At 40.7% G+C, this 57,671-nt stretch carries 44 protein-coding genes, 1 tRNA gene and 1 pseudogene (2 of these 46 only partly in view); 18 read left to right on the top strand and 28 right to left on the bottom strand.

The window, feature by feature from the left end; all coding sequences use genetic code 11:
* On the bottom strand, nt 1-1,372 hold the 5' portion of the coding sequence (gene dndC / locus ACM5QX_RS02480) for a DNA phosphorothioation system sulfurtransferase DndC (RefSeq protein WP_414752226.1). The gene continues 284 nt to the left of window position 1, outside the view; only the first 1,372 of its 1,656 coding nucleotides appear in the window; it begins with the start codon at nt 1,370-1,372; the stop codon falls past the left edge of the window.
* A gap of 158 nt (nt 1,373-1,530) precedes the next feature.
* On the opposite strand from dndC, the gene ACM5QX_RS02475 reads away from it, so the two are divergent.
* Nucleotides 1,531-3,129, top strand: a complete 1,599-nt coding sequence (locus ACM5QX_RS02475; protein ID WP_414752225.1) for a DGQHR domain-containing protein — start codon at nt 1,531-1,533, stop codon at nt 3,127-3,129.
* Here ACM5QX_RS02475 and ACM5QX_RS02470 read toward each other — a convergent pair whose 3' ends face one another.
* The 8 genes from ACM5QX_RS02470 to argF all read right to left on the bottom strand — a co-directional run bounded on the left by ACM5QX_RS02470 (nt 3,130) and on the right by argF (nt 11,291).
* The gene (locus ACM5QX_RS02470; protein ID WP_414752224.1) at nt 3,130-4,110 is read right to left on the bottom strand and encodes an HNH endonuclease; all 981 of its coding nucleotides are present in this window, start codon (nt 4,108-4,110) and stop codon (nt 3,130-3,132) included. It lies immediately after the preceding gene.
* 67 nt (nt 4,111-4,177) lie between these two features.
* Nucleotides 4,178-4,651, bottom strand: a complete 474-nt coding sequence (locus ACM5QX_RS02465) for a DNA phosphorothioation-associated protein 4 (protein WP_414752223.1) — start codon at nt 4,649-4,651, stop codon at nt 4,178-4,180.
* An 80-nt stretch (nt 4,652-4,731) separates the two neighbouring features.
* Nucleotides 4,732-5,298 carry a Uma2 family endonuclease gene (locus ACM5QX_RS02460; protein WP_414752222.1) on the bottom strand — a complete coding sequence of 189 codons (567 nt, stop codon included), beginning with the start codon at nt 5,296-5,298 and terminating at the stop codon, nt 4,732-4,734.
* A 148-nt stretch (nt 5,299-5,446) separates the two neighbouring features.
* Entirely contained in the window at nt 5,447-7,519 is a 2,073-nt protein-coding gene (locus ACM5QX_RS02455; RefSeq protein WP_414752221.1) for an AAA family ATPase, read from the bottom strand.
* A complete protein-coding gene (locus ACM5QX_RS02450; protein WP_011318987.1) occupies nt 7,516-7,689 on the bottom strand; it encodes a hypothetical protein in 174 nt (57 codons plus the stop codon). Before ACM5QX_RS02450 ends, ACM5QX_RS02455 begins: the two co-directional genes overlap by 4 nt.
* A gap of 337 nt (nt 7,690-8,026) precedes the next feature.
* On the bottom strand, nt 8,027-9,505 hold the full coding sequence (locus ACM5QX_RS02445; RefSeq protein WP_414752220.1) for a DNA phosphorothioation system restriction enzyme: 1,479 nt from the start codon (nt 9,503-9,505) through the stop codon (nt 8,027-8,029).
* 113 nt (nt 9,506-9,618) lie between these two features.
* The gene (lexA, locus tag ACM5QX_RS02440) at nt 9,619-10,224 is read right to left on the bottom strand and encodes a transcriptional repressor LexA (RefSeq protein WP_414752219.1); all 606 of its coding nucleotides are present in this window, start codon (nt 10,222-10,224) and stop codon (nt 9,619-9,621) included.
* 146 nt (nt 10,225-10,370) lie between these two features.
* Complete coding sequence (gene argF / locus ACM5QX_RS02435; RefSeq protein WP_414752218.1) at nt 10,371-11,291, bottom strand: ornithine carbamoyltransferase; 921 nt, start codon at nt 11,289-11,291, stop codon at nt 10,371-10,373.
* 289 nt (nt 11,292-11,580) lie between these two features.
* Here argF and ACM5QX_RS02430 point away from each other — a divergent pair.
* Both ACM5QX_RS02430 and ACM5QX_RS02425 read left to right on the top strand, forming a co-directional pair.
* Nucleotides 11,581-11,652: transfer RNA gene (locus ACM5QX_RS02430), tRNA-Thr, on the top strand.
* A 131-nt stretch (nt 11,653-11,783) separates the two neighbouring features.
* A complete protein-coding gene (locus ACM5QX_RS02425) occupies nt 11,784-12,422 on the top strand; it encodes a histidine phosphatase family protein (protein WP_414752217.1) in 639 nt (212 codons plus the stop codon).
* Between the two features lie 102 nt (nt 12,423-12,524).
* Here ACM5QX_RS02425 and ACM5QX_RS02420 read toward each other — a convergent pair whose 3' ends face one another.
* Entirely contained in the window at nt 12,525-14,180 is a 1,656-nt protein-coding gene (locus ACM5QX_RS02420) for a sensor histidine kinase (protein WP_414752216.1), read from the bottom strand.
* Between the two features lie 720 nt (nt 14,181-14,900).
* Here ACM5QX_RS02420 and ACM5QX_RS02415 point away from each other — a divergent pair.
* Complete coding sequence (locus ACM5QX_RS02415) at nt 14,901-15,605, top strand: mobilization protein (RefSeq protein ID WP_414752215.1); 705 nt, start codon at nt 14,901-14,903, stop codon at nt 15,603-15,605.
* A 426-nt stretch (nt 15,606-16,031) separates the two neighbouring features.
* On the opposite strand, the gene ACM5QX_RS02410 is transcribed toward ACM5QX_RS02415, so the two are convergent.
* The 4 genes from ACM5QX_RS02410 to ACM5QX_RS02395 form a co-directional block, all read right to left on the bottom strand.
* Nucleotides 16,032-17,624, bottom strand: a complete 1,593-nt coding sequence (locus ACM5QX_RS02410; protein ID WP_414752251.1) for an iron uptake porin — start codon at nt 17,622-17,624, stop codon at nt 16,032-16,034.
* A 186-nt stretch (nt 17,625-17,810) separates the two neighbouring features.
* Nucleotides 17,811-18,809 (bottom strand): ABC transporter permease subunit, encoded by a 999-nt coding sequence (locus ACM5QX_RS02405; RefSeq protein ID WP_414752214.1) that lies wholly within the window; start codon nt 18,807-18,809, stop codon nt 17,811-17,813.
* A complete protein-coding gene (locus ACM5QX_RS02400; RefSeq protein ID WP_414752213.1) occupies nt 18,806-20,359 on the bottom strand; it encodes a sugar ABC transporter ATP-binding protein in 1,554 nt (517 codons plus the stop codon). Before ACM5QX_RS02400 ends, ACM5QX_RS02405 begins: the two co-directional genes overlap by 4 nt.
* Before the next feature lie 66 nt (nt 20,360-20,425).
* Nucleotides 20,426-21,457 (bottom strand): ABC transporter substrate-binding protein, encoded by a 1,032-nt coding sequence (locus ACM5QX_RS02395; protein ID WP_414752212.1) that lies wholly within the window; start codon nt 21,455-21,457, stop codon nt 20,426-20,428.
* Nucleotides 21,458-21,861: 404 nt separating this feature from the next.
* Here ACM5QX_RS02395 and ACM5QX_RS02390 point away from each other — a divergent pair, with 404 nt between their 5' ends.
* Nucleotides 21,862-22,896, top strand: coding sequence for a LacI family DNA-binding transcriptional regulator (locus ACM5QX_RS02390; protein WP_414752211.1), 1,035 nt, complete (start codon nt 21,862-21,864; stop codon nt 22,894-22,896).
* A gap of 20 nt (nt 22,897-22,916) precedes the next feature.
* Here ACM5QX_RS02390 and ACM5QX_RS02385 read toward each other — a convergent pair whose 3' ends face one another.
* A complete protein-coding gene (locus ACM5QX_RS02385; RefSeq protein ID WP_414752210.1) occupies nt 22,917-23,936 on the bottom strand; it encodes a tRNA-dihydrouridine synthase family protein in 1,020 nt (339 codons plus the stop codon).
* Nucleotides 23,937-24,404: 468 nt separating this feature from the next.
* On the opposite strand from ACM5QX_RS02385, the gene ACM5QX_RS02380 reads away from it, so the two are divergent.
* Complete coding sequence (locus ACM5QX_RS02380) at nt 24,405-25,829, top strand: carotenoid oxygenase family protein (protein ID WP_414752209.1); 1,425 nt, start codon at nt 24,405-24,407, stop codon at nt 25,827-25,829.
* A 70-nt stretch (nt 25,830-25,899) separates the two neighbouring features.
* Complete coding sequence (locus ACM5QX_RS02375; RefSeq protein WP_414752208.1) at nt 25,900-27,270, top strand: lipid-A-disaccharide synthase-related protein; 1,371 nt, start codon at nt 25,900-25,902, stop codon at nt 27,268-27,270.
* A 179-nt stretch (nt 27,271-27,449) separates the two neighbouring features.
* Here the strand turns inward: ACM5QX_RS02375 and ACM5QX_RS02370 are convergent, their stop codons facing one another.
* From ACM5QX_RS02370 to ACM5QX_RS02350, 5 genes are all read right to left on the bottom strand, one after another.
* The gene (locus tag ACM5QX_RS02370) at nt 27,450-28,124 is read right to left on the bottom strand and encodes a carbonic anhydrase (protein ID WP_011318952.1); all 675 of its coding nucleotides are present in this window, start codon (nt 28,122-28,124) and stop codon (nt 27,450-27,452) included.
* A 275-nt stretch (nt 28,125-28,399) separates the two neighbouring features.
* Entirely contained in the window at nt 28,400-28,693 is a 294-nt protein-coding gene (locus ACM5QX_RS02365; protein WP_414752207.1) for a P-II family nitrogen regulator, read from the bottom strand.
* 3 nt (nt 28,694-28,696) lie between these two features.
* Nucleotides 28,697-29,674 (bottom strand): sodium-dependent bicarbonate transport family permease, encoded by a 978-nt coding sequence (locus tag ACM5QX_RS02360; protein WP_414752206.1) that lies wholly within the window; start codon nt 29,672-29,674, stop codon nt 28,697-28,699.
* Nucleotides 29,675-30,059: 385 nt separating this feature from the next.
* Nucleotides 30,060-32,720, bottom strand: a complete 2,661-nt coding sequence (locus ACM5QX_RS02355) for a chloride channel protein (protein WP_414752205.1) — start codon at nt 32,718-32,720, stop codon at nt 30,060-30,062.
* Nucleotides 32,721-32,807: 87 nt separating this feature from the next.
* Complete coding sequence (locus ACM5QX_RS02350; protein ID WP_414752204.1) at nt 32,808-34,118, bottom strand: TldD/PmbA family protein; 1,311 nt, start codon at nt 34,116-34,118, stop codon at nt 32,808-32,810.
* Between ACM5QX_RS02350 and ACM5QX_RS02345 the strand changes: the two genes are divergently transcribed.
* The gene (locus tag ACM5QX_RS02345; RefSeq protein ID WP_414752203.1) at nt 34,117-34,509 is read left to right on the top strand and encodes a hypothetical protein; all 393 of its coding nucleotides are present in this window, start codon (nt 34,117-34,119) and stop codon (nt 34,507-34,509) included. The two genes, ACM5QX_RS02350 and ACM5QX_RS02345, sit on opposite strands and share 2 nt — an antisense overlap.
* Here ACM5QX_RS02345 and ACM5QX_RS02340 read toward each other — a convergent pair.
* A complete protein-coding gene (locus tag ACM5QX_RS02340) occupies nt 34,489-35,349 on the bottom strand; it encodes a Tab2/Atab2 family RNA-binding protein (protein ID WP_414752202.1) in 861 nt (286 codons plus the stop codon). The two genes, ACM5QX_RS02345 and ACM5QX_RS02340, sit on opposite strands and share 21 nt — an antisense overlap.
* A 129-nt stretch (nt 35,350-35,478) precedes the next feature.
* Between ACM5QX_RS02340 and ACM5QX_RS02335 the strand changes: the two genes are divergently transcribed.
* The 5 genes from ACM5QX_RS02335 (at nt 35,479) to ACM5QX_RS02315 (ending at nt 42,226) form a co-directional block, all read left to right on the top strand.
* Nucleotides 35,479-36,945 (top strand): aminotransferase class I/II-fold pyridoxal phosphate-dependent enzyme, encoded by a 1,467-nt coding sequence (locus tag ACM5QX_RS02335; protein ID WP_414752201.1) that lies wholly within the window; start codon nt 35,479-35,481, stop codon nt 36,943-36,945.
* A 172-nt stretch (nt 36,946-37,117) separates the two neighbouring features.
* Nucleotides 37,118-37,576, top strand: coding sequence for a DUF3592 domain-containing protein (locus ACM5QX_RS02330; protein ID WP_414752200.1), 459 nt, complete (start codon nt 37,118-37,120; stop codon nt 37,574-37,576).
* 92 nt (nt 37,577-37,668) lie between these two features.
* Complete coding sequence (locus tag ACM5QX_RS02325; RefSeq protein WP_414752199.1) at nt 37,669-38,544, top strand: DUF4349 domain-containing protein; 876 nt, start codon at nt 37,669-37,671, stop codon at nt 38,542-38,544.
* 282 nt (nt 38,545-38,826) lie between these two features.
* Nucleotides 38,827-40,359 (top strand): SagB/ThcOx family dehydrogenase, encoded by a 1,533-nt coding sequence (locus ACM5QX_RS02320; RefSeq protein WP_414752198.1) that lies wholly within the window; start codon nt 38,827-38,829, stop codon nt 40,357-40,359.
* Nucleotides 40,360-40,663: 304 nt separating this feature from the next.
* Entirely contained in the window at nt 40,664-42,226 is a 1,563-nt protein-coding gene (locus ACM5QX_RS02315; RefSeq protein WP_190566106.1) for an NAD(P)H-quinone oxidoreductase subunit N, read from the top strand.
* A 316-nt stretch (nt 42,227-42,542) separates the two neighbouring features.
* Here the strand turns inward: ACM5QX_RS02315 and ACM5QX_RS02310 are convergent, their stop codons facing one another.
* From ACM5QX_RS02310 to ACM5QX_RS02280, 7 genes are all read right to left on the bottom strand, one after another.
* Nucleotides 42,543-43,571: a sensor histidine kinase gene (locus ACM5QX_RS02310; protein WP_414752197.1), complete on the bottom strand. Its 1,029-nt coding sequence runs from the start codon at nt 43,569-43,571 to the stop codon at nt 42,543-42,545.
* A 15-nt stretch (nt 43,572-43,586) separates the two neighbouring features.
* A complete protein-coding gene (locus ACM5QX_RS02305; protein WP_011318938.1) occupies nt 43,587-44,738 on the bottom strand; it encodes an FIST signal transduction protein in 1,152 nt (383 codons plus the stop codon).
* A 245-nt stretch (nt 44,739-44,983) separates the two neighbouring features.
* A complete protein-coding gene (locus tag ACM5QX_RS02300) occupies nt 44,984-46,315 on the bottom strand; it encodes a response regulator (protein WP_414752196.1) in 1,332 nt (443 codons plus the stop codon).
* 481 nt (nt 46,316-46,796) lie between these two features.
* Nucleotides 46,797-48,020 (bottom strand): response regulator, encoded by a 1,224-nt coding sequence (locus tag ACM5QX_RS02295; RefSeq protein ID WP_414752195.1) that lies wholly within the window; start codon nt 48,018-48,020, stop codon nt 46,797-46,799.
* A gap of 139 nt (nt 48,021-48,159) precedes the next feature.
* A complete protein-coding gene (locus ACM5QX_RS02290) occupies nt 48,160-50,973 on the bottom strand; it encodes an ATP-binding protein (protein WP_414752194.1) in 2,814 nt (937 codons plus the stop codon).
* A gap of 422 nt (nt 50,974-51,395) precedes the next feature.
* The gene (locus ACM5QX_RS02285) at nt 51,396-53,192 is read right to left on the bottom strand and encodes a WD40 repeat domain-containing protein (protein WP_414752193.1); all 1,797 of its coding nucleotides are present in this window, start codon (nt 53,190-53,192) and stop codon (nt 51,396-51,398) included.
* 357 nt (nt 53,193-53,549) lie between these two features.
* Nucleotides 53,550-53,933, bottom strand: a complete 384-nt coding sequence (locus tag ACM5QX_RS02280) for a hypothetical protein (protein WP_041456196.1) — start codon at nt 53,931-53,933, stop codon at nt 53,550-53,552.
* 292 nt (nt 53,934-54,225) lie between these two features.
* Between ACM5QX_RS02280 and ACM5QX_RS02275 the strand changes: the two genes are divergently transcribed.
* The 5 genes and pseudogenes from ACM5QX_RS02275 to ACM5QX_RS02255 all read left to right on the top strand — a co-directional run.
* Nucleotides 54,226-55,212 (top strand): alpha/beta hydrolase family protein, encoded by a 987-nt coding sequence (locus ACM5QX_RS02275; protein WP_414752192.1) that lies wholly within the window; start codon nt 54,226-54,228, stop codon nt 55,210-55,212.
* 25 nt (nt 55,213-55,237) lie between these two features.
* Nucleotides 55,238-55,915 (top strand): SDR family oxidoreductase, encoded by a 678-nt coding sequence (locus ACM5QX_RS02270; protein ID WP_414752191.1) that lies wholly within the window; start codon nt 55,238-55,240, stop codon nt 55,913-55,915.
* A 228-nt stretch (nt 55,916-56,143) separates the two neighbouring features.
* Complete coding sequence (gene grxC / locus ACM5QX_RS02265; RefSeq protein ID WP_414752190.1) at nt 56,144-56,455, top strand: glutaredoxin 3; 312 nt, start codon at nt 56,144-56,146, stop codon at nt 56,453-56,455.
* A gap of 89 nt (nt 56,456-56,544) precedes the next feature.
* On the top strand, nt 56,545-56,988 hold the full coding sequence (gene tadA, locus ACM5QX_RS02260; protein WP_414752250.1) for a tRNA adenosine(34) deaminase TadA: 444 nt from the start codon (nt 56,545-56,547) through the stop codon (nt 56,986-56,988).
* A gap of 50 nt (nt 56,989-57,038) precedes the next feature.
* A pseudogene (locus ACM5QX_RS02255) lies at nt 57,039-57,671 on the top strand (lysophospholipid acyltransferase family protein) (its annotated part continues 198 nt past the right edge of the window); the annotation flags it as partial.

Here is a 57,671-nt window from a genome sequence, read left to right as displayed (position 1 = left end):
GAGACATTTTCCGATATTGGCGTTCTGTGTCCAAAAGTTTCGCCATCAGTTCCAGGTGCATACCATCACCTGCACAGATTTCTTCTAATACAGACCACTCATCGCTACCTAATAAGCTAAGGTCTGCGCCAGGACGTGGGTCTTTAAATTCTTCACCAGTTATCTCTTGATAAATGCGGGGTAAGCTATCGTCAAACTCATGTTTTTCTTCTAGCCAAATCCGGCGAATGGCACTTAGTTCTTCTACGGAAATGAGAGTAATATCGCGCATATTTTCTGGTGCTGTTTGACTAATTTGTTTTTCAGCTTCCAATAAGCGCCTTAACCAATATTCTCTCCAATATTTTGTATATGGGCCATGAATTGGCTCAACAGAAGTTTCACCCTCAACATTTCGCTCAAATAATTGAACCTCTCCCCAGATACGGCGAAAGTCTCTTTTATCGCGATCATCTCTAATATCTAATTCATTACGAATGTCTAATAGAGGCTGCATCCATTCTTTTTCTTCATCATTTTGGATCATCGCCTCCATTGATTTATCTTTATTAACAATTGTACAAACCCAGCAACCAAATCGAGAATCGCCACAGCTAGGGGTAGAAGTATCAACAACTAATGGACATTCGTTGTCAGCTGTTGCGCCTCGATACATAGAAAACAAGTCTTTATTACTGTATCCCCAAGGATTTTGCCCTTGATTAAGATAAATCCAAACTTCATCAGTACGCCAATCTTCTATAGGAAGGTAAATCAATGAGTTAGGCCGATTGGGATTAGCATTTATATGATCTCGTATCCGCCATTCTCGATGTCTAGCCATTGTGATAGCGCGTTTAATACTTTCAGCTTTGCGAGTACCTAAAACAAGAATTACTTCTCCATTAGACTGAATTACTTCACGAATAAAGCTGTCTGTTGGTTTAATTTTCAATCTATCAGTACACCAACGCATACGATTACGCGGTGCTGGATAGCCTTTACCTATTAAATTAACCCAAAAAGTGTCTTTCACTGCTGGGTATAATAAATGAGCATAAATTGGCATCCCTTGCTCATTTGCAGCAACTTTCATCTGTTCTAAAGAGTTACGTACCCAAACAGAGACTATGGGGTTTTCTACTAAAGTATCAGTTGTAATCACATGAATGGGCTTAGTCCGCTTTTCCGGTGGAAGTTTCGATATTGCATTCCAAACGAGCTGTAAAGTAGCAGTGCTGTCTTTCCCGCCTGAATAACCAACAACCCAAGGTATCGCATCTAAACAATACAATTCTTGAATTTCCGTAGTCAGAGCTTGGATATACTCCACCAATTCTGCTACAGTACGTGTCTGCTGACCCTTATTTTCTGGCTGTTGTGTTGTACTCATTGCTCCCTACCTTTGAACATTCGGGCGTTACCGCATTTTCTCTTACCCGGCGTTATAGAATGCGCGGGTTGCCAAAAAGTTTTTAAAAACTGATTAACTAGTATCTAACTTTTTGGAAAATATAGCTACACTACAAGATTAAGTTTTTAAAAATTAATATGAGTGATACTACATCTGACCCAACTGCTGACATTGCTAGAGATTACCCAGAGCGAGAAGACAAGGAAAAACAGGTACTAGCTTTACTTTTAGACAAATTTTTACAGAAAGAAGACCAAATTCTCGTTCAAAAAACCGAGATGGGGGGTACAGAGGCTTATGTAGGGTCTGTCACTCTGGAATGGTTTGCAGGTAGGGTTCACTTTGCCTCTGGGTTACCTCTGCTGCAAAAAAAGTATAATGCAGAGACTGATAACATCGAAATTGACGCGGATAGTATTGACGAAATTCAACAGCGTCCCCTTGACTGGTCACGTCAAGCACCCCTTGTTCAGTATTTAGCAGCTAGAAAAAATCATAAGTTTCCAGCAGTTCTAGTGGTAATTAATCAGTCTTGGGTAGATAAGCACAAAGCTGATGAGTGGGATAGTGAAGAACGTGCAATAAAGTCTACTACTGATTTTACACCCCTAGATCAAGATGGTAAGGTCGGCTTGCTCAATGTGTCTGAGGATAACGTCAGCATTTACGCATTAGATGGACAACATCGGCTGATGGGAGTGCAGGGGTTGATAGAATTAATCAAAACTGGCAAACTCCAGCGATATAAAAAGGATAAAACGGCTGATGATAGTTTTATCACAGTGTCAGATTTGCTAGAGCAGTATCAAGTAGACCCTGATTATTTAGAAAGCTTACCCAAAGAAAAAATAGGTATTGAGTTCATTTGTGCGGTGAATGCTGGGGAGACTCGCACCGAAGCGAGGCGAAGGGTGAGGTCTGTATTTGTTCATGTTAACTTAATGGCTGCACCCTTAACTAAAGGTCAGTTAGCGCAGTTAAATGAAGATGATGGTTTTGCAATTGTGGCGCGAAAAATTGCAGTTACTCATCCGCTTTTGGAACAAAAACCAAATCGTAACCCCCGCGTTAATTGGAATAGTGCAACAGTCGCAGCAAATTCCACAGTTTTGACAACTTTGCAAGCATTGCAAGATATGTCAGAAAAATACTTGGGTCAAAAATTCCCACACTGGAAACCTTTTGAGAAAGGTTTAATTCCCATGCGTCCAGAAGACGAAGAAATTGAGGAGGGAATTGCAGAATTCACCAAACTCTTTGATAACTTGGCAAGCTTACCTAGTTATAAAATTTTGGAACACGAAGATATACCTATTTTACGACGCTTTAGTTTTGAAAAGGGCGGCGGTGAAGCAAACATACTTTTCCGTCCTGTAGCACAAGTGGCTTTGGCGCAAGCTTTAGGATTTTTAGTTTTTAAAAAAGGTTTGTCTGTAGCCGGTATTTTTAAGAAGTTACGCAAGTTTGACCAGCAAGGGGGTTTTACTGGTATGGAATACCCTCAATCTCTGTGGTATGGGGTATTATATGACCCTAATAAAAAGCGAGTGCAGGTTTCAGGAAAGGAATTGGCGACAAAGTTATTAATTTATATCCTTGGCGGAATTCAAGATTCTATGGAACGTGCTGAACTTCGTAAAGCTTTGGCTAATGCTAGGACTGTAGAAAATAAAACAATTGGGTTTGATGGCGAGTTTGTTGAACCAAAGGAGGTAGGGCTTCCGCCCGTCTTGTAACTACGCTTGAAATACATTTTGGCGATGCCATTGCAGGGATTCTAACTCTGGGAAATATTGCTCTTGATTTGGTAGGAGTAGTCTTTCGCCATGAAAATCTTTCATGGGTTTACTGTGGGGGGATATTTCTTTTAATTCTTTACTAACAATGATTTTATACTGCTCATCCACAGTAAACCAACCACGGTCAAAAGCCCAGTGGTGATTTTTGCAAAGAGCAATACCATTATGGATTCTACTGTCATAGAATTGTGCAAATGGTTTGATGTGTGCGCCATCCACAATATTTTGATTTATGGCTTTAGTCACTTTTAAACCACAAAATGCACATTTGTAGTCATAAACGCGAACAACAATGTTTCTAAAAAAAGCGTCTCTAATTACTGTGCTTCTCAAACTCCGTTTAGCATCAGCACCTGGGTTGATTAGGATTTCATTGTTTATGTCATAATTTAACGATTCATTTTGAAAATTTTGGTTAATATTGACAAGGGATTCTGTAATATCTTCTTCATAGGAAAACCATGTTGAAACAATTGCTTCGATTAGTTCTTTTCTCGCAAAATAATCCTGCATTAGGATAAATAATTCATCATTTAAATAAGCATAATTAACGTCTTCTCTTAGTTTAGGAATCGTTTGAGGGCGACCACCATCATAGTTATCACTATATTTAAGATACCAAAATTTACATTTTTCGTTTTTTAAATGAAAAAAAGGAAGTGCAAAATCACTACCCTTAAAAGGTTTATTAGCTGTTATTTCCCAATATTTTTTGAATGTTTCAATTAAGTCATCTGTAATAGCAATATGATTATCCTTGATCAAATCTCTTGAAATAAGTTCTATTATAGCTAAAAGTAATACAGGCTTATTAAGTGCATCTCCTTTCTTATTAGTTTTATATACTTTTAGTTTAGAAAAACAGTCAGAATAATAAGCAAGATTATTATCCTTAAAATGGCTTTGTACCTGATTCATTTTTGCCCTATCTTTTATTAAAATTAATATAAATTAATGATTGAGTGGCAAGTCGCTAGCTTAATACTTAAGAAGATATAAATTTTCTCAAGTCGAATTCATCTTCATAATTATCCTGAAATCTTTCAGAACTAAGAAACAATAAAATCCTTTCTGAATAATCTACTGCTCCTCTAAACTCTATTTGCAATATCTCAAGACCTCCATTAGCATATTCTTCAAAAACATAGTTCCGAATCTCACTCTTGTTTGATTCATTAAAAGAAAGAATATTAATATCTTTAGTCTCATTAATGGCTAATAGGTTTATTACTGTATCATATCCCCTAACAATAAACTGTTCTTGCGGAATTGGTGATGGTTCTCGTTTAGAAATTTCCCCTAAAGGTACGCGCTTTTTATGCTTTGCACCTAACGCAGCAGCAAACACAATTACATCAGCGAAGGTTTGAAAAGGCCCAGTACTACCATCTGAAGATGTCAACGCTTTAACTAAATCTGCTTTATCTTTAGCAACCCTGATTCTGCCAGTTTCTGCCATGATATTGATAATTGCTTTGTTGCTATTTTAACCGAAAGGTACAAGTGTCACTTCTTATAATTTTATACCAAGTAAGCAAATTAACCCAAAAACACATCCTCATAAACCAGAGATATGGGAAAGCGAAAATCAACACTCTGCAAATAAACTTCGTTTCCTTCTTCGTAAGAATACAACTCCCAAATACCGTTTTCATTTAACCGAAAACAATCTAAATTGATTTTTTCTGCATCAATTAGGACGTATTCTTTTAAAGTTTGAATGCGACGATATTGCTTAAATTTAGCACCTCGGTCGTAAGCTTCTGTACTGGGAGATAAAACTTCGACAATTAGACAAGGATACTGAAGAAATTTAATAGCCTGTCTATCTCTTTCATCACAACTCACAACAACATCAGGGTAATGAAACGACATACCCTCAGCTACTGCTACTTTCGCGTCAGACATATTGACACGACATAAGCCACCACGCAAATGACTTTTTAGGGATGTAGCTAAGTTGAGAGCAATATCATTATGAGGAAGAGTTCCCCCAGTCATGGCAAAAACTTCACCATTGATATACTCATATTTAATATCTTGGCGTTCTTCCCACTCCAAATATTCTTGAGGAGACATATAATTCCGGTCTGGACTTGCAACCATAACCAACTCCTTTTTCTCAACTGCACTAATAAAAACTCTCCGCGCTCCTCTGCATTTTCCTCCTCACTCCTCCGCGTTTAAAAATAATAATTCTGCACCTATGTTCACGAAGAATCGCTATAAATAACCTCTCAAAATTGTGCGAATATCACCACTCCCTCTCGACCACTATCACCTCAGTATATTCAAATTCATTCGGGCTTTGTTTCACTAAAGGATATCTTCCCCCACCCAGTTCAATATAATCTTGCTCACAATCTGGCTTAGAAGAGTAGTAAGTCAGTACGTATTCCCTACCAATTCTATCTGTCATCTCTGTTTCCACTTCTCCTCGCCATTGAGTTTTTGTGACTAACACTATTAGCTGATTAGCCAACTCCGGTAATGTTTGAGCAATGCGACGACGATAAGTTTCATCTAAACTCCCAAATGGTGAGTCCATAACTATGGGAAAAGTACTGCTATCGGGTACTGTTAATATTTTGCGTTTCTCGCTCCAATCTCTGACTTTATCAATAATGCTGGCAATGAAAGACAAGCTGAGAATTTGGTTTTCACCAGTAGAAGCTGCAACTGATGCTTCCATCCCTGACGTACTCTCTACCAAAGTTAACTCATATTTATCACTAATTTTAGGTACATAAGGCGTAAAAGATACGGAATTAAATATCTCTTGCAAGCGCTTTTCTAATTGCAGTCGAAACTGATTTTCTTGCCGATTTCTGACCTCTGTTAACCGTTCAATAGCATCTTGAGTAGCGTTAATCCGTCTTTGTGCTAATAACTGTTTTTCTTCGTTGAGCTTTTGTTTAGCAATTTGTTTAACTAAAGTATCAATATCAGCCTGTACATGAGAAATTTCTTGCTGATTTGCACCTTGTTCTCTATTTAATTCATCAATTTTATTTTCAATCTCATCTAATCGCTTTTGTAAACTGCTAATTTCTTCGTTTGCATCTTTGCGTAAGCGTTCTTGAATAGTTTCTAACTCATTCTCAACTTGAGATATATTTTGCCGTAACTGATTGATTCTCGCTTGTTCCTTATCAACTTCTTCCCAAAATGCGATCGCTTGCTTATCAATTTCGTCTACTTGGGCGCTCATACGAATTGCCGTTTCTTCTACAGCCGAGGAACCTGCTTGATTTAACCAGAGACTCACATTTGTATGAGCATGATTACCTTCATGCAATTCTGCACCACAAATACAGCGTTGGGATTTTAATAATTCATGAATAAATTCCCGCGAAATTCCCGAAGTTAAGTCACCTTGTTGCTTCAGTTGATTGATAATCGTCCGAAATTGGGCTGTAGTATCTGACAATAATACTGTGTAACCTCGTGCAGAAATAATTTTCTTTAGTGATTCTCTAGTTTGTCTGAGGCTTTCTTGATTGGAGTTTTTTTGATTCTCTAGTTCTTGTCGTCTTTGTTGCAGTTCCTTGGCTGCACTTAATTCTTGTAAACGATTACCTGTTTCTTTCTTAAATGTTTGTTGATATTCTAACTCTTGCTTAATTTCTGTTTGTCTGGTGTGAATGCGTTCAATTTCTTGTTCCAATTTTTCTTGTTCACGCAAAAGCTGTTTAATCTCGGAATCACCAATTGCTTTTAACTCGTTCTCTAAACTTTTTTTAGCTTCACCTAAATGTCTGATGGAACGGTTAATTACTTCCACACCCAAGAAAATTTTAGTCGCTTCGGCAATTTCTGCTTTTTTATCAGAACGTACGATTTCTTCTATGCGTTCCCCGTCGAAGAAAAAGTATTGATGTAAACTAACTGGTAAAATCTGCCCAATGATTTCTTCTGGTTGCTGGCTTGGATAATACCATCTGCCATCATCCCCAGCTACCTGCATAAGTAATTCGGTTTTACCTATGGCAAAGTCGGTTTTATTTTTATAGCCTTTACATTGGCGTTTGACGTTGTAGCGTTTACCTTCGTGTTCCCAGTTAATCTCTACCCAACATTCTACAGCTTGTCCGAGTTTAGCTTCGACGATCGCTCGTTTATTAACTAATTGTTCTATCGAGGCAAATGCTGCACTAAACTTCTCATATAATACCCACGTAAAGGCATTAAGTAAACTGGTTTTACCTGAGCCATTATTCCCATGAATTATCGTGGTGTTAAGAACATCTCCTCCAGCAATAACTATCTCTGGTGTTCTGCCATAAAAGGAGCGAAAATTGCATAGTTTAATTGAAGTCAGCTTCATTGCACCGCTTCCTTCACAATTGTCAAAATATCATCATTGATGGGGCTATTGCTTTTTTTATCTAGTCTGTTTTTTTCCAGATGCCATACCCGCTCAATAATTTGCCGTACCTCCGGCGGTGCATTAATAATTGGCTCCTGAACATCATCAATATTTTGCTCTTGAGACATCTTAATTCGGCAATAGGTTATGCTCTATTCTATTCTTCCCCACCGTTGATTTTACCTCAGTAAAGCTACTATTACTCTTATCTTTTCTTATCTTTAATTTAGGCGGATTATGCTCAGAAAATTCTCAATGTTTTTGGTAAAAATGACTTTATTTTTGTGCTGTTCACTGATATGCTTAATTACATAAAGTCAATCTTGATCATAATCGAGTGTTTGTCGCTTTAAAAATTTTACTTACATCCTATTATGATCAAGATTATCTTCGCATATTCACTGCAAATATTTTCAGCTAGCGAACAAAATTTTACAAAATTAACCATAGAAGAATGAGTAATAACTAAACATCTAACAATCCATATCGCTTTTGTAAATCCAGCAACTTGATTCGGGCTTCACCAGCGTTATCAGCTAAATCAGCAAACTCCACAAAGCGCCGCAACTCTTTTCTTAACAAATTGCGTTCAACTTCTATAGTTTCTCGATCCAAATCTGGCGGTAAAACAATCATGTCGTAGATAGTAGCTCTTTCCTTGCTGGGATGGGGACGTAAAACCCTACCCCGTCGCTGAATAAACTGACGAGGATTACCAGAACTGGATAAAATCACCGCCGTTTGAATTGCTGGAATATCCACCCCTTCATCTAAACAGCGAATTGCCACTAAACCTTGTAATGCACCACTTTCAAATTGACGGCGTAAAATTTCTCTTTCTTGTAAAGATGTTTGGGCTGTGTATGTACTTACCTTATACCCTAATTCTCCGCCCAGAATTTTTGCCACAGCTTTGAGTTGATGCAGAGATGAACGTTGTCCGGTTTCTAGCGAACCATCACTACAATAAAAAAGCGTATGAGTGGTTTCCCGGCGAGTAGCCATTAATTGACGTAAAGCGTTTAATTTATTTGCTGCTGCACCAATTAATCTGGCGCGTTGCATTAATAAAGGCTTTAAATCTTCGTTGTCTTCAAAATTAGATGATTCGCCGTGATTGCGTTCTCTATATAATAGCGATCGCCCGATGCGTTTAGTGAGTTTCAAATAAGCAATACTTTCCGCCTCAGTTAACTCTACTAAGATGGGATAATACAAGTAATGCACCAAAGCACCTTGAGCGATCGCATCCCGTAAAGTAAACTCCGGCTGTAACACTGGGCCGAAGTAGTCAAATAAAGATTGCGTACCACCATCATCAAAATATCTTTCTGGTGTCGCCGATAAAGCCAGCCGCAAACCCACCCGCCGAGGTAAACTTTCTTCTAACTTAGGTGCGCCTAAATTATGGGCTTCATCACCAATAATTAAAGTCTTCGCTGGAAAATACTTGAGTTGTGACTGAAATCCATCCCCAATTAAGGTGGAATTGGTAGTAATCACAGTCACGAAACCTTGAGAACCAGAACGCAGATTGTAAAGTTGGGTAGAAAGTTGACTTTGCCAACTGCGTAAATTCTCAAAGGCTAGTATAGGTCGTAAATTAAACTTTTCACATTCTCGTCCCCATTGTGTTACCAGATGACGATAGGGACACACCACCAACAACACCTGTAAACTAATCTGCTGGTATAACTCGCAAGTAATCGCCAGTGCAGTTATAGTTTTCCCGCTACCAGTCGCCATCTTCAGCGTTCCTCGGCCATTATTCGCAAACCAGTTAGTCATAGCTTGACGTTGATACTGGCGCAACTGCACAGATAACGGCATTCTAGGACACCCTGGTAATGGCTGAGTCTGATAACTACCTTGGCTTTCCCTGACAGATGGTAATTTGAGCCGGAAAGCAGGAAATTGCTGCACTGGTTCTTGCTTCAGGTACATAATACCAATTCAAAATTCAAAATTCAAAATTTATAGGATTGGACATTGACAAGATGAGAAGGATGAGGGAAACAAGGTAGGTGAAATTCTTCCCCATCTCCCCTACTTCCCATTCACATATAACCGCGCCAAACACCAACTAGAGAACCTTGCACCTCTACCTGTATAGCTGCAACTTCAATGGGGTTGTATTTGGGGTTAGCTGGTTTAAGAGTGATGCGATCGCCACTTCGATAAAAACGTTTTAATGTATTACCATAACCATCGACTCTGGCAGCGACGATAGTACCATTTTTTAATTGATCTGGTTCGGGAACTGGGCGCAAAAATACCAAATCCCCATCAGTAATTAAATCTTCAATCATGCTGTCACCAGTTACCCGCAAAGCATAAGTTTGTGCAGGTAAAGCGAAATTAGAAAAGTCGATATGCTCTACAGCATCAGTGAATGGTTCAATTAAACCACCTGCGGCGATCGCTCCTAAAACCGGTACACCTTGCTTCATCGGTTGTAAAATCCGAATAGTCCGGGCTTTACCTTCAGTCCATTCGATGTATCCTTTCGTGCGTAAATGTTCTAAACGACTTTGAATCGGTGCAGGTGATTTCAAATTCATCGCTTGCATCATTTGACGAATCGAAGGTGAATGCTGGTGAATACGGATATATTCTGCCAGCCATTCATAAAGTTCTTGTTGCGCTTGTGTGAGGCTTTCCATAAAATAATAGGGAGGATAAATATAAATGTCCCTAGAACATTAGTACTACAAAAAACCTCTAATAACAAGATAAAAATAAAAATTTAAAAGGCAAAAGAAAGATAAGTTAATTTTCTTTTGCCTTTCTACTTTTGACTTTTAACTGTTCACTCTGCCCCCAAGATACTAGCGAGTAAAGCTTTTTGAACGTGCAATCGATTTTCGGCTTGTTGCCAAACTCTTGATTGAGAACCTTCGATTACTTCTTCAGTAATTTCTTCACCACGATGGGCGGGTAAGCAATGTAAAACAATTGCGTTTGGTTCAGCCAGACTTAATAACTGCTCAGAAATTTGATAAGGTTGGAAAATAGGAAAGCGATCGTCTGCTTCTGCTTCCTTTCCCATACTCGCCCAAACATCAGTGTAGAGTACAGATGCACCTTTGGTTGCTAATTCTGGGTCATTGGTGAGGAGAATTTCGGTTTTACCATCAGCTATTGCTTGTGCTTGTACGACAACCTGCGGATTTGGTTCATATCCACTAGGTGTGGCAATTCTCACATTCATCCCCGCCAAAGCACAGCCAAGCATCAAAGAATTAGCGACATTATTGCCATCACCAACATAGGTCAAAGTTAGCCCAGAAATTGTGTCAAAACATTCTTGTGCAGTTAATAAATCCGCTAATATCTGGCAAGGATGTTCTAAATCAGTGAGTGCATTAATTACAGGAATTTTGGCATACTCAGCAAAAGTTGCTAACTCCTGCTGTTCAAAAGTGCGAATTGCCAAAACATCCAAATATCGCTCTAATACTCGTGCAGTATCTTGTACTGGTTCTCCTCGACTAACCTGAGTCACATTCGGATTAAGATCAATTACTTGTCCGCCCAGTTGGTACATAGCCACAGTAAAACTGACTCGTGTCCGAGTTGAAGCCTTAGAAAATAACAAACCCAATACCTTATTACACCGCAACTTCAACTGTTGTGATTTCAATTGGGTTGCCAATTGCAGAAGTTCCTGAAGTTCTGTAGGAGTCAAGTCTGCCAGACTTAACAAATCTCGTCCTAACAATGCTGCCATGCTTGTTATCTGTTAAATAACAATTATAAATCTCTCTTCCTTTACCCAGTCAAGCAAAAAAATACAGTTACCCTAAACAAAAACACCCCCCTCACCTACCAGTCAGGAGTTGATGAAGAATCCCCAATTTCCGTGTTTTTTGGTAGATAAATCCACAAGGAGGGATTCTCTTGCTCTTGCCAATCCCCTCGTATCTACCGAGCTAAATTAAGTTGCTTTAGGGGTAGACAAATAAATTACCTGTGATATAATTAAAAATCGGTGAGTGCGTTAAAGCAATTACTAAGTTGCCAGCATAGCACAGTGGTAGTGCATCCGACTTGTAATCGGAAGGTCGTCGGTTCAAATCCGACTGCTGGCTTTAGGTTGAACCTCCGACCATTGATTGGCTCTTTGGGTTGATTACTTTGTCCAGATGTTACATACTCGATTGTGAGATTGATGGTAGTTTATTTCTGCACAAACTCCTTTATCCCAATCGCAATATAAGCTATGACACTCAATTTATATTTACTGCGACATGGAGAAACTACTTTTAGTCAAAGTGGTAATTTCTGCGGTAAAACTGATGCAGATTTGACCTCTGAAGGGGCGCAGATGGCAGAAAGTTTTGCCAAGGTTTATCAAAAACTGAAGTGGGAAGCGGTTTATGTTAGCCCGATGAAGCGCACAATTGCCACAGCCAAGCCATTTTGTGATGCTATTGGTATGGAGATGCAGTTGCGTGACGGACTTAGAGAAGGTAGTTACGGCGAATGGGAAACTAAGAGTAAAACCTTTGCCCAAGAGAATTACTCAGAAAACTATGTCAAATGGTTGACAGAACCCGCTTGGAATGCACCACTAGGTGGCGAAACGGCGGTAGATATTGCTAACCGTTCTATGCCTGTAATTGCGGAAATTCAGGAAAAACATCCCCAAGGTAATGTTTTAGTAGTTTCCCATAAAGCCACGATTCGGATTATGCTTTGTAGCTTACTAGGGATTGATCTGGGACGCTATCGCTATCGGGTGAATATTTTGGTCGCGTCGGTAAGTATGGTAAAATTTGATGTAAATGGCCCTTTATTAGAAATGTTAGGCGATCGCCATCACATACCCGATCATATTCGCTCTCGTCCGGGAACATAACAGTCTCTACTAGTAGTTTGTCAAGAAACGATTAGACTTGTCCAAAAACCCCAAAGCCCAGGGACACCTATTTTTACTTCGACAATTGTTAAATAGCGTTATCTAATTCGTGAATGTAGACGAATTCTGAGTAATTGGAATTTCAATCACAAATTCTGTACCTTGTTCTTCTGTAGAATTACAGTACAGCTTTCCAGTATGCTTCTCCACAATAATTTGGTAACTAATTGATAATCCTATACCCGTACCTTTACCTAGTGGCTTAGTTGTAAAAAATGGATTAAACAATTTGTCACGAATATTTTCTGGAATACCTATACCATTATCGATAATCCGAATTTGTATCCAAGATTCATTCATTTGATGAGTGCAAATCCGAATCCTAGAATGGCTATTCTTAATTTCATCATCTGTGCGTTGCCAGTTATATTCATGTAAAGCATCTATGGCATTAACAAGAATATTCATAAACACCTGATTGAGTAAACCAGGATAACATTCTACCAATGGTAATGAAGCATATTCTTTAATGAGCAAAATTTCTGGATGTTTGTCTATAGCTGTCAATCGGTGAGATAAAATCATCAAAGTGCTATCAATTCCTTCATGAATATCGACTGATTTAATTTCGGCTTCGTCAAGGCGAGAAAAATTACGTAGGGATTTAACAATTTTCTCAACTCTATCAGTGCCATATTCTATAGAGTTGAGGATTTTGATAAAATCTCCTTGGATAAATTCTAAATCGATATCGTTAATTTGTACTTGGATAATATCGGGGGGTTGGGTATAGTACTCTTGATAACTCCGTATTAGGTTTAATAAATCCTGGGAGTATTCCTTGACATAACTAACGTTGTTTTTAACAAAAGTAATCGGATTATTGATTTCATGGGCAATACCAGCCACCATCTCACCCAGAGATGACATTTTTTCAGTTTGAATTAGTTGAAGCTGAGTTTGTTGTAATTTTTGTAATGTTTGGGTTAGTTGATCATTTTTATATCGCAATTCTTTTGCTCTTTTTTCTACGCGCATCTCTAATTCATAATTGAGATCCCTTAGTGTTATTTGAGCCATTTTACTGGTTCTTAAATAATTCTTTAATAAACGTAATACCAATAACCATGAAGGGATAAGAAAAGCCAAGCTAGTAACTGAGCCACCAATTGACCACAATAGATATATTTTATATTTTAAGACTCTTTCATCTATCAGTATAGCGATCGCCTGATTTATCTTATTAACACCGGATGCGTACTTTCGTTTCTCCGATTCATATTGTGAACTTAGTAAAAGTGATCTTGCAGCTAGTGCTTGGCCTTTTCTTACTAAATCAAAAGATTTATATTCCATCTCCACTAAACGTTTATTTGCTAAATCAGTTTCCTTAGCATCTTGATTATTATAAACTTCGGGCGCAAGTTGAATAGATTCTTTAATTACTGCATCTAATAAAGGTTCAAATTGACGATACCTTCTTTCCCACATAGAATTAGCTGTTACAGCATTCATGCGTGCTGACATTGTCAGAACTTCGTCATAATAAGTAATTTGTTCACTAAGACTCTGTAGTCTTAATTCATTTTTGATAATACTATTAAAATCATTGTAAGCTTGCCAAGTAACCCATGTTTGTGGCAAAAATAATAGGAGAGTTAGTACAACCGTGAGAGTAATTAACTGAGATGGTAGCAGTTTAAATGGGAGACGAAGCAATTTTAAAAAAATTGATTTAATATCTAGCTTCTGAAACATAGTGAGACTATATATTAATTTTCGGAAGATACTTAATCTAGATTAATAAATAATTGGTAAATATCTGAATCTGATTTGATTGCTAAAAAGACAAGGTTAAATAGTACATGAGAACTATATCAGGTTAAGTTCCTCTTAACCCAAGGCAAAATTTTTTTCGCACTATTTGATAATGTTATCTGAATCAGGCTTTGTTAGCGATCGCATAACCAAGAAAAGCTTCGATGATCGTACTTTAATTTTGGCAAAAACGCTACAAATAGCTAATTTTAGACAAAAATCAAACCAAATTTTCATATTGTCTATATCCGTCCTTGCTCACCGTGTTTTCTCTTAACTGTGACGAGGCAAAAGTAAAACTAAGGAAGAGCAAGAAACAGAGGATTTTCATCTAACCTTGAGAGGAAGTATCGATGATTTTATTGCCAATGATTCCAGAGAGATATATGGAAATCACCAGGGATAGTAAAGTTATGTTACACAGATGAGCTAAATCCTGAATTTGAGTTTGCCTCAGGCTCAACTATAAACACTATGATATGGTGGGCATTGCCTAGCGTATAGATACTGCGATTTGTTCAAGCATCAAATCAAATTCTTATACTAAGCTATAACATCATCTAAAGATGATATTTGCACTGTGCGGCAAATTTTTGGTCAACATTAACCCTGATAAAATCAGGAAATCAATACTAGGTTTAAAAATAGAGAGGTGTAGCTATGCCAACAATTCATTTGATAGATGGAGAAAAAGGAGGGGTGGGAAAGTCTTTAGTCGCTAGAACGATGATTCAGTATTGTCTGGATAATAATATGCCATTTGTACCGATAGAAACCGATAGGTCAAATCCAGATGTAGCTGGTGTGTATAAAGGTATATGTCAGTATGCGGTATTTACAGAGGATGAAAGGCACGCAGATAAGGCGGATAAAATTTTTGAGATAGCAATGAATAAAACAGTAATTGCTAATCTTGCCGCTCAATCTCATAGAGCAGTTAAGGGATGGATTGAGAAGAATCATTTAATTGAACTAGGAGAGTCGCAAGGGGTTGATTTTTGTAAGTGGTTTGTGTCAACAGGAGGGTATGACAGTCTCAATCTATTTAAGCAGTCTGTAAATAGTTATGGTGGTAAAGTTCCTCATATATTAGTGAAAAATCTCGGTCTATGCGATGACTGGGAACACGTAAACTCAGATGCAACAATCCAAGAAGTGGTAAAAAAATATAATGTTAAGGCTATAGACTTTCCCAAACTTGCATATAAAGAAAGAAATATAATAGACCAGCATAGATTAACCTTTGCAGATGCAAGAGAATATAAAGAATTTGGCATCATCAGCAAACAGAGAGTGGTAAATTTTCTCAAGCTTGCCTATGCTTCTTTTGAAACCGTGGGTATTTGGTATGAAGAAGTTAAATGATGGAGCAACATAGGTAATTAGGACTTACGCACTGAACCAAAAAACTCTTGTGAGGGTGGTCAATAGTCAATAGTCCATAGTCCAAAAACCTTGATTTTGACTATTGACTGATACACTTTATTCTGTGCTGTAGAGACGTTGTATGCAAAGTCTCTACATCATTTATTTGGGGCAACTTCATAGAGAATTGGTATAAGTCCTAATTACTTAAGAAAATTCGCTCATGGTAAAAATACCAATCATCACTGCTTTCATTAGTTTTAGTCGAAAATGCAGTAGATTTACTGAGATATTTTATGCCGTATTCAGATAAACTCTATTCACTCTAAGTTATTACCTACTTAGTTTTACATACTACTGCTCTTTCTGAAATTGCCTAATCAATGCACCTACTTGTTAGGTGCATTTGTTTTGTCAGTAACTTACTTAGAAATCGAATGTTGTACGAACTACTCCCACATATTGAGTATCGTTATTGCGATTATTTTCTGGGTTAAGAATCATCCAAAAGCCAGGAGTTATAGATATATTGTCGTTAAGTCGCCAACGATAGAACGCTTCTAGGTGGTAAGAGTTATCACCCTCTTCACGGACGTTACTGTTAGAAACGCGCGGTGGTAAACCCAAGAGAATTCCTGGCAAATTGCCCTTACCACCCACATCGGGAAACGATAGACCAATTGCCCCGAACCAAGCATTAGCATTATCACCACTGTTGACGAACAGAGAATCAGTACCACCCCTGCCATTAGAGATATCACTAAAACCAGAGTTCTTGGCAGTTGCCCAAATATACCCGCCCCAAGCATGAACTTGGAATTTAGGTGAAAAGCGATAGTATCCCTGTACACCAACGATACTGTTAGCAGTGGCGATACTATTACCAAAGGGGGCGCTGGATAGGGCGCTACCTCTACCGGCGGTGATGTCCACAGTGCCAGGAGGGTTGTATCCATGAGAGTAGGCAACACCAATTGCTCCTTGCTGGCTGTAATAGACGAGATGAGCTAGAGCATTGTAGCCACCATCAAATAAACCATTAGTTAGTGTGGGGTTATTGGGACTGTTGGCTAAATAGCCAAGGGTTAAAAGCAAGTCTGGGCGAATCTTCCAGTTAGCGGCTGCACCACCGCCACCCCTCTCGAATAGCAGACTATTTTTACCAAATAATGAGGGAATCCCATTACCATCATCGGCGATCGTGGCAGGAGTCACGTTATCGGTGATGTCGTTGTAGCCAATACCTGTGGGGCCGACGACGAAGGAAAGGGAATCACTCACAGGGAAGTAGTAACGGATATGGGGGACGAAAAGTCTATTGTTGCTGTCATTATCAAAGTTTAGCCGCGTCATCCCTGTGCCTGTGGCGGCGGCTATTTGGCTGGAGCCATTGGTATTAGCAAAGTTGCCAAATTCCAGCCGGACTCGCAATAAATCTTTGCCTGTGAAACTGCTTTCTAAATTGAGACGACCACGAGTCGCAAAAAAGAGGTTGGTTTCATCCCGTGTACCGCCTACTTTGTTGCCAAAGGTATCACTGATGGCAGTAATAATTTGTCCATTCAGCCTAGTGGTAGTGGAAAATTGCTGCTGTTCTAGTGTCGCTGTCCGTGCTTCTAAGTTATCTACTCGTCCGCGCAGAGTTGCCAGTTCTGTGGCAAAGTCGGTTTGTAATTTTTGTAATATTGCTAAGTCTTCTTGATTGACTAAATCGCTGGTAGCTGTGGCAATTAACTCATTGATGCGATCTAAGCAAGCATTGATACCTGCGGCGAATTCATAACGGCTTAAGGGGCGACTACCACGATAACTTGAATTAGGATAACCTGCAATACAACCGTAGCGTTCTACTAATGATTGCAATGCTGCAAATGCCCAATCGGTGGGTTGGACATCGGAAAACTGGGAAACTGATGTGACTTGTTCTTGTAAGCTATCAGAATTATCTAAGGGTGTTGCCCAGACTGCGGTTGAGGTCAACAATAAGAGCGAAAAACTAGATAAAAGATGTTTCAGCATTGGTGTAGTATGGTGCATGGCTAAAAATCTGCATTACAAGTTGGAAATCTCCTGGTTTAAGAGATTTCAATTTTGGGTATTGTTAGGGAATGATGTTATTTATTTCACGCAGAGACGCGGAGGCGCAGAGAAGAGAGGGAGAGGGGGAAAGTTGTTGAGTAAGTCTGCGCCCTACTCCCTGCTTTTTTATCGTCGGGAACGTCTGCGGAGTCTATCAATCATGACTGCGGCGATAATGACTAGTCCTTTGACGACTAGTTGCCAGAAGAAAGACATATTCAATAGGGTCAAACCGTTGTTGAGAACGGCGATGATTAATGCCCCAAGGAGTGTGCCGCCTATGGTGCCGATGCCGCCTGTGAAGCTGGTTCCACCAAGAATTACGGCGGCGATCGCATCTAATTCGTAGCCTTGTCCTAACATCCCGGTGGCGCTATACAAACGGCTGGCGCTCATGATTCCGGCTAAACCTGCTAGTAATCCGCTCACACCATAGACAAATAACAACACGCGATTGACTTTAATACCTGTTAAGCGTGCGGCGCGTTCGTTACCACCCACTGCATATATCTGTACACCCAAAACAGTTTGTCTGAGGACGAACCAACTCACGGCTACAGTCAATAGGGCAATGATGACTAACCAGGGAAGAAAGCCTACATAGCTATTACCTATCCACGCAAAATTGATATTGCGATTAATAACTGTTGTGCCGTTGGCTATTAAAAAGGCAGCACCTCTTAAGGCGGTTAATGAACCCAAGGTGACGATAAAGGGGGGGACATCTAAAAAGGTGATGAGAGCGCCATTGAGTAAACCCAAAAGTAATCCTGTCAGCAAACCCGCCGGGACAGCTGCCCAACCTAAGGCAGGAAGCAGAGATACTAATACTGTAACTACCGCAGATACAGCCAAGATTGACCCAACTGAAAGGTCAATTCCACCGGTGAGAATGACAAAGGTCATGCCGGTTGCCAAGACAATATTGATTGAGGCTTGACGTAAGATGTTGACGGCGTTGCCTGCTGTGGGAAAGTTGGGGCTAAGGAGAGAAAATAAGATGCAGATGATTACCAGGATTGGCAAAATCCCGGCAACTTGCAGAAGATTGTTGATTGATTGACGCTGGCGTGATTTGGGATGCTCGCTTGGTCTTTTGTTGGCAGGTCTTAGGGTTTGACTCATGATGCGGTTACCTCCGATGCTCCAGTTGCATAGTGCATAATGTTTTCTTGGGTGATTTCTTTGCCGGGGCTATTGTCTAGTTCACCTACTAGTTGTCCTTCTCGCATCACTAAAACGCGATCGCTCAAGCCAACAATCTCTGGTAGTTCGCTGGAAACCATGAGAATGGCTACCCCTTGGGCTGATAAGTCGCTGATAATCCGGTAAATTTCGCTTTTAGCACCGATATCTACGCCCCTTGTCGGCTCATCTAGCATCAAGACTCTGGGGTTAATGGCTAACCAACGCGCCAGCAGCAGTTTTTGTTGATTCCCACCGGAAAGATCCACGGCTCTAATTTCTAAGTTCGCCAGGCGGATATGGAAGTTTTCTACTGCATCTGTGGCAATCTTGTTGACTGAACCCCAGTTAACGATGCCACCCTTTGCATCTTGCTTGAGTCTATTGAGTCCAATGTTCTTACGGGAACTCATCTCCAGAAATAAACCTTGGTCTTTGCGGTCTTCTGGAACATAACCAATACCTGCGGCGATCGCATCACTGGGGGAATTAATCTCTAGTTTTTTGCCATTGAGGAATACTTCACCGCTTACTTTGCGATCTGCGCCAAAAATTAGCCGGGATACCTCTGTGCGTCCTGCACCAACTAACCCCGCGAGTCCCAGAATTTCCCCAGATCGCAGTTGAAAACTCGCTGGTTGGACTTTGCGCCCATCACTGATATTTCTCACTTCTAGCACCACTGGGCCAGGATTGGTTTGCCGTTGATGTTCGTAAAAGTCCTGCATAGAACGACCGACCATCATCTGTACCAATCGCTGGGGAGAAATCTCCTCACGGGTTAAACTACCGATGTATTGACCATCCCGTAGTACACTAATACGGTCAGCTAGGGCATAGATTTCTTCCATACGATGACTGATGTAGATAATGGCAATGCCATCATTACGGAGTTTGCGAATTACTTCAAATAAACGCTCAGTCTCGCGGTCAGACAGTGCGGCTGTTGGCTCATCCATTACCAAAATGCGGCTGTTGTCCTTCAAGGCTCTGGCAATTTCTACTTGCTGCTGCTCGGCGATCGCCAATGTGCCAACAATATCAGTTGGTGCAAAGCTAGCCCCCAAGCTTGCTAACACTTCTTGGGCTTCCAGTTCCATCGCCTTGCGGTCTAAAAATTGACCCCGCGTTAACTCGCTCCCCATAAAAATGTTTTCGGTAACGGTTAAATTGGGTGCAACATTGAGTTCTTGATAAATCAGATTGATACCGGCTTGGCGCGCTGTTCCCGGATCGGTAATTTTCACCCCTTTACCATTGATGCGAATCTCTCCCTCATCGGCAATATAAGCCCCAGCGAGAATTTTCATCAATGTACTTTTACCAGCCCCATTTTCACCCATGAGGGCGTGAACTTCCCCTGGATAAATGGTGAGATTGACACCTTGCAAAGCTGCGACACCATGAAATCGTTTCGCAATCCCCTGCATTTCTAATACAGGGGTGGCAGTTGCAGGTGGAGAAAAATCTGTTTTAATATTTGTTGTCATTGGTCAATAGTCAATAGTCAATAGTCAGTTGTCAGTTGTCAGTTGCTCCCCTACACCCCTACACCCCTACCAACCAGTAGATGTACTCACGTTCTCTTTCGTAATCAACTTGGCAGGAATCAAAATATTGGGTGATTCAGGTTTTTTGCCATGTAAAATGTCGTTGCCTACCTGAATGGCTGTCTGCGTCATTCCTCTGGGGTTTTGCGTCGCCGTTGCTGCATATAGACTATCTCCAGAGGCGATCGCTTCTATGGCTTCTGGCGCACCGTCAACTCCCACGATGAAAAAGTCTTGGCGTTTGGCTTGGTTGGCGGCTAGGTCTACTCCCACACCACTAGGATCGTTGATGGCAAAGACAGCATCAATCTTGGGGAATGTGACTAGCAAATCGCTCATTACCCTAAGTCCGCCATCTCTGCTACCTTCTGCGTTCTGGTCTTTAGAAAGTAGTTTGATATCGGGATATTTGGCTAATACTTTCAAGCAGCCGTCCACTCGCTGAATTACCGATGTTACTGGCGGCCCGTTGACTATGACTACATTACCTTTGCCTTTGAGGCGATCGGCTATATACTGGCAACTTATTTCTCCAGCTTGCACATTATTGGTGGTGACGGTAGCATCTATGTCTGCTTCTATTGCCGTATCTACTGCAATTACAACCTTACCTGCTTGCCTTGCTTGGTCAACGGCTGGTCTGATTCCTTTACTGTCAGCAGCATTGATGATAATCAGGTCAGTATTAGCCGCAACGAAATTCTCAATTTGGTTGAATTGCTGGTTCAGGTCATAGCCGCTAGAAACTACAGTTACTCTGACATCCTCACCACCGATTTTCTTCGCTTCTTTCTCGGCTCCCTGGGCCATGACAACGAAGAAAGGGTTACTCAAATCCCCCAGGGTAACACCAACCGATCGCAATTTATGGCGAGATCCATTGTTGGTGTGGGTATTGGTATCAGTGTCAGCAGCCGTTGGGCTATTGGGAGAAATGTTTGTGCAGCTGACAAGAGTACCACTGACAATACTTAATAACGTTGCTGCGTAGACGCGTAGCAGCTTGTCTTTAGACATCGCCTGTTTTTTCACATCCATCTATATCCTAAGTAGAAAAACTGGGAAAAATTTAAATATGTGTAGAAAAGTTAACTAAACTAAAACCCACTTTAATCGTCCCTTGTAGCGGGTATTTTCTGTCTTATCCTAACGATAGATATTTATGCCGACCTGTTTTGAAAATGGGGATAAGGGATTCAAGAGTGGGGGTAGGGGTGTAAGAGTGTAATGGCTTAGGGGAAAGACTTTTTCATATTTGTTTATGAGATTTTTTGGTGAATAGTTGACTTGTAAAGTTTTGCGTACTGAGTATTGAGTTTCAGTCCACAAGAATTCTTGAAATAGGTTATGCACAGGTGTGCATAACCTATGCTTTTATCTTTGCACACCTGTGCATAAAATATATGTTAAGTTTATTTACGTTACCTACAGCAATACTGAAAATGAGTGAACGAAAGATTTCCATTGAAGATATTGCTCGAAAAGCAGGCGTTTCTCATTCCACAGTTTCACGAGCTTTACGAGACAGTCCCCTAATTAGTTCTCAGGTACGGGAGGACATTAAAAAACTCGCACAGGAGATGAACTATGTACCTAATGCGATCGCTAAAAGTTTACAAACTCAACGCACTTATACTGTTGGAGTAGTTGTCACTTCCATTGCTGATCCCTTTTTTGGTGAGTTAGTAGAAGGAATTGAACAAGTTGCCAGACTTGCAGGCTTGAATGTGTTTTTAAGTGCTTCACACGGAGATTTTGAGCAAGAAATAGGAGCTATTGAGAATTTTCATTATCGGAGAGTAGACGGTATCTTGGTAGCGGACTCACGAATTAGCAAACAGTACACCAAACAGTTAACACAATTTACTGTGCCAACAGTTCTAATTAATATCGACACCGAAGATCAAGGCAAAACATTTCACTCAGTGGCTATAGATGATCGCTTAGGTGGCTCTTTAGCAGTAGAACATTTAATCGATATGGGACACACTTCTATTGCCTATCTAGGGGTGGGTGATGGCAGCAAGGCAGATCAACAGCGTTTAGAAGGATATAAAATAGCTCTGAAGCAAGCAGGTCTACCACAAAATCCGGCTTGGGTGGCAATTAACCAAGACCCGAAAATTATCAACGATATTGATATTGGCAAAAAAATGCTACCTCAACTCGTTGAAGCTGGTGTAACTGGCATTTTTTGTTACAACGACATGGTAGCAGTTGGCGCTCTTTTAGCTTGCAAAGAACTAAGTATTTCCGTACCAAAAGATTTAAGCCTCGTGGGATTTGATAACATTGCTCTGAGCAGTTATATTACCCCACCCCTAACAACAGTCAGCCAACGAATGTTAGAAATGGGTGAGTCTGCAATGACGATGTTAGTTGACCTATTACAAGGTAAATCTGTAGAAAATCTGCTTTTATCTCCTTTTTTAGTCAAAAGAGATAGTACTTCAACTATCCATCGAAAAGTTTGGTGATTGTCTACGGTGGGGAGTAGTTATACCCCTGAGTAAGGTGCTAAGGCTAAAGTTTGCGTCAGATCACTAAGTAAAAAGCGATCGCAAAGGTTAAACATTTCCACCTCGGTTTGTGTTCGTCGCATCAGGCGCAGGAACTGACCTTCAGCATCAACACTCAGGGCAATATAATTGAGGAACATTTTTAGATAGCCTATGCGCGATCGCTCTGGCATAGTTGCGGCTGTCGGGGTTTGCCATAAACGATCAATATAGTTGCGTACTTCTACTAAAGGAACAGGGGTGATTGGTTCTCCTCGTAAAGCCTGGCGAATCTGATTAAATAGCCACGGATTCCCAATAGCCCAGCGTCCCACCATCACACCCGCCGCACCTGTTCGCTCTAGTACTTCTAAGGCAGTTGTGGCGGAGTGAATATTGCCATTAGCTAGTACTGGACAATCCACCCGTTGCACCGCCTCCGCAATCAAATCATATTTCACTACCCCGTGGTACATATCTTTGACTGTGCGACCATGCAAACTCAGCAAATCAATGTTGTGGCGATTGACGATATCGAGAATTTCGTAAAATGTGTCTGTATTTTCAAAACCTACCCGCATCTTGACCGTTAAGGGGCGATCGTTCACAGCTTGACGTAGTTCTCCCAAAATCTGATCCACTTTCCCCGGTGAGAGTAGCAATCCACCCCCAACATTTTTACGATAGATTCTCGGCGCGGGACAGCCCATATTCAAATCAACTCCAGCGATATCATAACGGCAGAGTTCCTTGGCGGTTCTCACCAAGTCGGGAATACTTTCCCCAATCATTTGGGCAAAAACAGGGCGACCCGTATCATTTTCGGTGATGGCTGCCAGAATACCGCGATTCAGCCGCGAAGTATCATTTACGCGAAAATACTCAGTAAAAAAGTAGTCAGGACTACCATAGTGGGCAATGACCTTCATAAACCAGAGGTTTGTCACATCCTGCATGGGTGCAAGGGCGGTGAAGGGTTGGTCTTTCTGAAGCGATTGGGGCAGCGATACCTGGGGCATAGATATTCGGGCGATCGACAAACTTGATTGTCACAAGAAGCAGGGGCGCAGGGAGCAGGAAGAGAAGTCGCAAGGAGGGTTTCCCTCCGGGCGAACTTCGGGAGCAAGGGGGGAAGACTTGGAACGGAGGCTCAGACTCCGCCCCAGTAAGAGCGCCCTGGAAGGGCAGGGCTTGATACCCATGTTACGCTCTGCTCCACGGCAGGGGACTGCTCCCCCTGCTCCCTGCCCCCTGCCCCTCCGCCTCTTTGGTCATACCTAATGTTACAATAGAAACACCGAGAGATATTTTGTCAAGCCAATTGGCAGTTTGCAATTATAAAGTCACTCAACATATATCAGAGTGTTGGGTTACGCAAAGCCTCCACCCAACCTACATTTTAGGCTTGTCACGCCAGTCAGTATGATAGTGGTGCATGACGGCTATATATCATTTACTCACACACATTTCTTAAGTTAGCAACTTATATGCAGATAATTGATAAAAAATCAAATAAGAAAGCCTGGGCAAGTGCATTAACTGAACCAGCCAAAGAATTTCCCCTGACTCCGTTATCAATGATCTCTGGTAACATCCCTGAAGGATTGCGGGGTACCCTCTACCGCAACGGCCCTGCCAGGTTAGAACGTGGGGGGATGCTTACAGGACACTGGTTTGATGGTGATGGGGCAATTTTGGCTGTCAACTTTACCGATGGAGGTGTGAATGCAACTTACCGCTATGTGCAGACTATTGGCTATCAAGCAGAAAACACCGCCGATAAATTTCTGTATGGCAATTATGGCATGACTGCACCAGGCCCCGTTTGGAATCAATGGCGCAGACCAGTTAAAAATGCTGCCAATACCTCAGTGCTAGCATTACCAGATAAACTTTTGGCATTGTGGGAAGGTGGAAAACCTTACGCCTTAGATTTACAGACTTTAGAAACCTGGGGCGAAGATAATTTAGGTGGTTTAACTAATGGATTAACTTATTCTGCCCATTATAAGCAAGACCCCCAGACCAAGGAAATTTTTAATTTTGGTATTAGCTTGGGGCTAAATGCCAAGTTGAATGTTTACAAAAGTGACTCTACAGGTCAAATTATCCAAAAAGCTGCATACCCCTTAGATGGTTTACCACTGATACATGATTTTGTCTTAGCAGGACAGTATTTAATATTTTTCATTTCCCCTGTGCGGCTGCGTATGTTGCCTATATTGTTGGGGACTAGCAACTATAGTGATTCTATGGAGTGGCGACCAGAATTAGGGACTCAAATTTTGGTTATTGACCGCGACAGTTTATCTTTAGTCAGTCGAGGGGAAGCAGAACCTTGGTATCAGTGGCATTTTGCTAACGGTTATGTAGATGCTAGTGGTGCAGTCATTGTGGATATTGCCCGTTACGAAGATTTCCAAACTAATCAATATCTCAAAGAAGTAGCTACTGGTAAAACTCACACACCTGCTCAAAGTACACTGTCACGGGTCACTTTACATCCCCAATCTGGCAAAGTAGCCGCAATTGAACAACTGTTAGATAAACATTGTGAATTTCCTAATGTTCCACGGCAAAATGTCGGTCAAGAATCTCGATATACCTATATGTCGGGATTCTGCCAAGGCACAGATATCAGCCAAGAACTATTAAACACGATCGCCTGCTTTGACCACAAGACACAAACCCTCACCGAAGCCTACCCAGGAGAAAACTGCTATCCCTCCGAACCCATCCTTGCGGAAAATTGGGTCTTAACAGTTGTATATGACGGCAATTCTCATAGTAGTCAAGTTTGGGTATATGATAGCGATCGCCTCAATGAAGAACCAATCTGCAAACTAAAATTACCCAGTATCATCCCTCATAGTTTTCATGGCACTTGGAAATCGGGTTTGAGTAAGGAGTAAAGACGAGGTTTTATTCCATTTTTCTGATGAGGCTTTTAAATTAAGGTGAGTTAGATATATTTTATTTCTTATGAGTGATGTGTCCCGTTTATCTCTAGCTTCTAACTCACCAACTGCAACCCCTCGGTTGCAATTACTCGTACTAAGTAATGGTCATGGGGAAGATGTGATTGCTGTCCGCATTTTGCAAGCGTTATTACAGCAAGCAAACCCACCAGATATTTATGCTTTACCTTTGGTAGGTGAAGGACGGGCTTATGAAAATTTAAATATACCCCTGATTGGTGCAGTACGTACCATGCCTTCTGGTGGCTTTATCTACATGGATGGGCGACAATTGGCGCGGGATGTACGCGGGGGTTTAGTGCAGCTTACCTGGAGTCAAATTCAAGCGGTGCGGCGTTGGGTAAGTTCCCAAAAAAAATTAGGTAACAATAACGCCATTCTCGCGGTAGGCGATATTGTCCCTTTATTGTTTGCCTTTGTCAGTGGGGCTAATTACGCTTTTGTGGGAACAGCGAAATCAGAATACTACGTGCGGGATGAAGTGGGGGTACTACCAAGGAAATCAAAAGCAGCCCGTTGGGAAAACTTTTCTGGTTCAATTTATCATCCGTGGGAACGGTGGTTGATGAGTCGTCGCCGTTGTCGCGCCGTATTTCCTAGAGATGGTTTGACTACACAAACCCTAAAAAATTGGCCGATTCCCGCTTTTGATGTCGGCAATCCGATGATGGATGGTCTAGAACCAAAAGTTTCACCACAGTTATTTTACATGGCCAATGCTCGTTATCAAGAGATGGACAGACCACTGGTAATTACCTTGCTTCCTGGTTCTCGTCCACCAGAAGCTTATCAAAATTGGCAAATAATTATGACTGGTGTTTCTGCATTAATGGGGAGTTTTCAAGAACGGGATACATTTTTACCCAATTCTGGCAGTGTGATATTTCTAGGAGCGATCGCATCTGGTTTAGACTTGAATATACTTGCTCAAACTGTGCAATCCCAAGGTTGGCGACCCCACGCAGATTTACCCTTACCTCTGCAAGATAGCAATGCGTTGATATTTAAACAACGTAATGCCTATTTAATTTTGACTCAACAATCATATAATGAATGCTTGCATTGGGGCGATGTAGCGATCGCAATGGCTGGTACAGCTACAGAACAGTTTATCGGTTTAGGTAAACCTGCGATCGCTATTCCTGGAAAGGGGCCACAATATAACCCTGGTTTTGCCGAAGCCCAAAGCCGACTTTTAGGCTTATCCCTGATTTTAGTCGAAGAACCAGCACAAGTGGCTCAAGTAGTGCGATCGCTTTTCACCAACCCCGACAGCCTACACATCATCAGAGAAAATGGAGTCCGCCGCATGGGTAAACCAGGTGCAGCAAGACGCATCGCTGAATGTTTGCTAGAAAAGTTTGGTAATTGGTAAATAAAGATATGCTTTATTCTGGACTGTAGAGACGTTGCATGCAACTTCTCTACACCCCCAAACCCATACACCCCCAAACCCATACACCCCCAAACCCATACACCCCTACACCGTGTGCGTAAGCCCTAATAAAGTTCCACATATTTATACTGATAAAAAGTAATATAAAGCCTATATTTTTAAGCTGAGTGTAAATTTGTTAAAGGATTAGGCACAGGAAATAGACGATTCTCTATAACTTTAAACTGACTATTTTCAGCATCATAAGCAAACACTTCTCCAGTTTCAATTTCATAAATCCAAGCATGAAGTGTCAGCTGACCACTATGAAGTTTAGAACGGATTACGGGGTAAGTCTCTAAATTTTCTATCTGTGTAAGAACGTTTTGCTCAATAGCAATTTTTAACAGTTTCTCATGAGAATAACCTTGGTAGTTGTCCATCACAAGGCGGCGGGTAGCTTCAGCATGACACCTCAACCATTCATAAACTGAAGGCATTTGTTGGGCAAGATTCCCTATTTGCAGTAATCCCTTCATCGCACCACAATGAGAATGTCCACAAATAACAATATCTTTAATACCTAAAGCCTCAACAGCATATTCTATCCCCGCAGCTTCCCCACCGTTTAACCTACTATAAGGTGGGATAATATTACCAACATTGCGAATCACAAATAAATCCCCTGGTTGGCTTTGTGTGATTAAGAACGGATCTATTCTTGAGTCTGAGCAAGTGATAAACAAAAGCTCAGGATTTTGCCCATGAGACAGATGCTCAAATAACTCACGATGAGCTACAAAATAGTTGTCATGAAATTCATTTAGCCCAGCGATAATGCGCTTAATCGGCACAGTTAAATTCTCCTTAATCAACTATTAATATATTGTTGCTTATGTGTTTCCAACTGATTCATGACTCAATTATGAATTGTAACTCCAATTATGCTTAATAACTCATAATTTATCAGTAAAAACAATAAATCCAGAATGAGGAAAATTTCGATGTCCAATCTTAATGCTTACAAGCAAGCAAAAACTTGATGGTTTTTATATTTCCCCCTCATTCTGGATTTTCAGGAATTAAACCTGAATCACTAAATCACCTATTTCTACATCACATACCTTATTTAATGTGCAGTCCATTTGGCATCAGAAACAATACATACACCGCCATATTTCTTAATTACAGGTTGAATCGCTTCTACTAATGCTTGTTCTTGTGCTTCCGTACAAATGCTCATGACATATCCATTAGTGAGGATATGCGTTTCTAAATCATCAATGACTTTACCTCTGTGTCCCTTGCCTGTAACAGTTTCAATTACCGTATATCCAGAAACACCATATTTTTCAAGAATTTCTAGAACTTTAGGTAGTTCTAGGGAATTGGTAATTACCTCTATTTTTTTGACAGCTTCCACTTCCTAAATTCCTATTAATTTGATGATGTTGAAATACAAGGGAATTCCGACAATGATATTGAAAGGAAAAGTCAGAGCTAAGGCCATAGATACATATAAACTGGGGTTAGCCTCAGGAACAGTTATTCTCATGGCTGCTGGAACGGCAATATAAGATGCACTTGCACAAAGAACAGCAAACAAGAGGGCATTTCCTTGGGAAATACCGATAAATTTAGCTAAAATGATGCCAAAAATCGCGTTAGCCACAGGCATGAATACAGAAAATGCTATCAAGAAAGAGCCTGTACGCTTCAAGTCTTTAATTCGTCTTGCTGCTACCATCCCCATATCTAGTAAGAAGAAAGCTAGGACTCCGTAAAAGATATCTTGGGTAAAGGGATGTAATTTCTCCCAACCTCTTTCACCCGTGAGAATACCAACTAAAACGCTACCAACTAGGAGAAATACTGAACCATTTAAAAATGCTTCTCTAAGTACTTCACCCCAAGAAAATTCTCCTTTCTCCTCATCTTTATTTTGCGTGAATAATCTCACTAGTACAATGCCAACTATAATTGCTGGCGATTCCATCAAAGCTAAGGCTGCTACCATGTGTCCACCTGAGGAGATATTGAGAATTTTGAGAAATGACTGAGCGGTGATAAAGGTGACAGCACTGATAGAACCATAGGTGGCTGCAATAGCCGCAGCATTATAACTATCCAGTTTGATTCTCAACACAAAAAACGAATATATCGGTACAGCAGAAGCCATAAATATAGCCGCTAATAATGTCAAAGCAATTTCTGGATTAATTCCACTTTCTTCAATTTCATATCCTCCTTTAAACCCGATAGCTAGTAGCAGGTATAGAGAAAATAACTTTGGTAACGGTTGGGGAATATCTAAATCCGATTTGCAAAAAATCGCCAGCATTCCCAGAAAGAAAAAAAGCACTGGCGGATTTAAAATGTTGGATAAAATCAGGCTGGAATTCATCTACACTTCCCTGATATTACTAAATAGGAAACAATAGTAGGACTTACGTACACAGGTTGTTTGTTGAGAGCGGGTGTAAGGGTGTAAGGGTATAGGGGTGTAAGGGTTGCAAACATTCATACCCCTGCACCCTTTTCCCAACCCTTGATCTTTCGTTTTCATGGGTAAGTCCTAAATAAGAAACTGGCGTAGTATGTCATCGCTACAGTATGTGTAACGAATCATTAACTATAACCAGTTAATTTAGTCCAGTATTGTCAATCAAATATGTAGATGATGTGTAAATGCTATGTATTTGCTGTAACAAATCCGAAATTGATAGTTTTATCGGCAAATTTCACGATTGACTACATTATTTCTCATGTTTGTCAATACAAGAATTATTCTAACTTTCAATTGCGCCCCTTACCAAAATCACGGTACTATCAACACCAGAAGCGATCGCCTCTGGAATGTTACCTTGAATAGCCTGTTGTAATAAGCCTTCACGGGAAGCGCCTAAAACCACCACATCATAACCTTCAGTTTCCACTAACTTAATCACACCTTCGACTACTGAATCAGCTTGTACTGGCGCAGCAATTACAGTACTAGATAGTTGGCGGCGACGCATCAATTGACGAATGGCTTGTTCTAAAACTGTCATATCTGGTCTAAATTCCCAAGGTTTAAACACCCTTGTCAAGCGAATTTGTGGGTCATCGCTTAAAGTAACTAAAGCTGGTAACAATTTAATGGCTATTCTGGCGTTGGGGCCGCCAGCCATTGGGACTAGCCAGCGATTGAATGGGGGATTGGGGATTGGGGACTGGGGACTGGGGATTGGGGAAGGTGGGGCCCCCTCTGGGGATAAGGGGTAATGGAGATTGGGGATTGGGGAAGTACCTAACTTAACTAGTACTACGTCACAGGTGGCTTGACGGATGATGGTGTCTACAACATTGCCAAAAATCCTACCTGGGGTGGATGTGCTGCCTTTCCATCCCATGAGAATTAAATCTATGTGTCGGTCTTTGATGGTTTCTAAAATGGCGTGAGCAGGATCATGGGCGACCCTAATTTGGGTGTGTAGGGGAATGCGCCATTTTTTAGCTAATACTTCGGCTTGTCGCAGAAGGCGACGACTTTTGGCAGTTCTCACAGTGGTTTCTGAAGGGGAACTGTGACGAGAAACCAGCATTACTTGTACACACTCTATTTCATAATGGCGATCGCGGGCAATGGCGGCTGCCATTTTTAAGAGAGTTGCGGCGGTTTCTGGGTTAGCTACTGGGACTAGTATTCTACCCCTGCCTGTGCTGGGACTCCGCGTTTGGTAAACTACATAGGATGGTTCTGGTTGGGGGCCTGGGTTGGGGTTTTCGCAGTTGAGACGGTCTGCTTCTACCCGAATGATATCTGCACGGGTAATAATCCCGATGAGTTTTTGCCCGTCTACTACTGGTAAGCGACTGATTTGATAACGGTCTAGCAAATATAAAACATTACTCAGGGTATGTATGGGTGTGACTGTCATAGGGTTAGCAGTCATAATTTCCCTGAGGTGAGGATGATTCTCTAGATTGCGGCTGAGACTTTTAGTTAAATCTGATTGGGTAATAATCCCGACTAATTTGTTATCTTCCACTACCGGGAAGCCGCGATGGTGGGAACTAGCAAAGGCTTGCTTGGCTTCTTCAAGGGTAATATCTGCATCTAAAGTTTCTACCCGTTGCTGCATCACATCTTTTGCAGTCATTTGGCTTAATATCCCCTCTACCGACATCTGTTTAGTGAGGGTAATGCCATTTAACAGTAATAATTTCTCATACAGTGAACCAGGTACTACTTTGTCTGCTACCAAGTAAGCCGTCACAGAAACTATCATCAAAGGCAACACTAAATTAAAATCTGTGGTCATTTCAAAGATAATCACAATGGCGGTGATTGGTACTTTAGAAACGGCACTAAAAAAACCTCCCATCCCCGCTAAGGCGTAAGTCACAGGAGAACCATCACCAGTGATTTGATACTCTAATACACCGACCAAATGTCCTAAAGCCGAACCCAAAATTAAGCTAGGCGCAAATAAACCTCCGGGTGCGCCAGAACCAAATGCGACTAAAGTTAGGGTAAACTGAGCAACAAAAGCGATCGCTGCAAAGCTTGGATTTAAATCACCAGTAATTACATATTCCCTTAAACCAGCATTATCCCGAAACGACTCAGGTAACAGCGATACGACAATCCCCGAAACCAAACCAGCCAAACCGACCCGCAAAGGTAAACTAATATGCAGACTCCGATAAAACTGGAGGCTAAAAATCAAGCCACGATTAAATAATGCACCCAGTAACCCTGCTAAAACACCCAAAAGCAAAAAGAAGGGAATTTCTGGAAAAGAAAAACGACTAGAGTAGGAAAGTAATTCTATATTTAAATTTAGACTGCGACCACCCAACAACCGGGAAACTACCCCGCCAATAAATGAAGCGATAATGGCAGTTCCCAGAGTCAGTCCCGATAAATCTTGAAGTAATTCCTCAATAATGAATAATACACCGGCAATGGGAGCATTAAAAGCAGCCGCCAAACCTGCACCCGCACCCGCCGCAATCATTTGCCGCCGATGGTCAGGAGAAGTGGGAACCAAGCGACTCATCCCCGCCGCTAAACCTGCCCCTACTTGGACTGTCGGCCCTTGTCTTCCTAATGTGATGCCAGAACCTAAAGCAATAATGGCACTCAGTAGCTTAATCACCGCTACCCGCCAAGACAATTTCATCGGTATATTTGCCAGGGTAGCCTTGACTTGGGGGATACCACTACCCGCCGCCTCTGGTGCTAATCTTTGCACCATCAGACCAGCCAAATACCCAAAGCCCAAACCTATGATTGGTAAAACTACCCATGCAGGCAAAACATGAGAACTATGAACCCGCCATGCACCTAATAATCCCGAACAAACCTTGAGGAATACCGCAGATAATGCAGCTAAAACCCCAATAACACAAGCTTCGGCGATCGCTAAACCCCGTCTAGGCTGCAACCAACTGCGAAAGTACATAGTACTAATTTAGTTATTTGTCAGTTGTCAGTTGTCAGTTGTCAATTTTCTTCCCCCTGCTCCCTGCCCCCCTGCTTCCCCTGCCCCCTAATTATTCCTCCCAGTCGTCGATAGCCCTTCAACTATTAAAGACGGAGTATAACAAGAACCGTTCCAATCAGCATCACTGCCTAATTCCACTTGCTTGAGGGCGGTATAAACATTGCCTGCGACCATTGTATCTTTGACGCGACCGATTACTTGACCTTTTTGGACTCGATAGCCTAATTCGATATTGATCGAAAAGTCGCCAGAGATACCACCGCTACCGCCGAGCATTTGGTCTACAATCAAGCCATCATCCATGTTTTGGATCAGGTCTTTGAGGGATTTAGAACCAGGCTTAATCAAAAAGTTAAATAAGCCAGGGGTGGGATAACTGCCTAAACCGGGACGGAAGCCATTACCAGTGGTGCCATTACCTAGTTGCCTTCCGGTGGTGCGATCGCAATAATAATTTTGTAATATGCCTTTTTCGATAAATACCAAAGATTTGGTCGGAGTACCTTCGTCATCAAAAGGGCAGCTATAAGGCCCGGCTTGGGGGTCTTGGTAAAGGGTAAGGCTAGGAGCGATTACTTGTTTACCCACGCGTTCTGCCCAAGGGGAAGCTGCTTCTAATACACGTTTGCCATTCAACGCTGCTTGTGCTGTTCCCCAAAGCATATCCGCCGCCTTGGAGGTAAATAAAACTGGGACACGACCGTTAGGAGGTGGAACATTTTCCTTAGCCCAAACCAATCTTTGTAAAATTTGATAAGCCAACTTTTCCGGGTCTAAGTAATCACGCTGAGTTTGTCCATCAGATACACTTAAAAAATCATCACCACGAACCCATTCGGCGGACATATAACAACTGAGGGTAGTATCGCTGTAGTAGCAATCTAAACCTTGAGTGTTGACAAGTCTAGTCGTTTCCACATCACATTCCCAGTCACTATTACAGAGGACATCGGGATAATTATCGCGGATGATGGCGATCGCTTCTTTGCCCCAACCAACTAAAACTTCTACAGACACAGCCTCACCCAAGTCTGGGTAGGATGGCTTAGAGTTGCTGACCAATTCCACTGGTTCTGATTGGTTCAGTTCGCTCAAAGCAAGAGCGCGTTCTACCATTGCCCCTGGTTCTACTGAACCATAAGCTACCGTGAGTCCTGGGCGACCTTTGCGCCATAGCCGCAGTGCCGTACCTTCAGATTGGCTGGTTTCTAGCTGTTTGAGTCGGTTAGCCTCAAAGAATACCGGACGAGAAAGCGATCGCGACTGATACACTTCAGCCGCTTCTGCTCCCGATTTAATAGCTAGTTCCAGCAGCTGTTCTGCTAGTGTATCTTGTGACAAATTTTCAGAACCCATGACCCTCGGTGAATTGTGGACTTTGGATTTTGAACTGGCAGTACACGCAGATCATTATCCCAAATCATTGGTGACTATCCGCGTAGATTTCAGACGGACGCAGATAATTATCCCAAATCATTGGTCTTTATCACCATTTAAAAGGAATGGGGATTGGGGACTGGGGATTGGGGATTGGGGACTGGGGATTGGAGACTGGGGACTGGGGACTGGGGATTGGAGACTGGGGACTGGGGATTGGAGACTGGGGATTGGGGAAAAAAATAGACAATTCATATTTCTCTCATCTCCTACACTCCCACACCCCCGCACCCTTACACCCTTACACCCCTACACCCTTACACCCCTATACCCCCACACCCTTACACCCCTACACCCCTACCTCTTGTAACAGCCAAAATCCAGCAAAAGACTCCGCTTCCGGGTTTGACTGCACGCCGATAAAATGTACACCGTTGGCCTTTTGTTTTGCTTCCTCGAAACCTCTAGCTTCTTGTAAGGTGGTGGGATTTTTGATATTTGCTAAAATCCAACTTTCCGTAGCACCAGTTTCTAAAACTAGTCTTGTTCCTTGGCTGGTATCTACTCTCAAAAATGCCAACTCCAAACCAGACATCCAACCCGCTATTGGCAAAGCTCTAGGGGAGAAAATCAATACCCCAGGAATGCGGGTTTCCGGCGATACCTGGACAAAATCTAATGGAAATGCCTCACTAAAACCAATTTCCCACTCTGGCATTTCTGCTAAATCCGCAGCTGATAAAGAGACAAACACCCATTGTTGTCCTTCCAAGGCATCAGGTAAGCGTTGTGGTAAGGGACTGTCCAAACGCACTGAGGGAGTCGTTCCCCCTTGATAACCTGGTTCTTGGGGATAAACCTCTTCCATGCGCTGCTTCAGCAATTGATTGAGCGCCAAGGTGCGTCGGCTGGGCAAAGCTGGAATACCTGCATCTTCGCAAGCCTTGACGATCATATTATTCATTTGGCGACGGAAAAAGCGAATTTTGATTGGTGCTTCCCCCGCCTTGCTAATTGCCTCTTGAATGGCTGTCCTTAACCAAACTGAATTGACTTCAGTGCTGGGACAATATTGTGCATAGCGAAATAAGGAATCCGTCTTTGTGCGAATATCTAAGGGACTTTCACAAATTACAACTTCCCAAACTTTTTTCTGATTTTCGTCCAAAATCGGACGGGAGTAAAAATCTAATTCCCAAATACTGCCCATGTTCTGCCGTATAAATCTGGCGAGTTTATATTTTGCTTATATTCTCACTCTACCAAGATTGGTCATTGGTCAGTGGTCAATAGTCAATAGTCAATAGTCATTAGTCATCAGTTATCTCCCTCCTTACCAATGCTTGATCAAAACCAAACACCATTAATCGACGGGATAAAAGCTTGTATCGCTCGTCCTCATGCAGCGTTTTATACTCCTGGGCATAAGCGGGGGCGGGGGATTGCTCAACCTTTGGCTGATTTGTTGGGTGAAGCGGTGTTTGGTGCTGACTTGACGGAGTTGGCTAATTTAGATAATTTATCTGCACCCCAAGGAGTGATTCAGGAAGCCCAACGATTAGCGGCGGCGGCTTTTGGTGCTGCACAGACATGGTTTTTAGTCAATGGTTCTACTTGCGGTGTCGAGGCGGCAATTGTGGCTACTTGTAGACCAGGGGATAAGATTATTTTGCCTCGGAATGTACATTCATCAGCGATCGCTGGTTTAATTCTCTCTGGTGCTATCCCAATTTTTATTCATCCTGAATATGACCCGGTTTTAGATATCGCCCACAGTATGACACCTGAGGCTGTAAAAGCTGCTTTGCAAAAACATCCTGATGCTAAAGCGGTGTTGACAGTTTACCCTACGTATTACGGTGTGTGTGGGGATTTAGAAGCGATCGCCCAAATCACCAACCAATACAATATTCCTCTACTTGTAGATGAAGCCCACGGCGCACACTTCACTTTTCACCCAGAATTACCTACCCCAGCCTTAGCTGCTGGTGCAGACTTAACTGTACAGTCCATTCACAAGGTACTGGGTGCAATGACGCAAGCTTCGATGTTACACATCCAAGGTGACAGAATAAATGCGGTTAGAGTTAGTCAGGCTTTGCAACTGCTACAGTCCACTAGCCCCAGTTATGTACTTCTAGCTTCTCTGGATGCGGCTCGTCAACAAATGGCTTTGTCTGGGAAACAGTTAATGTCCCGTACCTTACAACTAGCCAATGAAGCTAGAGAAAGAATTAGTCAAATTCCTGGCTTATCAGTTTTACAACCTCCTACCCAGACACCATCACCAGGGTTTACAGCTTTGGATAACACACGCTTAACTGTCACTGTTTCCGGCTTGGGTTTAACGGGTTTTGCGGCGGAAGAAATTTTAGACGAACAACTGGGGGTAACGGCTGAATTTGCTACGTTGCAACATCTCACCTTTATTATTAGCTTGGGAAACACAACTGCTGATATTGAGCAGTTAGTCCAAGGTTTCACAACTTTAGCAGAAACAACACCGCCTGCTAAGGCATTAGTCAACCCAAGAGTTAATAGTAATCTGGAATATTTTTCAGAGATTTCCCCCCGTGATGCCTTTTTTGCCGATAGTGAGACATTATCCATCGAACAGGCGCGCGATGGAATTTGTGCAGAAATTGTCTGTCCCTATCCCCCAGGAATCCCCCTTATTATGCCAGGAGAAGTTATCACAAAACCTGCCATTGAATATTTACAACACATCCAAAGTTCAGGCGGATTTATTACTGGTTGTGCCGATACTAGTCTGAGTACTTTAAAGGTGTTAGTCATTGGTCATTAGTCATTAGTTCTGCACCTCTACAACCTTCCCTAATCGCCTTTAGTTCTTGAAATTCTTCACCTTAATTCACATAATTTACTATTAATTTTCTGTAAGATGAACTACCCCTAGCTCAAACGAAGTTAGCCAAGGGTAGTTCATTGGAATCTATTGCTGTGATATTGTCAAGCCCATGAATTTGAAATTTCGCCAAATTACCTTTGAGGATAAATTTAGTGGCATTCTTGGTCTGGTGATTGGATGTGTGTTTATTGGGGGCGGTTTTTTGGTAAATAATCAAATCACCAAGGAACGTGCAACGTTAAAACAAACACAGGGTACCGTGGTAGATAGCCTTCGTCGTCGTGAACGCGACAGTAAGGATAAGCAAAAGGAAACCTATGCGCCTGTAGTTGAGTTTCTAGCCAAAGGCGATCGCATCCGTTTCACAGGTGATTATCGATCTTACCGTTCCAGTAACGGCAAAATAGTAGCAGTACGTTATGACCCCCAGCGACCAAAAACTACTGCCCGCGTAGTCGATTCTTATGAAGGCTTGATACCTTGGATCAGTTTTGGTATGGGTGGGTTAAGTCTCATCTCTGGCCTGCGCCAGATTTCCCCTATATACTTGTCTTCAAGCGACGAGTAGCACTGTATACGTTACATAAATTGCAACAATCCCAGGCTTAGGTTTTATTCTCAGTAATACTTGTGATTAATCCAACTATCTGGGGTGAGATTATGCAAAAGTCTATTCAATTACCACGTAAATCAGCTTTATTTGTCACTGCCCTAATAGGGGGAGTAATTTTTACCAGTTGCGCCTCTGCACCCCAGTCTACAAATCAAGCATCAGCACCTGTACCTGTTACTGCTTCTGAGCTTGCTGATAATGTGGCACAAAAGGCGCAAGCTGCACCTATACCCCGTTCCCGTCCCCAATTAATTAAAAAAGCGGCCATAACTCTAATTGTCAACTCGGTAGATAAAACTATTGATACTGTTACGCAAATTGTTAATAGTCAGCAGGGAGACTTAATTGGCTTAAATGAACAACAACCCACAAAGGGAAATACCCGTCATACTGCCTCAATACAGCTAAGAGTACCGCAGAACTCACTAGAACCCACAATAGAGGAGTTAGCTAAATTAGGCACAGTAGAAAATCGTAAAATCACGGCGGAAGATGTGGGCAATCAATTGGTTGATTTCCAAGCCAGATTAACTAATTTCCGCAAAACTGAAGCTAATCTGCAAAAAATTATGGATCGGGCAGGTTCAGTTAGAGATGTACTCAGTGTTGCTCAAGAACTCAGCAATGTTAGACAATCTATCGAACAAATTGATGCTCAATTAAAAAACCTACAGAATCAAGTCGCCTATTCCACTATTACGCTCAATCTCAAAGCAGCCGTCGCTAGTACTAGTCCTCAACTGGCTGTAAATTCCCAAATACAAGAAACTTGGAATAAATCCACTTATTCGCTGGGAAATTTTACGGTTGGGCTGCTCAAATTGGGTATTTGGTTAATAGTGTACAGTCCCTATTGGTTAATTTTGTCTGCTGGAGTCTATGGGTTCTACCGTTGGCGGCGTAATCATTTAGCTAGTCATTAAGAGACGCGATTAATCGCGTCTGTACAATTGTCAGAGAGGGGATTAATCGCGTCTGTACAGTTGTCATTAAGTAAGTCGGTGCATTGAAACCAAACTATGTGAAGAAAAATAAATAAGGCTCAAACTCTTTCTCCCCCTGCCCCCTGCCCCCTGCCTCCTGCCTCCTGCCCCCTGCCTCCTTAAACAATAGTAATTCTGAGGAATGTGCTGATTAGACTGAAATAATGGTACTGATGAATGCCAAGATCAAAATGAGGATGTCGTAAGGGTATTGAAAGTACTATGCCAGAAATACACCAGTCAATTGCTCAACATTATCACGAACGTACTAAATATGACCCTGAGACGATCGCCTCTAAAAGTCAGGGGTTAGATTGGGCTAAACAGCCAGTGCCGTTTAAGGAGTATAAAATCGGTTCTGCTATTGACCTTAAACCCTATTTACAAGAAACACCAGAGGTATTTGTCAATGATACCAATGGTCAATGGTGGCAAAGGCTGTCGCGGTTATTGTTTCGCAGTTATGGGCTGACTGCCAGAATGCCTTCTATGGGGAATACGGTGTATTTACGTGCTGCGCCCAGTGCGGGGGGATTATATCCGGCGGAGGTATATGTGGTTTCCCGTGGTACGCCCCTACTATCGCCAGGGCTTTATAACTACCAATGTCGGACTCATTCCCTAATACATTATTGGGAAAGTGATGTTTGGCAAAGTTTGCAAGAGGCTTGTTTCTGGCATCCTGCTTTAGAAAGTACTCAATTAGCCATTATTGTTACGGCTGTTTTCTATCGTTCGGCGTGGCGCTATGAAGACCGGGCTTATCGTCGCATTTGTCTAGATACAGGACATTTGTTGGGAAATATCGAGTTAGGTGCTGCTATCACTGATTATCGTCCCCACTTAATTGGTGGTTTCATCGATGAAGCGGTTAATGATTTACTATATATTGATCCGCTACAGGAAGGAGCGATCGCTGTTTTACCGTTAGCAGATTTATTAGATATCCAGCAAAATTTATCCCCAGGATGTACAGCCCTCCCCTCGGCTACAGAAACCAATTATCCCCAAGTTCCCGACGGTGAATTGCTCAAATATTTTCATCACCATACTCAAATTTCGGCTAGTATCACTGGCAAACTGAATTTACCAACGGTCATCCAAGAAAAATCCTTGGAGGATAAATACAATTTCCCTTTCTGCTTGAAAATCTCCACCGTCTCCGCACCCATATACTGGGGAGAAAATCTGTCAGAGTTGGAAATCACCATGCACAAGCGACGTTCTACCCGTGCTTATAATGGTGAGGAATTGACCTTTGATGAACTCAAAGCTTTACTGGATTTTACTTATCAACCCCAAAATTATATTGACCAAAGTCTAGATAATTCCCCGGATTATTTTGATTTAAATTTAATTGAAACTTTTATCGCTGTCTGCGGAGTCCAAGGACTGGAGGCTGGTTGTTACTATTACGCGCCTAAAGCTCAAGAATTAAGGCAAATCCGGTTTAAAAACTTCCGGCGAGAGTTACACTTCCTCTGCTTGGGACAGGAACTAGGCCGAGATGCTGCTGCCGTAATTTTTCATACATCTGATCTTAAATCCGCGATCGCTCAATATGGCGATCGTGTTTATCGTTACTTACACATGGATGCCGGACATTTGGGACAAAGATTGAATTTAGCTGCTATCCAACTCAACTTAGGTGTCAGTGGTATTGGTGGTTTTTTTGATGACCAAGTCAATGAAGTTCTGGGTATTCCCAATGATGAAGCAGTCATCTATATTACAACCTTGGGAAGACCTAGATAAATCAATTCAAAAAAGGTCATTAACCATTAGTATTTCTCTTTTCCTCCTGTCTCTTAAGCTTACCCAGTCTTTGTTTTCAATTCACGTTACTAAGTTACAAATGCTACACCCAAGCATAATTTCATCTAATGGTATGTATAGTAACAATGCGTAACGGAAAGCTAAGACGCTACCAGTGAGCAGTTTTTAGCCAAAAGCGGGCATAAACTAAAAGCTAAAAAGATAAATGCAACTTTGGTCAAGAACAATAGATAGAATGAACAAAGTTAGCCTTGATGTCTAATCGCCAAAACCTATATATCTCATGGATTTTGCTAATCTTGCAGCCCAGTTAAATGCTGGAACAATTTTGCCAGAGGGAATTGTAATTGTCACCCTCATGGGGGTTTTGATTGTTGATTTGATTTTAGGGCGTACATCCTCACGCTGGATCGGATATCTGGCGATCGCAGGCTTACTCGCAGCGATTGTTGCCCTGTATTTTCAATGGGATGCTACCAATCCCATCTCTTTTACTGGCGGGTTTATTGGTGATGACCTCAGCATCATCTTTCGCGGTATCATCGCCCTATCTGCCGTTGTTACCATCTTGATGTCAATCCGCTATGTTGAGCAGAGTGGAACTGCTTTAGCGGAATTCATCGCTATTTTGTTAACTGCCACTTTGGGCGGGATGTTTGTCTCTGGGGCTAGTGAGTTGGTGATGATCTTCATCTCCCTAGAAACCCTAAGTATCTCCTCTTATTTGTTGACAGGTTATACCAAGCGTGACCCTCGCTCTAATGAGGCAGCGCTGAAATACTTGTTGATTGGCGCTTCCAGCACAGCAGTATTTCTGTATGGCGTGTCACTTTTATACGGTCTATCCGGTGGACAAACAGAACTAAGTGCGATCGCTAACGGAATCATTACAGCTAACGTTGGTCAATCACTAGGTGCAGTTATTGCCCTGGTTTTTGTCATCGCGGGTATTGGCTTTAAGATTTCCGCCGCACCTTTCCACCAATGGACACCAGACGTATATGAAGGCGCTCCCACTCCAGTGATTGCCTTTTTATCCGTTGGTTCCAAGGCAGCAGGCTTTGCCCTCGCTATCCGTCTGTTAACCACAGTTTTCCCCTTCGTCGCCGAAGAATGGAAATTTGTGTTCACAGCCTTAGCCGTCCTCAGCATGATTTTGGGTAACGTTGTCGCCCTAGCCCAAACCAGCATGAAACGGATGCTAGCTTATTCATCCATTGCCCAAGCCGGGTTTGTGATGATTGGCTTGATTGCTGGAACTGATGCCGGATACGCCAGCATGATCTTTTACCTGCTGGTTTACCTATTCATGAACCTGTGCGGTTTTACCTGCATCATTCTGTTCTCCCTGCGGACAGGAACCGACCAAATTGCCGAATACTCTGGGTTATATCAAAAAGACCCACTCCTCACACTAGGTTTGAGTATCTCCCTGCTTTCATTGGGCGGTATTCCTCCACTAGCCGGGTTTTTTGGCAAAATTTACTTATTCTGGGCTGGTTGGCAAGCAGGTCTTTACTGGTTGGTCTTACTAGGCTTAGTAACCAGTGTTGTCTCCATCTACTACTACATTCGCGTAGTCAAAATGATGGTAGTCAAAGAACCCCAAGAAATGTCCGATGTAGTCAAAAATTACCCCGAAATACGTTGGAATTTGCCTGGATTTAGACCATTGCAAGTGGGTTTAGTGTTGACTTTGATTGCTACCTCCGTAGCAGGAATTTTATCTAATCCACTCTTTACTTTGGCGAATAATTCTGTTGCCAATACTGCAATTCTGCAAGCCACAAAAGTTGTCAGTACTCAGGTAAGTGCTATTCCTGCTGAGAAACCAGACGGTTTGTAAGCTCTATCTCAATCCATTTATCCCCGATTTTTCCCAAAATTCGGGGATATTTTTTTAAATTTAGCTGGGATTGGGGATTGGGGACTGGGGATTGGGTAAAAAGTCTTGTTGTGTGTAGGTTGTATCATCTTATTGATGTCCTAACACTACTGGCAACAGCTATACTCTTGAACACGAAACATCAAGGGCTTAGATGAGCGTATAAGGGATGAATTAATTCAAAATAAATGTTTGAAACCCCTAAACCCCTAAACCCTTAAACCCCTACACCCCTACACCCAGTCTCAACAGAAAATCTGGGTGCATAAGTCATAATTTATTCAATAGGAAGAGTAATAATAAATTCCGAACCCTCTCCTGGAACTGAATTAACCTCCAACTTTCCACCATGTTTTTGGACGATAATTTGTTGAGCGATCGCTAACCCTAATCCTGTACCTTTACCCACAGGTTTAGTAGTAAATGAATGTTCAAATATTTTTGATTTTAATTCATCTGATATCCCAAAACCATTATCTTTAACTTGAATTAAAATAGAATTGGCGAATAAACTAGTGATAATCGTAATTTGATTGTTTTTTTGCTCAATCTCCGCAAAACTTAACCCAAAATTAGACTCTTCCAACGCATCTATCGCATTAGCTAAAAGATTCATAAATACCTGATTCAATTGACCGGGAAAACATTCAATTAAAGGAATATCCGCATACTTTTTAACTACTTGAATTTGTGGACGGTCTTGAGTAGCCTTTAAACGATGCTGAAGAATATAAAGAGTACTGTCAATCCCTTCATGAATATTAAAAAGCAATTTATATTCTGCATCTGTTCGGGAAAAAGTCCGTAAACTATTACTAAGCTTGCTAATGCGATCAGTTCCTTCTTTCATTGAGGAAATAAGTTTAGGCAAATCCTCACGCACATATTCATAATCCATTGCTGTCATTTCTGCCTGGATTTCTGGGCATGGTTCGGGGTAATATTGCTGATACAGGTCAAGCAGACGGAATAACTCATGAATATACTCAAATGCTGGGTTCAGATTCCCCATGATAAATCCCACAGGATTATTAATTTCGTGAGCTACGTCTGCAACCATACTACCTAAGGCAGACATTTTATCCTGCATTGTCTGAAGATTAAACAGGGTTTTCTCTAATTCATGCCTCCTGTCTTCTAATTGAATTTGTGATTGCTTTAATTCATTAATTACATTCTTAAGCAAAGTCTCCTTTTTGCTGTTAGTTTCCTCTAGCCTAACTCTATCAACCTCTGAACGAATTAATTTTTTCTGAAGAATTCTATTAGCTTTTTCCAGCCTCTGGATTTCTTGTTCACAATTCATACAATCCTTAAATTATTAATGAGTTCCTAAAATTAAAGTGACAAAAGTTTCATTATGAAAATGTGTTTCACCTGTTGGTTTTATAGGGGAAATTTCTCCATTACAATAAAAACCACAAGATGGTAAATATTTATTAGAAATATTTTTAGTATTTAGATATTCTTGTTGAGCTTGTGTACCTAGTAATTGTCTTCGAGCTACACAAGAGAAAAACAGAACACCTGCTGGTTCCGTTCCTGGGTAATTCTTGAACGCTGTCATAAATGATGCTTGAGAAGCAGCTAAAATATCGCTCTTACCTGCTTCAGCCATGTTAATACTCGCCTGTTCGGGAATATCAGCAAAGAAAGTGACACTACCTAATTGTTCATCATAGGCGATCGGCGCTCTCAGATAAAAACTCGTTTTATCATGAGTAAACACGGCTAAAGGATATTCCATTGACGGCGGAAGCTGACCTAAATAATGTCGATAAAATTCTAAAGCTGGTTTACCGTCAATCTCATAGACGATATTTTTATCTACTTTGGTAACTTGGCTAGTTTTACCAATGGGGAGCCAACCACTAGCCACACCGTGGGAAAATAAAACTTGACCACAAAAGAGCAAAATTGGCACAGCATCACTCAAGACTTCTGTTTTAAAGAATTGGTGCGTGTTTTGATAAACTGACTGATCGGCTGCTAAACCACCGAAAATGGGAAACTTTTCTCCTAAAGCCAGTTTTAAGCCATCTAAGATAGACACACCGCTAGTTGTAAGGCTTTCTGGATGGGTTAAACATAACTGAGGCTCGGTTGTGCTTTTGGCTTTGGCTTTTTGTACAGCTTCTTGAGTCGCCGTAATTGGATTGTGTGAAACCTGATATCCCACACCTGCAAAAATTTCAATTTCGTCGGAGCAGAATAGCATTAAAGTTATTGAGTCTTGCTGAAATTCTAACAGTGAAGAAATTTCCCCATCTGTAGTTCCACCAATCAACTCAATACCCGGAAAAGCCTGATTAATATTTTCCAGAATTAGGGAGTGATCAAAATCAATAGCTGCAAATAAAATTCCCGCTTGAGGATTATTTCCTTGAAGAGAATCTGTTGATTGCTGAATAATCTCTTTAACTGCTGATAGAGAATCTGGGTCGTTGCTGTGGGCTACTACTATTTTCATCATCGTTTTACTCTGTAAAACATTAATCCCTACAGCAATATAGTTCCCTAGTTTTATGAATAAATTTGCAAATCACACAAATTAGCGACAAATTTATACTAAATTACTCATGAATTTATGATAAGTTATATTGCAAATAAGGATTAACTTATCAATCATTGAAGAACCATAGAAAACATCCTGGCTTTAATTAAGTTTTAGCAAAATACATAATTAGCTAGAGAAATTAAGTTTGACAATTGATATAGTTATTCAATGGGGATGTTAATAATAAATTCTGAGCCTCTTCCTGGTTCTGAATTTACCTCAAGTTTACCGCCATGCTTTTGAATGATAATTTGCCGAGCAATTGATAATCCTAAACCTGTACCTTTCCCTACAGGTTTAGTCGTAAACAAATTATCAAAAATTCTCTCTTTAATTGGCTGTGGCATTCCTATGCCGTTATCTTTAATTTTAATTAAAGCACAACTTTCATCTTCACTCAGTATTGTCTGAATTACGATCTGCGGAGTCTCAGCCATCATTTCCTGATTAACAGTAATTTTACTATCTATTACTGAATAATAATTATTACTAAATGATTCTTCTAAGGCATCAATTGCATTAGCTAAAATATTCATGAACACCTGATTCAATTGCCCAGGAAAGCAGTTAACTTGAGGTATGACACCATAATCTCGTTTAATTTCAATGTCAGGGTGATTCTCAGATCCTTTCAATCGATGCTTGAGTATTAAAATAGTACTATCAATCCCTTCATGAATATCAAACTGAATTTTTTTTTCTGTGTCTGACCTGGAAAAAATACGTAGACTCCTGCTAATATCTCGGATGCGCTGAATGCCTTCTTTCATAGAGAAAATTAAATTGGGCAGGTCAGAACGCACATAGGCTAAATCCATTTCACTGATTTCGTTTTGAATTTCTTTTACAGGCTGGGGATAGTAACTTTGATATAAATTAATCAGCTTATCCATATTTTCAAAATACGTCAAAGCGTGACCTAAATTGCCATAAATACAACTGACTGGGTTATTAATTTCATGAGCTAATCCTGCTACTAATTGTCCAAGCACAGACATTTTTTCTTGTTGTACAAGTTGGAGTTGATACTCTTGTAGGTCTTTTAATGCTTGATTCAATTCAGCCGTGCGTTCAATAACTCGTTTTTCTAAATTTTTATTCAAGCTTCTCAGTTGCAGATGGGCAGAAATACGAGCTAACACTTCTGCTTTATGGAATGGCTTAGTAATGTAATCAACTGCGCCTAAACTTAAGGCTTCTACTTTACTATTTGTATCAGTAATTGCTGTCATGAAAATCACGGGAATATCGTGAGTTTCTGGCTGAATTTTCAAGTTTTTACAGGTTTCAAATCCGTCCATTACCGGCATCATTACATCCAACAGAATTAAATCTGGCACTCTACTTTGTATCTGTTCGAGTGCTTTTTTTCCATCAACTGCGGTGGCTACTTCAAAACCTGCGCCAATCAATGCTTCAGAGATAATTTCGAGATTGGTGAGGGTATCATCTACAACTAAAATAAAGCTAGTTTCGGTTGATGTATCAAGCATTTGATTTGAACTCGCGGATTTTATATTAATTCACTGGTGATGCGATAGGAGACTATTTATAAAGTAAACCTTGGGTGTATTAATCGCTTAAATTATTCTTTTCCTGACCAATCATATCTACATATGTGCCTAGCAGAATACCACTTGCTACAACAGAGACAAGCTCCCCAACAGAAATGTTATTCTTGCTTTATAAATAACCTATGAGATTATGATTCCCAGAAATTGTAACAGAGCAACAGCTACAACCAATAATTTTTATAACATCAATATATAGTAGTCCAGGTTGATTTATGTTGGACTCATCTGCATGAGAGTTCATGACTAATTTAGTTAAAGAATCATAAAAATAAAATATAGGTACAAAAAATAAAGCTGTCATGACTCCTAAATACTTTTCTGCTGAAGCAGGAATGACTACTACCTGATTATTGTCTCTAAACAGATAGTAAGGGTATCATGACTATAAAAATAGCTAACATTAATATCTAATCACTTGTTGAATGGGAATAGTGATTAAAAATTGAGTACCTTTTCCCGGAGTAGATTGTACCTGTAGAGTACCCCCATGTTTTTCGACTATAATCTCATGGGCGATCGCCAATCCTAAACCTGTACCTTTACCTAAAGGCTTGGTAGTGAAAAATTGCTCAAATATACGCTGTTGCACTTCTAGAGGAATACCAACACCATTATCTGTAATTTCAATTAATACTGATTTTTGGTCATCCACGACTTTTGTCCGAATCCAAATTGTCAATGTATCAGTTGTTTCTCTATTAACTACTGACTCCTCTAAGGCATCAATGGCATTAGCCAGCAGATTCATGAATACTTGGTTAAGTTTTCCAGAATAGCACTCAACCAAAGGAATATCACCATATTCCTTGATAATATGAATTGTTGAATCTGTAGGCAAAATTTTGAGGCGGTGACTTAAAATAATGAGTGTGCTATCAATACCTTCATGTAAGTTAAATAGTTGAAATTCTGGGTCTTCTAATCGAGAGAATAAACGCAGCGATCGCACGATTTTCTCCACCCTTTCAGTCCCCATTTGCATCGAAGATAATAGATGTGGTAAATCTTGTTTAATAAACTCTAATTCAATACTTTTGGAGAATGCTTGAATTTCCGGACTTGGATTAACTGTATGATTTTCGTATAATTTTAATAAATTTAATAAGTCTCCAACATAATTTTGGGCGTGGGTTAAATTCCCATAAATGAAATTAACTGGATTATTAATTTCATGGGCAATTCCTGCTACTAACTGTCCCAAAGAAGACATTTTCTCCTCTTGTGCTAGCTTTAATTGAGTCCGCCGCAATTCTAAATGGACATTGATTCTCGCTAACACTTCTTCATATTCAATAGGTTTAGTAATATAGTCAACTGCACCAATTTGCAACCCTTTGACTTTATTTACCGTATCAGATAAAGCTGTCATAAAAATTACGGGAATGTCCTTGGTCTTGGGATTGGCTTTTAGGTGGCGGCAAGTTTCAAATCCATCCATGCCTGGCATCATGACATCCAGTAAAATTAAATTTGGTAATGTTTCTTGTACTTTTGCTAACGCGCTTAGACCATTTTTAGCAACAGAAACTCGAAAACCAGCTTGATTGAGAATGTCAAACAAAACCTTGATGTTAGTCGGGATATCATCTACAATTAAGACTGAGTTATTGATGGGACTGCTCATCTAATTATCCTATGAAACATCGTAGTTTTAGATTCATCTTTATTTAATAACTTTCCTGAAAAAAAATCCATTTTTAGTATCTTAAAATATAAATCTATATAATAGATTTTTGATGTTATTAGTGAAGAACTGATGAATATCAATATGATAGATGAGGTTGAATCATTGCAACAATTGCCTCATCTTCAAACTCTGCTATTAATTCTGAAACTTTAACGGTAAAACGCGTATATCGTTTATCTAATTGCTGAATTCTGGTGATCTCTTCTTGAATACCAACTACATAACCAGCCTTAGCAGCTTGATATAAGTTAAACAATTCCGTAGGTGGAGGAAATATAATTTCTTCTGTAGTTGAAATTTTAGCTGAGGAATCATCATTAAGTGAGTAAATCCATTTTAAAGATAAATAAGTTTGTAACATATTAAATAATTCTTCAACCTTTACAGGTTTTGCTAAAAAATCATCATAACCGGCTTCTTGACTTTGCTGACGAGTATATTCAGATACACTAGCTGACGAAGCAATAATCACCAAATTTGCAAATTCTACTTGCGATCGCATCGTTTTCATCATCTGCAAGTTATTTATTTCCGGCATGGCGATATCAGCAATAATTAAATCGGGATGTTCAGTTTTCATCTTATCTAAACTCTCTTGTAGATTACTAACCTCGATCAACTTAAACCCTAAGGATGACAATAAATTGGCGAAAATAAAACGATTTTCCCAACTACTATCAATAATTAAGATACTTCTTGTCTTCCCTTCATAGCCAATAATATTTTTTTGACCTTCAACTGATAAAGAGAATTTCCCAGTATCAACTATAGGTAAATCTAAATCAAACCAAAACTTAGTTCCTTTACCATATACACTCTCAACTTTAAGATCACTACCCATCAATTCTAGAATTTGACTACTAATTGCTAGTCCTAAACCTGTTCCCTCTGATTTATGTAAATTATCTCCTACTTGCTCAAAGGGCAAAAATATTTTTTTTAGTTGTTCATCAGTCATCCCAATGCCTGTATCTTCAATGTGGAATCTCAGTTGATGAACTGGCAGTAACTGATTTGTATTGGTAATTAATTTTGTTCCTGTACAGGCAACTACTTCTACATCAAAAGTGACTGTACCATGATCTGTAAACTTAATAGCGTTACTCAGAATATTAATTAAAACCTGGCGTATCCGTTTTTCATCAGCGAAAACATTAGCAGGAATACGATGATTTAAATGATATTTAAAAATAAGTTCTTTTTGATCTGCTTTAATTCGGCACATCTCACAAGCACCGAGTAATAATTTTCTTAAATCAAATTCTTTAGGATATAATTCTAGTTTCTTAGCTTCAATTTTGGCAATATCTAAAATATCATTAATTAAAGTCAGTAAATGAGAACCACACTCATAAATAGTGTTCAAACCTTGCATTTGCTCATCACTAGTATTGGAATCCATCTGCAAAATTTGTGCATAGCCGAGAATACCATTGAGTGGGGTGCGTAATTCATGGCTCATGTTAGCCAAAAATTCACTTTTGGCACGGTTAGCAGCATCAGCCGTTTCTTTCGCTGCTGTGATTTCCGCCGTTCGTTCCGCAACTCTGTTTTCTAATTCTTGATTGGTTTTTTCTAATTCTGCAAAACTATCACGTAGTTGTCCCGCCATTTGATTAAAAGATGTGGCAAGCATACTCAATTCTTTTAAGCCAGAAATCGTCACTTCTTGGTCAAGGTTGCCAGAGGCGATCGCACTACTAGCTTGAGTTAACTGCACAATAGGACGAGCAATCCAACGGGAAGTATACACACCCATTGCCGTCGCTATAATTAGCGCCCCCAAACAAAGTAAAACAGTTGTGCGATTGTTGGTATTAATTTGTGCCATAAAGTCGCTCTCAGGGACAACAACAATCACTAACCAATCCAAGCCTAATTTATCTTTCCAAGGTCTTACTTGCACAAAATGTCTTTCATGTCGTAGTTGCAATACAGTTTCTTGATAATTCTTAACATTTTTTAGTTGACCAAATTTTTGTTGCAGATAATCCGTTGTTTCTCGAAGCAAATAATTTTGACTCTGGTGTGCCGATAGCCTTTGTGCTTTGCCGCTAATTACTTTGTATGGTGCTTCACTAGTGGAAGAAGCAACTATCATTCCAGAACGTTCTAGAATAAATATTTGTCCTGTTTGTCCGACTTTCAAATTGGCTAAAAAGCTGTTAATTTGCGACAGTATTAAATCAACACTAATTACACCAACAAATTTATTATTACTGTCATTGATGGGATAACTTGCAGATATAGATAAAACTTCTGGTTTATCTTCCCATGAATAAATCTGACTCCAGATAGGTTTCCCTACCTTAACTGCATCTGCATACCAAGCTTCCACATGGGGATTGTAATCTTTGACTGCTATTAATTGCTGGCGATCGCCTTGATTATTTGTATTGTAAACATACAGTTTGCCAATCCCCTTTTCTTGAGAAACTTCATTAATTAATAAGCTACCTCCATCCAAGCGTTCAACCCCGATAAATTCTCCTTGGGGGTTAGCAAAACTAATATAACCAACATTAAATACCTGCATTTGCTGCCAGAAATAACGTCCTGTAGTCTGAAAATTTTCTAGATTCAGCATTCCTAAATTCGTAGCATCCACATTGATTTGATTAATCTGGCGAGGAACTGCTAAGTAAGTATCAAGATGTTGATCAACTAGCCCATTTACTTTTACAATTAACTGGTCAGCGAGTTCATTTACTGCCTTCTGTCCATTTTTAAAAGAGAGATAACCTACAAGACTTACTGCTGTGAAAATTTGCAGCACAAAAGGAACAACCAAAATCAAGCGCAAAGGTAGCTTTTGAGCAGTTTGAACACTAGAACGAATCATAGTTTTAATTTGGCGCTGCAAAGAAGGTTTTGTGTTACTCACTGGCATTATTTTGCCCATTCCTCCAGATGCAATATCAAAATGCTATTTACCCTTAAATTTGCCAAGTACCTTTTTAAAGCCATTATCCGCAGTGGGGTGTAACATTATCGCACCCTAAATATTTAGGTGATAACTTGTCTTACTCTCAAGTGTATGCACTTATTTGTTCTAAAATATCACAATAATAACTTGATATTGACAGCTTTTGATTACGGGAGTGCCTATCAGTTGTTTTTGCATCTCCTGGCTGAATACCCCGCACCTGCATAAAAGATTTTTACATATCAAAAGCCACTAGCAAACACATTATTTCCAAGATATGCCAAAAAACAACGCTAATTTGATTAGCGCTGTTGAGTGGGGTTAGAAACATAAAAAATACAGAAAAAGAGACAAATAACTATTGACTGTTGACCAATGATTTCTCATTAACTCCTTTGCCAAAGTTTAATCGTCTTATCCAAACTGCCACTGACTAACATCTCACCGGATGTTGTAAAAGTTAGCGCTGTAACGATATCAGTGTGACCTGTAAACGTAGCTAATAACTCGCCTGTTTCCAGATGCCACAACTTGATGGTTTGATCAGAACTACCACTAGCGATAATTTGTTCATCAGGACTTAAGGCGATCGCATACACTTTATCTGTATGACCTTTGAGGGTGCGAATTAATCTCCCAGTAGCCAAGTGCCAAATTTTAATCGTCTGATCCCAACTGCCACTAATCAGTAGTTGACCATCTTTACTTATCGCTAAAGAACGCACGATATGACCATGACCCATCAGGGTATGTAACGGTTGTGCATCCTTGAGATTTTTACCGAACCAGGAACCAGAAGTTTGCCAAACTTTGATTTTGCGATAGCTCCCTGTGACTAAAGTTTGTCCATCTCTGCTCAAAACTAGAGAATGAGCAGTCGTATCATCTAAAGACAAAATAGCTTTGACCTGACGGTGCATCAAATCCCAAAACAAGATTCTTCTGTCGTCGCCACCAGTCGCTAGCATCTGCCCATCGGGAGTAAAAGCCGCACACCTGACAATCCCATTGTGTTTGTGCAGAATATCAATTAAATCTAGTGCGCCTGTATGCCAAATCTTAATAGTGGAGTCTGCACCACCACTCACCAACATTTGCCCATCAGCACTAAAAGCCAGAGAATTTACTTCATCTACTAACCCAGAGACAATCCAAGGATATTCCGACAAAGTATCGATTAATTCACCCTGGCTTAAATCCCAGAGTTTTGTCTCTCCCCGACTACCACTAGCTAACATTGGCAAACCATTTTCACAACCAGAACTAAAAGACAAGCAATTAATTCCTCTAGTGTGTCCTCTTAATGTCTGCCAACATTCCCAATCACCTATAATTTCTTTGCGGGGATGTTCTGAGGGTACAGTTTGAATCGTTTCTGGTATCGTTCTCTCAATCACTACCGGCAGAAAATCTAGTTTCGCTTCTTTTTTTGCAGTTAGTGATTCTAAATACCAACTTAATCCACCTCCATATAACAAATGACTGGGGGTGAAATATAGCTTTGGTTCAGTTAAGGCGATGTGACTAGTGGGTAAAAAGCCAGCTACTACAGCTTGCTTTTCATAACCAAGTTTACCTGTGGATGGATAAAATAAACACAGAAAAATTAATACTTGGTGATTTTTCAAATCTTCTTGAGTAACTGACCACTTAATTTTATCTTTCTTAATACCATTAAAACTTTCTCCATCCGCTACATAAACTTGCACACTGATTTTGGGGTTATCTGCCAACAAATAAGTAAATTTGCTTTCACCGCGCAAATTGCCTTCATCATCAAGTACCATGTTTTTCACAGTATCCTGGGGCAATTTTTTCAGTAACTTACCCAGACGTTCCACAATAATGCGATCGACAATTTGTTCTCGCAAGAAATAATCTTCTGCTTGCTGCTGGAAGTGGATAGGAAAAGGAATCGTCCAGTCCGGCGGTTCTGGATATTCGGGCGGGATGGGAGGCGGATTTTTAGCAAGGATTTCAGCTTGTCGGCGAGAAACTTCCTGAATTTTGGCAAATGGCTCCCCCCAAAATGCCATAATTTCGCTGTGGCAACCTTTAACTTGACTTTCCAACAAAGACAGATCGTAAGTCTTCGGTTTTTTCACACGGAGAAGGAAGTCAGCTTGTTGAGCTTTGAGTAAGCTAATCCAATCCATCTGCATTCCTGTGGCACAATTTTGCATACTTAAGGTAAGTTATACCAATGCAATTAATCAAGTTTATAACTTCTAGTTAATTAAAAATTCCGTAATCCTCGCAGTCTAATAGAACACAATCGTAGGCAAAATTCGCAGAGAGTATCCTTATTAATAGGATTTTTAGCCTTGATTGCTTGATATGACTGAGATAGGAATAATTTCCATGAAGTCCATCAATTCTAACTAACCTTAACCAAAAGATACTGTTGTCCTAGAACAGTTCTATTTCTAAAGAAGAGTATGATTTAACTAGGTTTTGAGATAGGGACAACTAAGCAAAAATTGTTTCAGGTTAATTAAACTTCATCGCAGATCAAGGCTAAATCAGATGTATTGTTGATTTTAAGCTTTGTTTTCTGGTGTAGTAACTTCAGTCATAACACCAGAAGGATTATCAGCATCTAAACGTTGGATTTTTGTGTGTAAATCAGAGTCATCACTGCTAACGATAGTTTCTAGATTGGCAATTCTTTGTTCCAATAGTTCTACCCTTTGATTAGAGAAGTAGTGAGGTTTTGATTTCCTCTCATCAGCACGCCATATAGCAAAAGTTCCAGCTGTTGCACCTCCTAGAGCAGCCAAAGGAATGATAGCACCACTCCGAGTTACAGCCGACAGAGGTATACAAAGCGCGAGCATACCAACCGTAAACCCCCAAATCTTTGTAGTAGCGGCTACTTTAATATCTTGAGACGCATCAATATATTTTGGCGATCGCTTAACCATAACTCACCTACGATGAATTACCTATTAGAGTGGCATAATTACTGAAAAAAATCTCTCCCACAATCGGGCTAAGTATAATTACTCTAAGTATTAAAATTCAGGGGTCAGAGACTAGTATTGTTTACTAAGTGATCTTCAAAACAGGCTACCTTCTGAAGTTAGAGTGGCAAATCTTGGTTTTAACAACATACCTTTTGCTGATTTATTAGCACAAAGACTAACTGCATACTGAATTCGTAATCAATCCTATCAATAACTCCAGTTTTGCTTAGGTACATACGAATCATAAATTATGCAGACTGTGCAAGCTTTATTAACCGCAGCTAAAGTTGATAGCGCTGAATCTCCTTACGATACTATCCACATCAAAGTTCTCTATCCTGCAAAAAATACAGATAGTAATTTAGAAAAAAATTGGGGAATGTTACCCGTTGATGCCGCACAAGCCCCTTTCCCAGTGGTGATTTTCTTCAACGGCTTTAACTGCGATGCCCAAAAATATCAATGGTTGGGTATAGAATTAGCCCAAACCGGACTGGTTGTGGTGATGTTTAACTGGGTTGGGGAAAGTCTTCCCGGACTGGTTAGCTTCACACCTGGATTTGAGATAGAAAAGCGAAAACGAGAATTTTATGGTACTGTTCCTACTGCTTCAGCTTTGCCAGCAATACTAACCAAACTAGCGCAATTACAGAGTGCAGGTATTTTATCTGGAACACTTGACCTAGAGAAAATCATCTTGGGTGGACATTCCGAAGGCGGCAGAGTGGCAATGGAAAATGCCAACCCCAACTTTTTCCCCCAAGTCGTAGCATCATTTGCCTACGGCTCACACACTGCCGGTGCAGTTATGTTGGGATATAAACCTAATACTATCTTGCCGTTACCAGATACCCTGCCTCGACTGGTAATCGGTGGAACCCATGATGGAGTGATTGCCAACAGTAGCTCTCACTTTGGGTTAAATACAAAAGACGCTACCACCCCAATCATTCGTACCTTCCAAGAAGCAATTATGGGAGGACGCGAGAACAGCTATTTACTACTTTTGCGAGGAGCAAATCATTTTTCCATCGTCGATATAGTTGACTCAACCTTAGCCCTACCCTTTAAAGACATTCCTGCCACTCAACCCCAAGAACATTTTCGTTTATTGCTAGCCACAATCATCCATTTATTTATTGATGCTCATGTGCGCCACAAACCAGAAGCCTTCCAAAAGCTTGAGCAATTACTAATTGCTACTAATCCTTTGATACAATCCTTTGAGCGTAAGTGATTAGTTTTAATTTATTACAAATCATATGACAAACTCATCCCATATTTTTTTAGTTGGTGCTAGTCGCGGCGTTGGGAGAGAAATTGCCAACTACTTAACTAGCCAAAATCTCAAAGTTACAGCACTTTTGAGAAGTGAAGCATCTCGTCCTGAACTAGAGGCAATAGGTGTTCAAGTTGTTTTGGGCGATGCTTTAAATGCCAGCGATGTAGAACGGGCAATTTTAACTGATGAGCCTATTCATACCGTTATTAGTACCCTCGGTGGTCTACCCACAGACGTAGCAAAACCAGATTACCCCGGAAACAAGAATCTCATTGATGCAGCACTCAAAGCCGGAGCGCAAAAATTTATCCTTGTGACTTCTATTGGTACAGGAAATAGTGTAGAAGCTCTTTCTCCCCAAGTGCTGGCAGTATTGGGGCCAGTTTTAGTAGAGAAAGATAAAGCCGAACAACATTTAATTGCTAGCGGACTAACTTATACAATCATCCGTCCTGGAGGGCTAAAATCAGAGCCATCCACAGGAAACGGCATATTAACTGAAGATACTAGAATTATAGGTAGCATCCATCGCGCTGATGTGGCACGGTTAGTTATAGAGTGTTTAAATTCTGAGCGTGCTAATAATAAAATATTGTCAGCCGTAGACAAGAATATGTTATTTACCAAAACAGATTTTATAGAGTTTAGTTTGGATTAACGAAAACGATATATTTGACTTTAAGAATTGGTAATGGGTGATGGGGAATAGGTAATAATTTATTACCTATTCCCGATTACAAAATCCAGAAAGAGAACACCAAAAAATAAATTATCCGAAATTGATGGTTTGGTAGGGTGCGTCAGTATGAATATTTCTGAGTATAGTTAAGTTATATCGCAAGTAGCGCACCCTACATTTTGGACACAAATCTATAAAATAAGAGCTATGTTGAACTTATTTAATCAACTTTTCGGACGTTCTCCAGAAAAAATTAAAGCCAACGTAGAGATATACACTTGGCAAACCTGCCCCTACTGCATTCGTGCCAAATTGTTACTGTGGTGGAAAGGCGTACAATTTACAGAATATAAAATAGATGGCGACGAAGCAGCCAGAGCTAATATGGCAGAACGCGCCAACGGTCGTCGCACAGTACCACAAATTTTCATCAATAACCAACACATCGGTGGTTGTGACGATCTTTATGAGCTAGATACAAAAGGTCAACTTGATTCCCTACTAGTACAGCCAGCGTAATTAAGTACTGGGAATACAATTATTTAATTTGGAATTTTGAATTGCCCACAGGAGTTGACTACCCCGAATATCTCATATACCGTCAATGGATGAGTCACGCCCTAGAACTAGCGAAGGTGGCGGGAGACGCAGGTGAAATCCCGGTTGGCGCGGTAATTACTGATGCTAGCGGTAATTTGATAGCGGAAGGAGAAAATCGCAAGGAGCGAGACCAAGACCCAACAGCTCATGCGGAAATTGTGGCATTGAGGGCGGCTACTAAAATTTTACAAACTTGGCGACTCCATGAATGCACATTGTACGTCACCCTAGAACCTTGCCCAATGTGCGCCGGCGCTATCATCCAGGCACGGCTAGGAAAGCTGGTCTATGGGGTGGACGATACCAAAACTGGCGCGATTCGGACTGTTTTAAATATCCCTGATAGTGCGGCTTCTAATCACCGCTTACAAGTTATCGGAGGTATTCTAGAATCAGCCTGTCGCCAGCATTTGCAAAACTGGTTTATAAATCGGCGGTTGCAAAACAAGTAACGGACAGACGTAAAACTGTCCAGCTGCTATGACACAAGTCACGGAAGAAAATCTACGGTGGAACTACGTTAATATCACACCCTACTTTTACCGGACAATTCGCAGCTACCAACATGATCGAATTTTTCTCTGTGTCTGATACTCGCCAAACACAACCAACAAATACGCTCTTTCCTCCTCAGGTAGCTGTGACTACTTCCAAGGTTTCTCCTTGGTTGAGTCCTGTATTGTATTTTGTTGGTAATTATCTCTTACTGCCGTCATTTTTTGGGCGCATTTCCATTACTGGACAAGAAAATATTCCCAAAACTGGCCCTGTAATTTTGGCTCCAACTCATCGAGCCAGGTGGGATTCCTTGCTCCTACCTTACGCAACTGGGCGTTACGTTACCGGTCGAGATTTAAAATTCATGGTGACTAAGACTGAATGTCGAGGGTTGCAAGGTTGGTTTGTGCGGCGTATGGGTGGTTTTCCTATAGATACTCAACACCCTGCCGTTTCTACTCTGCGCCACGCGGTAGAATTACTCCAACAAGGACAAATGTTAGTCATTTATCCAGAGGGCAATATTTTTCGAGATGGTAAACTACATCCACTCAAGTCAGGAATTTCCCGTCTAGCTTTAAGCGCGGAATCTAGTCACCCAGGTTTGGGGGTAAAAATATTGCCCGTTAGCATTAAT

It is taken from the genome of Anabaena sp. CCY 9910, assembly GCF_963920875.1.
GTDB lineage: Bacteria > Cyanobacteriota > Cyanobacteriia > Cyanobacteriales > Nostocaceae > Trichormus > Trichormus variabilis.
Note: the sequence above shows the minus strand (reverse complement) of the source record. Positions and strands in the feature narration are given on the sequence as shown.

What these genes read in the sequence shown, in the direction of transcription:
- ACM5QX_RS02475 (WP_414752225.1), top strand. Translation starts at nt 1,531, where the DNA reads ATGAGTGATACTACATCTGACCCAACTGCTGACATTGCTAGAGATTAC.
- ACM5QX_RS02470 (WP_414752224.1), bottom strand. Translation starts at nt 4,110, where the DNA reads ATGAATCAGGTACAAAGCCATTTTAAGGATAATAATCTTGCTTATTAT.
- ACM5QX_RS02465 (WP_414752223.1), bottom strand. Translation starts at nt 4,651, where the DNA reads ATGGCAGAAACTGGCAGAATCAGGGTTGCTAAAGATAAAGCAGATTTA.
- ACM5QX_RS02460 (WP_414752222.1), bottom strand. Translation starts at nt 5,298, where the DNA reads ATGGTTGCAAGTCCAGACCGGAATTATATGTCTCCTCAAGAATATTTG.
- ACM5QX_RS02455 (WP_414752221.1), bottom strand. Translation starts at nt 7,519, where the DNA reads ATGAAGCTGACTTCAATTAAACTATGCAATTTTCGCTCCTTTTATGGC.
- ACM5QX_RS02450 (WP_011318987.1), bottom strand. Translation starts at nt 7,689, where the DNA reads ATGTCTCAAGAGCAAAATATTGATGATGTTCAGGAGCCAATTATTAAT.
- ACM5QX_RS02445 (WP_414752220.1), bottom strand. Translation starts at nt 9,505, where the DNA reads ATGTACCTGAAGCAAGAACCAGTGCAGCAATTTCCTGCTTTCCGGCTC.
- lexA (WP_414752219.1), bottom strand. Translation starts at nt 10,224, where the DNA reads ATGGAAAGCCTCACACAAGCGCAACAAGAACTTTATGAATGGCTGGCA.
- argF (WP_414752218.1), bottom strand. Translation starts at nt 11,291, where the DNA reads ATGGCAGCATTGTTAGGACGAGATTTGTTAAGTCTGGCAGACTTGACT.
- ACM5QX_RS02425 (WP_414752217.1), top strand. Translation starts at nt 11,784, where the DNA reads ATGACACTCAATTTATATTTACTGCGACATGGAGAAACTACTTTTAGT.
- ACM5QX_RS02420 (WP_414752216.1), bottom strand. Translation starts at nt 14,180, where the DNA reads ATGTTTCAGAAGCTAGATATTAAATCAATTTTTTTAAAATTGCTTCGT.
- ACM5QX_RS02415 (WP_414752215.1), top strand. Translation starts at nt 14,901, where the DNA reads ATGCCAACAATTCATTTGATAGATGGAGAAAAAGGAGGGGTGGGAAAG.
- ACM5QX_RS02410 (WP_414752251.1), bottom strand. Translation starts at nt 17,624, where the DNA reads ATGCTGAAACATCTTTTATCTAGTTTTTCGCTCTTATTGTTGACCTCA.
- ACM5QX_RS02405 (WP_414752214.1), bottom strand. Translation starts at nt 18,809, where the DNA reads ATGAGTCAAACCCTAAGACCTGCCAACAAAAGACCAAGCGAGCATCCC.
- ACM5QX_RS02400 (WP_414752213.1), bottom strand. Translation starts at nt 20,359, where the DNA reads ATGACAACAAATATTAAAACAGATTTTTCTCCACCTGCAACTGCCACC.
- ACM5QX_RS02395 (WP_414752212.1), bottom strand. Translation starts at nt 21,457, where the DNA reads ATGGATGTGAAAAAACAGGCGATGTCTAAAGACAAGCTGCTACGCGTC.
- ACM5QX_RS02390 (WP_414752211.1), top strand. Translation starts at nt 21,862, where the DNA reads ATGAGTGAACGAAAGATTTCCATTGAAGATATTGCTCGAAAAGCAGGC.
- ACM5QX_RS02385 (WP_414752210.1), bottom strand. Translation starts at nt 23,936, where the DNA reads ATGCCCCAGGTATCGCTGCCCCAATCGCTTCAGAAAGACCAACCCTTC.
- ACM5QX_RS02380 (WP_414752209.1), top strand. Translation starts at nt 24,405, where the DNA reads ATGCAGATAATTGATAAAAAATCAAATAAGAAAGCCTGGGCAAGTGCA.
- ACM5QX_RS02375 (WP_414752208.1), top strand. Translation starts at nt 25,900, where the DNA reads ATGAGTGATGTGTCCCGTTTATCTCTAGCTTCTAACTCACCAACTGCA.
- ACM5QX_RS02360 (WP_414752206.1), bottom strand. Translation starts at nt 29,674, where the DNA reads ATGAATTCCAGCCTGATTTTATCCAACATTTTAAATCCGCCAGTGCTT.
- ACM5QX_RS02355 (WP_414752205.1), bottom strand. Translation starts at nt 32,720, where the DNA reads ATGTACTTTCGCAGTTGGTTGCAGCCTAGACGGGGTTTAGCGATCGCC.
- ACM5QX_RS02345 (WP_414752203.1), top strand. Translation starts at nt 34,117, where the DNA reads ATGACCCTCGGTGAATTGTGGACTTTGGATTTTGAACTGGCAGTACAC.
- ACM5QX_RS02350 (WP_414752204.1), bottom strand. Translation starts at nt 34,118, where the DNA reads ATGGGTTCTGAAAATTTGTCACAAGATACACTAGCAGAACAGCTGCTG.
- ACM5QX_RS02340 (WP_414752202.1), bottom strand. Translation starts at nt 35,349, where the DNA reads ATGGGCAGTATTTGGGAATTAGATTTTTACTCCCGTCCGATTTTGGAC.
- ACM5QX_RS02335 (WP_414752201.1), top strand. Translation starts at nt 35,479, where the DNA reads ATGCTTGATCAAAACCAAACACCATTAATCGACGGGATAAAAGCTTGT.
- ACM5QX_RS02330 (WP_414752200.1), top strand. Translation starts at nt 37,118, where the DNA reads ATGAATTTGAAATTTCGCCAAATTACCTTTGAGGATAAATTTAGTGGC.
- ACM5QX_RS02325 (WP_414752199.1), top strand. Translation starts at nt 37,669, where the DNA reads ATGCAAAAGTCTATTCAATTACCACGTAAATCAGCTTTATTTGTCACT.
- ACM5QX_RS02320 (WP_414752198.1), top strand. Translation starts at nt 38,827, where the DNA reads ATGCCAGAAATACACCAGTCAATTGCTCAACATTATCACGAACGTACT.
- ACM5QX_RS02315 (WP_190566106.1), top strand. Translation starts at nt 40,664, where the DNA reads ATGGATTTTGCTAATCTTGCAGCCCAGTTAAATGCTGGAACAATTTTG.
- ACM5QX_RS02310 (WP_414752197.1), bottom strand. Translation starts at nt 43,571, where the DNA reads ATGAATTGTGAACAAGAAATCCAGAGGCTGGAAAAAGCTAATAGAATT.
- ACM5QX_RS02305 (WP_011318938.1), bottom strand. Translation starts at nt 44,738, where the DNA reads ATGATGAAAATAGTAGTAGCCCACAGCAACGACCCAGATTCTCTATCA.
- ACM5QX_RS02300 (WP_414752196.1), bottom strand. Translation starts at nt 46,315, where the DNA reads ATGCTTGATACATCAACCGAAACTAGCTTTATTTTAGTTGTAGATGAT.
- ACM5QX_RS02295 (WP_414752195.1), bottom strand. Translation starts at nt 48,020, where the DNA reads ATGAGCAGTCCCATCAATAACTCAGTCTTAATTGTAGATGATATCCCG.
- ACM5QX_RS02290 (WP_414752194.1), bottom strand. Translation starts at nt 50,973, where the DNA reads ATGCCAGTGAGTAACACAAAACCTTCTTTGCAGCGCCAAATTAAAACT.
- ACM5QX_RS02285 (WP_414752193.1), bottom strand. Translation starts at nt 53,192, where the DNA reads ATGCAAAATTGTGCCACAGGAATGCAGATGGATTGGATTAGCTTACTC.
- ACM5QX_RS02280 (WP_041456196.1), bottom strand. Translation starts at nt 53,933, where the DNA reads ATGGTTAAGCGATCGCCAAAATATATTGATGCGTCTCAAGATATTAAA.
- ACM5QX_RS02275 (WP_414752192.1), top strand. Translation starts at nt 54,226, where the DNA reads ATGCAGACTGTGCAAGCTTTATTAACCGCAGCTAAAGTTGATAGCGCT.
- ACM5QX_RS02270 (WP_414752191.1), top strand. Translation starts at nt 55,238, where the DNA reads ATGACAAACTCATCCCATATTTTTTTAGTTGGTGCTAGTCGCGGCGTT.
- grxC (WP_414752190.1), top strand. Translation starts at nt 56,144, where the DNA reads ATGTTGAACTTATTTAATCAACTTTTCGGACGTTCTCCAGAAAAAATT.
- tadA (WP_414752250.1), top strand. Translation starts at nt 56,545, where the DNA reads ATGAGTCACGCCCTAGAACTAGCGAAGGTGGCGGGAGACGCAGGTGAA.